The sequence below is a fragment of the Christiangramia crocea genome, from assembly GCF_022410465.1.
GTDB classification, from domain to species: domain Bacteria; phylum Bacteroidota; class Bacteroidia; order Flavobacteriales; family Flavobacteriaceae; genus Christiangramia; species Christiangramia crocea.
In genome coordinates this window covers 115,343-173,013 of record NZ_JAJSON010000030.1, presented here as the reverse complement: position 1 = coordinate 173,013, position 57,671 = coordinate 115,343, and the positions used below count along the sequence as shown (strand labels likewise).

Here is a 57,671-nt window from a genome sequence, read left to right as displayed (position 1 = left end):
TGTGGAATACCGAAAAGAAAGCCAAAAGTGAAGCTTTCAGAACTTCAAAGCTCGTGTTGTGAACCTGACAGCGGCTGCTGCTAAAAAAACCTAACTATGTCCCAATCAAATCTATTTCCTGAGTTACAGGAAAAAATTCAAAAACTCAAAAATATTAAAATCCCTGCTGACCGAAAAGAGGTCCTAAAACCTCTGATAAACTTCATTCAGAAGAAAAAAGATGAAGAGAAACCGGTGCTGCTTAATTTTATTTGTACGCACAACTCAAGACGCAGTCAACTGGGTCAGGTATGGGCAAAAACGATTTCTGTCTATTTTGGAGTAGATGTCGAATGCTTTTCAGGGGGTACCGAAGAAACAGCATTCCATCTGAATGCGATAGCGGCTCTTAGAAGAGCAGGTTTTCAAATAGATGAAGAAGAAGGTGACAACCCCCATTTTAAAGTCAAATATTCTGAAAAGGAAAAACCAGAGGTTTGTTATTCCAAGAAATACGATTCAAAAAAGAATCCATCTGAAGGCTTTGCAGCTGTGATGACCTGTTCCCATGCAGATGAGAACTGCCCCTTTATACCCGGAGCTGACGCCAGAATTGCATTGGACTACAAAGATCCAAAAGAATTTGACGGCACTCCCGAAGTCACGGAAAAGTATGATGAGCGTAGTGACCAGATCGCTTCTGAATTGATCTATGTATTTGAAAATATAAAATAACATGGCGAAAAAATTAAATTTTCTGGATAAGAACCTCACCTTGTGGATCTTTCTGGCCATGGGAATCGGTGTAGGCTTAGGTTATTTCATACCTTCAATTCCCGAGAATATAAATTCTTATAGCAGCGGATCAACCAATCTTCCTATTGCGATAGGACTTATTTTGATGATGTATCCTCCCCTGGCTAAAGTGAAATACCGGTTACTACCAAAGGTTTTTCGGAACGTGAAAATCCTGAGCATCTCACTGATCCTTAATTGGGTCATTGGGCCGTTCCTGATGTTCCTGCTTGCGGTTCTGTTTTTACAGGATCATCCTGAATATATGGTAGGCCTTATTCTCATTGGACTGGCAAGATGTATCGCCATGGTCCTGGTCTGGAACGATCTGGCTGAAGGTAGTAGCGAATATGGCGCCGGACTGGTAGCCCTTAACAGTATCTTTCAGGTCTTTGCCTATAGTTTTTATGCCTGGCTGTTCATTACCAAACTCCCTCCCCTATTTGGTTTTGAGGGAGCCATAGTCGACATCTCCATAGCTACCATTGCCGAAAGTGTTGCGATCTACTTAGGAATACCTTTTGCGCTCGGAATCTTAAGCAGGCTGCTACTTGTAAAACTGAAAGGCGAACAATGGTACGAAAACCAATTTATTCCTGCCGTTTCCCCAATCACCTTAATTGCCCTTTTATTCACGATCGTACTAATGTTCTCCTTAAAAGGAGAACTGATTGTTGAAATTCCAATGGACGTAATCAGGATTGCTATTCCGCTTCTTATCTATTTCAGTTTAATGTTCTTAATAGGATTTTTTGTGAGTAAAGCTATGGGCGCATCTTATGATAAGAATGCATCCATATCCTTTACTGCAGCGGGTAACAATTTTGAACTGGCCATAGCGGTAGCAATAGCAGTCTTCGGCCTTAACAGTGGTCAGGCTTTTGCCGGGGTTATAGGCCCACTTGTAGAAGTTCCGGCCCTGATACTTCTGGTACGGGTATCTTTCTGGTTGAAAAAGAAATATTACCCGGCCATTTCAACAGGCTAAAACATTTACTTTATTAATGTTTATAGGTTAACTCCACTTTTTTCCCAGATTTTCAAGATCTGCTTTCATCAAGTCATCCGGTGTCATGGCAATCCTGAATTCGCAGATCGCTTCAAAATTCAGGAACCAGGGTTCTGCAATAGCCGGAATATCACCAGCTCCGCCAACCTCAACTACCATAATGGCTCCACGGCATCCCTCAACTTCGGTAAAATGAATGCTTTCTGGCTTGGTCTCTTCTATTATCCTGCCAAGGACCTCACCTGCCGAGCCATCTTTGACCATTGAGTTAAAGGGTTCTATGGGGCAGATAATTTTAACTAACATTTTCATGATCTTAATTTTAAGGTTTAAACAATAAAATTAGGCGATTAAAAAATCATTCTGCATTAGTTAAAACCCTACTATATCATATTATAAATCAGAAAATCTCCTATATCAAACCAGGTCAAGTAAAGACTTAAGGTCTAATCTATGTGTATACATTTTTATTCCACCTTCATCATCTTCCGGCCATTCTTCTCTTGGTTTATCCCAGTACAATTCAATTCCATTTCCATCGGGATCATCCAGGTAGATCGCTTCCGAAACGCCATGATCGGCAGCCCCCTCTATAGGATAGCCTTTTTCAAATAAACGCTTCACCACAAAAGCCAGATCCTTACGTGTGGGATATAAAATCGCTGCATGGAAAAGCCCTACTCCCGACTTTGTCGCTTTAGATGCGCCTTCACTATGCCAGGTATTCAAACCAATATGATGATGGTATCCTCCCGCAGATAGGAAAACGGCATTATTCCCGATTCTTTCAGTAACCTCAAATCCCAGAAGATCCCTGTAAAATGTCAAGGCTTTCTCAATATCTGAAACCTTGAGATGCACATGACCAATTCTGGTCCTGGCAGGTATTTTATACTTTTCAGACATGGTATTTTTCTTTAAATTTAAGTAAGATTCATCAATCTTAATTGATATAAAAAATTTAGGTCATGGAAGATAAAAAAAGACCGGACTGGAGTACATTCACTGTAAACCTTCCTTTAGACAAACCCAAAGACGATATTATCGATTCCTGGATGTCTCAGGCCGAACTTGAAAAATGGTTTCTAAAACTAGCCGAATTTAAAACCCCGAAGGGAGAGATCAGAAAAAGAGAGGAAAAGTTTCACCCTGGGGACACCTATAGATGGCAATGGTTTGGCTGGCCGGAAAGTATGGAAGAACATGGAGAGATCTTAACTCCTAAAGAAAGTGAGTTCCTGAGGTTCATTTTTGGGAAGGCGGGAATTGTTTCAGTAAAGGTGGTAGAGGAAAATAAACAAACGGTTCTTAGACTCACCCAGGAAAAAATCCCGACAGATGAAGAATCGAAAATGAATTTTTATGTTGGCTGCAAAACGGGATGGACATTCTATATGCTGAATCTGAAGGCGTTAATGCAAAATGGTACCGATCTTAGGAACAAGAGAAGTGAACTGCAAATGGACTAGCCGGGAGATAAATTAAACGATACATTTTTTGAATATTATAACTTTTTTAAAACAGATATTCTTTCGTAATTTCCTAGATTTAAATTCCGAAAATCATTAAACAGATCTTAAATGAAAAAGATATTTGCCTTGGTTGCAATTCTATTCATTCTCTTTATTTCACTTATTTACTGGTCGGTCTCCAGTACCGATAAGGAATTTGAAACTTGTAGAATAGAGAGCTTTGAAGACTTGGATAAAGTAGATTTCAGAGAACATGATTCTGTTTTGATCGCTGCCAGCAGCCTTTATGAAGGTGATATTTTAAAACAGTTCATGCAGGGAGAAAATTATCGCGAAGCCTGGGCTACTCCTGTTCAGGTCCCTATCGTATTTCTTGACACCCTCAAAGGGGGCATGAAGATCGTCAAAGAAGGAGGAGGAAAACAAACCCATTCCTTAAGATTAAAAAGCGATAATGGGATACTTTACAGTTTAAGGAGTGTCACCAAAGATCCGGAAGAACTTATTCCCGAAATAGCCGAGACGCTCGGCCTTGAAAATATAATTGTAGACGGAATCTCGGCACAACACCCGTATGGAGCTCTTTTAGCTGCTGAACTGGCCGATATTGCCGGAGTTTTTCATACCCATCCCAGGCTTGTTTTCATACCTAAACAGGAGAGATTAGATGATTATAACGAGAAATATGGTAACCGGCTCTATCTTCTTGAATATGAAACCGAAGGTGAAAAAAACTGGACTTCTCTTGAAAATATAAAGGAAATTGTAGAAACCGACGACCTGCAGGAACTAAAGCAGAAAAATCCGGAAAAACTGAATATAGATCGGTCTGCATTGGTGAGGCTTAGGTTGTTTGATATTTTGATAGGTGACTGGGACCGGCATGCTGAGCAATGGGGCTGGGCCCTTCAGGAAAGGAATGATGAAATGAATGCAATCCCGATTGCCGGTGACAGAGATAATGCCTTCTTTAATCTTAGCGGAGTAATTGCTGAGATCCTTACAAATAAGAACATTGAACCCCTTGTGCGTCCCTTTGAAAAGGAGGTGGATTATATGCCCGGGCTTGTCTATCCTTTTGACCGCTATTTCTTATGGAACACCCCGGAAGAAGTATTTATTGAACAGGCTGAGGATTTGCAAAATGTGATGACAGATGAAAAAATAGATGAAGCATTCAAGGTATGGCCTGAAGCTATTTCAAAACTGGACCGGCAGGAAATAACATTAAAAATAAAAAGTCGGCGAAAAGATTTAAAGGATTACGCTAAGAATTTCCATAATATCATTCAGGAAAAAGGAAAGCTCTCCGAGCATCTTAAAGGTTCTGAAGAGCTTAGCTTAAGCAATGAGATGCTTCAATGTTTTGAATGTGCTATGCAGGATCAGTCCTGATCATCTTTGGACCTGAACTTTTCGAACCAGGCCAGGGTATGCGCCACTTTTGTAATCAAATTGCTTGGCCTTGCCGCAATTCCATGTGAAGCTTCGGGAATTTCAACAAGAACTGTTTCTACTTTTCTCAATTTTAAGGCATGATACAGTTGCTTTGCCTCACTTGGCGGGGTCCTTAGATCATCCATTCCCACCATGACCATGGTGGGAGTTTCAACATTTCCAACCAGAGAAAGTGGAGAAAACTTCCAGTAACCTTCAAAATTTTCCCATGGCTGCCCCGGATATCTGGATTCAGCATAACCAAAATAATTGTCGGCCACCAGGGTTTTGCTTATCCAGTTCATGACTGGTTTTGCCACGACCGCTGCCGCAAAACGATCAGTCTTCCCGATAATCCATGCCGTCATGATGCCACCGGCACTACCACCGGTAACAAAAAGCTCATCGGTATTAATGAATCCTTTTTCAATTACCTTATCTACTCCATCCATGACATCGTTATAATCTTCTCCAGGATAATTGTTATAAAGCAGGTTTCCAAACTCTTCACCGTAACTTGTGCTGCCTCGCGGATTAGGGTAAAAAACCACATAACCCTGGGAAGCATATAACTGGATCTCAGCTGAAAAATGAGGTCCGTAATTAAGGATAGGCCCTCCATGGTTTTCAACCAGTAAAGGATAGGTTTTATTCTCATCGAAGTTTGGCGGATAAACTATCCAACCCTGAATATCCCTTTGGTCAACTGATGATTTATACCATATTTCCTCTACTTTACCAAGATTTCTATGTGCTAACAGATCTTCGTTCACTCCAGTAAGAATCTGGGGCTGATTATCTCCTTTTTCGATAATTGCGACATCTGCCGGACGGTTAGGTTTACTAAGAGTATAGGCTATTTTTCCATCTTCTGAAACACTGTAACTTCCGCTCGCATAGGGACGGCCCAAAGTCGTACCTCCAACATCTGAAGTAATATCTGTCAGCTTTCCATTCAGGTCCATATAGCCGATCTTTGTGACTCCAAGGTCATTGTATTTAAAGTAAAGTCCTTTACTGTTAGATGCCCACACAAGTTCACTTATATTCCTGTCCAGTCCTCCGGAAATCAGGTTCTTCTCACTTCCATCCATATTCATGAGATGCAATTGTTCAATCTGATAGGCCTGCACTTTATCTTCAAAGCTCAGATAGGCTATATATTTTCCATTGGGTGAAACTACAGGGGATCCATCCGGACCGCTTCTTTCAGTTAATTGTTCAATCCTTCCGTTATTCACATTTACAGAATATACTTCGCTGTTCCTGAAATCATATTCCCAGTCTTCATTTCGGTTTGCCGAAAAGAATATTTTACTACCATCGGGAGACCATGAAAGACTTCCGGAATGATTATAATCTCCAGAAGTGAGCTGTCTGGGTGTTCCTCCTTCAGCCGGGATAGTAAAAATATGAGTAAAACCGGGCTTGATATAACCGCTTCCATCAGCCTCATGCTTTAATCGATCAGTAATTCTCGGAGCTTTGGCCCATTCTGCTTTTTCAGGTTTTTCCGGCATTTTCGCGATCACGGGAGCTTTCGCGTTTACTTTCATGGTAAATGCAATAGACTCACCATCGGGAGACCATTCCAGTGAGGAGGGACTGTTCTCTATTTGTGTAAGTCGTGCTATTGCACCTGTTTCCGTCCAGTAAAGATAGATTTCACTACCCTCATCGGTACTTCTTACGAAAGCGATACGATCTCCTGAAGGAGACCAGCGAGCATTGCTTTCGTTCACCTCCCTGGTGCTTAGTTTATGATGAACTTTAGGGTTTTTCACACCAGCGATCCAAAGATTACCTTTCGATTTATCTTTCATGATATCGAATCCGGTTCGTCGGTAGACCACATAATCGCCATCAGGGGATATCTGCGGATCTGCGGTATATTCCAACTGAAAGACATCCAGATAATCGAATTCTTTTTGAACCTGTGTAAAACCAAGGCTCACAAATAGAAGGAAAAAGATTGTTGAAGAAGTACGTAACATATTAAGAAGTTATTTATCCAAATTGAGCCTAAATATAGCCATTTGACCTCTGAAATATTTAAAATTTTATGTTATAGGGAATCTCATATTTATAGAATATATACCCACTTCTGGGTATATATTGTTAATATTTGCTTAACATTGTCATTCTAACTAAACACATTTACTAATTATGTTAACAAAATTAACACGTTTAAAAATTCTTTTCCTGTTACTGTTTATCCCCATCTCTACATGGGCACAGACTCCTATATCAGGAAAATTACTTGATGAAAAGGGAGAAGGTATTCCCTTCGCAACTATTCAGGAAAAAGGAACCGCTAATGGTACTACAACTGACGAGACTGGAAATTTTGAATTTGAAGTCACCCAACTTCCAACGACCTTAATCGCCTCCTATGTTGGTTATGAAAAAAAGGAACAAAGTATTACTTCTCCAGATCAGGAAATAATCATTACACTGGTGGAGTCTGGATTCGGACTTGACGAAGTTGTAGTTACCGGTAACCGGACCAAGCCCAGAACCATTCTGGAATCACCAAATGCCATAGATAATATTGGTGTTAAGGAACTAACAGGGAGTGGAAAACCCACAATAGACAGAATGTTAACCTTTAAGGTTCCTTCTTTCAATGCTCAGAACCAGGCAATATCAGATGCAACTGCACATTATGATCCTGCAGATTTGAGGGGATTAGGTCCAAGTAGAACATTGGTACTGGTAAATGGCAAAAGAAAAAACCAGAGCGCTCAGGTATATTTGAACCGTACTCCTGGAAAAGGAGAGGTTGGAGTAGACTTAAAGAGTATTCCTACTGCTGCAATAGCAAATGTGGAAGTATTAAGAGATGGTGCTTCGGCACAGTATGGGTCTGATGCGATCGCAGGCGTTATAAACATGGTTTTAAAAGAAGACGTTCAGTACACTACTTTCAATACAAGAACAGGGATCACTTCTGAAGGAGATGGCTTTAATTTTGCTTCAGACCTGAATACAGCCTTCAATTTTGGAGATAATGGATATATTAACTTAACTCTTGGGTATTACAAACAAAAGCTGACAAACAGACCTGGAACACCGGGAACAGATGACTTACCTCCCGATGCTCGTCCCAATGAAGTACAGTGGGCAATGGATAATCCAGATCTTGGGATGAAGGTTGGACAACCTGATATGGAAAAAAAGGACCTGTTTGTAAATCTTGCGCATCCAGTAGGTGAGAATGGAGAGTTCTATTCCTTCCATGGATACACCACAAGAACAGGCCGTAGTTTTGCGTATTACAGAGCGCCCTATTGGAGAAGAGGTGTTGCCGATGCAGGATTTCTTACAAGACCTGAAGACTTTAAGGGATACCAGCCAACATTTGAAGCTGAAATTGATGACCACATTAATGTTATTGGTCTAGAATACGCACTGGGTGATACCTGGGGGGCAGATCTAAGTGCTACTTATGGTGCAAACTCAGTTTTTTATACCGTGAATAATTCTGTGAATAGAGATTATTTAGCTGATAATGGTACTTCCCCAACCACTTTTCATCCAGGAGGCTATCGTCTTCAAAATGCCATGGGTAACCTTGATATCAATGGAATTCTTGTTGAAAATATTAATGTGGCAATGGGATTGGAATTCAAAAAGGAATATTTCGATGCCTATGAGGGAGATAAACGATCCTATTACAAAGGGGGGTCAGATTCTTTCGCGGGTATCAAACCTGCTGAAGCCGGTAGCTGGGACAGAAATAACTTTGCAGCATATGCCCAGTTAGATTATGATATTTCCGAAGCTTTACTTTTAGGAGTGGCTGGTAGATATGAAGATTTCTCAGATTTTGGGGATAACTTTTCCTGGAAAGTGAATGGAAGATTTAAAATTGGGGAAAATGGAGCTATTCGAGGATCTTACAGTACAGGATTCAGAGCACCAACATTACACCAGAGGCATTTAACCAACAGTCAGTATATCATTGTTGCGGGTTCTAGTGAACCTCTTTTACAGGGGACATTAGCCAATAACAGCCCTGCTGTACAGGCTCTTGGAGTACCAAGCTTATTTGCCGAGACCTCTCAAAACTTTTCAGCTGGTATCACTTACAAGTTCTCCAAGCATTTTTACGGTTCCCTTGATTTCTATCAGATAAATGTGGACGACAGGATTCTTTTCTCATCACAAATTGGTGAGGATGGGGACCCTACAACCACAAACTCTGTAGAACAAATACTGGAAGACAATAATGTTGTGGCAGTTCAATTCTTTATCAACGCCGGAGATACCAAAACAAGAGGTGCGGATATTGTTTTAAACTACGATACCTTTACTGGCTTTAAAGCCAGCCTGGGAGCGAATTTTAACGAAACCGAAATAAACGCAATTTCCACACCCGGACCTTTAGCCCAAAACGGATACAACATTTTTGCCCGTGAAGAAAGAGGTTTGATAACCAATTCAAGACCAAAATCAAAGATCATCCTGGGATTATCACAGGAACTCGACAAGTGGAACCTGGAATTGAACAATACCCGTTTTGGTACCGTAACTATAACGGCACCTGAATCTGGAGGAACAGACCAGGAACTTGATGCAAAAATAGTAACCGATTTTATTGTTGCTTATAATTTTACAAACAGGTTAAGTATTAATGGAGTGATCAATAACATTTTTGATGTATATCCAGATATTACCCTGCCATCAACAAACACTGCTGGTGCAGGAGGAAGATTCTTATATTCTTCTGAAGTCCAGCAAATGGGCCAGTTAGGAACCAATTTCAGCATAGGCTTGAACTATGAATTTTAGTACTGATTAACTCAGGTTATATTAAAAAAGGCATCCGGAATTTCCGGATGCTTTTAATTTAAAATCACTCATATACAACCTAATCACTCTAAACTTTTTATAAAAAATCGTTCAATAAGATAAGACGATCATTAAATTTGAGATAATATTCAAACCCTATCCATGTCGGGATTTCTGAAAAACAGATTCTTTCCGGATTAGGAATACAAAGCCATTGGTCTAAGAAAAATGAAAAAAACAGTCATTATCACAGTCCTTCTTTTTAGTATAAAGATGGGTTTTAGTCAGGTATCAAAAGAATCGGAGATCTATAAAGAGCTCCAAAAAAAGGATAGTCTTCTTTTTATAGAAGGCTTCGATAAATGCAGGATTTCTGAATTTGAGGATTTTATTAGTGAAGACCTCGAATTTTATCACGATCAGGGAGGTTTAACCACTAATAAGAATGATTTTCTGAATAATGTTAAAAATAACATCTGTTCAAATCCGGATAAAAAACCACTTAGAAAACTCATTAAAGGCAGCTTAAAGGTCTTTCCTTTATATCAGAACGGTAAAATGTATGGTGCCATCCAAAAAGGAATACATGATTTCTACATCAAGGAGCCTGGCAAGGAAATTTATAAAACCAGTTCGGCCAAATTCACACATGTCTGGATTCTGGAAAACAAAGAATGGATCCTAAAAAGAGTTTTAAGTTATGACCATCAAAGTCCGGAATAATATGAAAAAGGTAAATGTCGCAGAGAAATTTGAGCAGTTTTCAGATCACTGGAACCCGAGAATAGTTGGAGAATTAAATGGCCAGCAGGTGAAACTGGCGAAGCTTAAAGGAGAATTCATCTGGCACTCTCACAAAGATGAGGACGAGATGTTCTATATCATCAAGGGAAAGTTAAAGATCGAGTTCCGGGATAAGACGATCGAGTTGAACGAGAATGAATTCTTTATCGTTCCTCGTGGGATAGAGCACAAACCTATTGCTGAAGAAGAGGTTCATGTGATGCTTTTTGAACCTGCGACGACCAGGCATACCGGGGAGGAAAAACACCGGCTAACCAACAACAAACAGGAATTCCTGTAAATGCCGGCCTTTTATTTAATTAAAACAAGGCCAGCCTGATTTTCATTTTTTTGTATATTTAAATGGTTCTCAAACCACTAGAGCCAATTTCCAAACTTAAACAACCAGAAAATGAAAAAAGCAAGTTTCCTTATTTTGCTCCTGTGCATTACTGTTTTTGCCCAGGACACCAAGCCCAAAAAGTACAGTATTGAACAATTCTACGAGAATACTCGTATAGGCGGCGGGCGTTTCTCTAACGATGAAACAAAGCTCCTTATAAGCAGTGACGAGTCCGGGATCTTCAATCTTTATGAGATCGATATCGCCGATGGAACTAAAAAAGCCATTACCAATTCACAGGAGGAATCCTTCTTTGCAGTGGATTACGTGCCCGGTAGTGATCAAATCCTTTACTCTGCCGATAAAGGCGGAAACGAAATAGACCATATCTACGTTCTTAAACAAGATGGTTCTTCTACCGATCTCACTCCTGGAGAGCAGGAGAAGGTAAGTTTTGCCGGATGGAGCGGGGATGAGGAATACATGTATTATATTTCCAACAAAAGGGATCCCCAGTTCTTTGACCTCTACAGAATGAAGGTAGGCACCTGGGAGCCCGAATTGTTATATGAAAATAAGGAAGGCTATGGAATCGCTGATATCTCCGATTCCGGTAATTTCCTCGCTTTAACCAAGCCAATCACTACCAGCGAGAACCAACTTTTTCTCCTGAACCGGGAAACCGGAAATATGACCGAGATCTCAAAGCCCGGCTTTAATTACAGCCCTACTGGTTTCAATAAGGACGAAACTGAATTATACTATACCACCAATCACGGGGGAGAATTCAGCAGACTGATGGCCTATGATCTTACCGATAATACTTCTGAAGTGCTCTACGAGACCAACTGGGACGTGATGTACAGCAGTTTAAGCGAAAATGATAAATACAGGGTGATCGCCATTAATGAAGATGGAGCCAATAAACTTATCATGTGGGATAATAAAACCAGGAAACCTATCGATCTGCCCGAAATACCAGATGGAAATATTGTTTCGGCCGGTTTTTCAGATAGCGAAGAACTTTTAAGGTTAACCGTTGGAACCTCAAAAACGCCCAATAACATTTACGTGGTAGACCTTAATACCAACGAATTAAAAAAGCTCACCAATACTTTAAATCCTGAAATAGATCCAAATGATCTCGTTTCTGCCGAAGTGGTAAGGTATAAGTCTTTTGACGGACTCGAAATTCCTGCCATCTACTACAAACCTTTAAATGCTTCTGCAGATGATAAAAAGCCTGCTCTGGTGTGGGTACATGGAGGACCCGGCGGCCAGAGCCGTGTGGGATATTTTGCCCTTATCCAGTACCTTGTGAACCATGGATATGCTATCCTGGCCGTAAATAATCGCGGAAGCAGCGGGTACGGTGCGAGCTTCTACAAGATGGACGACAAGAATCACGGCGAAAAGGATCTTCAGGATGTGATCTGGGGTAAAAAATGGCTGGCTTCACAGGATTATATTAACAAGGATCAGATCGGGATCATAGGCGGAAGCTACGGAGGTTATATGACCATGGCAGCCATGACCTTTGCTCCCGATGAATTTGAAGTTGGGGTGAACATATTTGGTGTCACCAACTGGTTAAGGACCCTTCGCTCTATTCCTCCTTACTGGGAATCTTTTAAGAACGCACTTTACGAAGAGCTCGGCGATCCAAACACTCAGGATTCCATCAGGCTTAAGAAAATTTCGCCTCTATTTCATGCTGAAAATGTGAAGAATCCAATCATGGTTTTACAGGGAGCCAACGACCCCAGGGTTCTCCAGGTAGAATCGGATGAGATCGTGGCAGCGGTAAAAGAGAATAATGTTCCGGTAGAGTACATGGTCTTTCCCGATGAAGGTCATGGTTTCATCAAAAAGGAAAATGAGATCAAGGGCTACCGACAGATAAGACTCTTCCTGGATAAATATCTGAAAGATGAAGATGTAAACCTACCCGATACTTCTTTGAAAGATTAAAATTATTATCATTGCCATATGAAACAGGTAATATCCCATAAGAAACTTTACATTGAAAGTGACTCGTAGGATATTACCTGTTATTGTATTCGCACAATTCTGCTGTACTTCCCTCTGGTTTGCCGGCAACGGGGTAATGAATGATCTAATGCTCAGCTTTGACCTGAATAGCGAAGCATTGGGTCACCTTACATCTGCAGTGCAGTTTGGATTTATAACCGGCACACTATCCTTTGCATTTCTAACCATCTCAGACAGATTCTCTCCATCAAAGGTATTTTTCACCTGTGCAATGTTAGGATCCTTATTCAATCTGGGAATCTTAACGGAAGGCAATGAACTTTTCAGCCTTTTGCTCTTTCGTTTCCTCACCGGTTTTTCGCTGGCAGGAATTTATCCTGTTGGGATGAAAATAGCCGCAGATTATTTTGACAAAGGTCTGGGAAAGTCACTGGGTTTTTTAGTAGGCGCACTGGTAATAGGGACGGCATTTCCTCATTTACTCAAAGAAATTTCAGGAACTAACCGGCTTCCATGGAGATCGGTGATCATTTTCACATCTATACTCGCAGGATTGGGAGGTTTATTTATTTTATTACTGGTCCCGGATGGTCCCTATAGATCTAAAAGACATAAACCTGATCTGAGTTTAGCTTATAAGGTCTTTCGAAATGGCAGTTTTAGATCGGCAGCCTTCGGGTATTTCGGGCATATGTGGGAATTATATGCATTCTGGGCCTTCACCCCGGTACTCCTCTCCTATTACCAGCAAACACATCCCGGATCTCAATTCAGCATACCACTCGTATCTTTTTTTATAATTGGCCTGGGAGGGGTTGCATGCATGGTAGGCGGGTATCTTGCAGAAAGAATTGGCACAAAAAAAACAGCCGGTTCTGCCCTCTTTCTATCAGGCCTTTGCTGTATTATTTCTCCCATAATATTCTTAGCGGATTCTCAGTTTTTACTAATTACATTTCTTATTTTCTGGGGACTTGTGGTAGTGGCAGACTCTCCCCTTTTCTCCACACTCGTAGCTCAAAACACCCCTCCGGAATCACGTGGAACAGCTCTCACCATAGTTAATTGCATAGGTTTTTCCATTACCATTCTAAGCATTCAGTTACTTACTTATTTGTTTAACTATCTGAATGCCCATTTTCTTTTCATCTTTCTATCCCTGGGGCCATTAGTGGGACTGCTTTATCTATTTAAAGTAAGAATATTTAAATGAAGGAGCCTTTTGGAATCTTGGCAGGTATTGTGAACCGTCTTCATATGAATTATATTGACTTGTGCCATTTCGGAATTAATGTAAATAAGGAGCTTCATGAATGGTTTGTGACTAAATAAAAGTAAAACCTGCAAAAAACCGCAATTTGGATAAAAGCTGAATTCGCCTGAAAATTGTCACCGAAACTTTCTATTTTCTTATAGGAAAACTTTGTTCAAAGATCACTCCCCAAGGAATGGATCGCTATCTATGAAAAGAATGCAAAGCAATAAGCCAGATATTGATATTCTAAAAGCCCCTTTAACTCAATTTTTTCTATTTTAGAGCGAATTATTCCATCCAGTTAAATTTTCACTAATGAAAAAAACTTTACTCCCCTTTTTGTTCCTTCTTGTTATTAATGTAAATGCACAGGAACAAATCCCAACCGAAAAGAAAGAACTCATTAATTCTATTGAATCCCGCGAAAATGAATTAATCCAACTAAGCGATAAGATCTGGTCTCTTGCCGAAACAGCATTTGAAGAAAACCAGTCGGCTAAACTCCTTGCCGATTTTGCCGAAAAAGAAGGTTTTGACGTGGAAAGAGGCGTTGCAGGGATACCGACCGCTTTTGTTGCCACTTATGGCAGCGGTTCTCCGGTAATTAGTGTCCTTGGAGAATTTGATGCCTTACCGGGTATTTCTCAGAAGGCCATGCCCACAAAAGAACCACTTAAGGAAGGAGCTGCAGGTCATGGTTGTGGCCATAACCTGTTTGGAGTAGGTAGCCTTGCAGCAGCTATTGCTATTAAAGACATGATCGAGAAAGGTGAGATCAAAGGAACAGTAAAATTCTTTGGCACTCCAAGTGAAGAAAAATATTTTGGAAAGATCTGGATGGTAGATGCAGGTTTGTGGGATGATGTAGATGTAAATATAAGCTGGCATCCCGGAGCCAAGACTGAAGCTGATGTTCAAAGCTCACTGGCACTGGTAGATTTCAAGATTGAATTTTTTGGACAGGCTGCTCATGCTTCGGCCGATCCGTGGAATGGCAGAAGTGCCTCAGACGCCCTGGAACTTTATACCACTGGGGTGAACTACTACCGGGAACATGTGAAACCTACAGTAAGAATGCATTACCATATACAGGATGGTGGACAGGTAGTGAATGTGGTACCCGACTATTCTCTTTTATGGATGCGGGTTAGGGATACAAAAAGGGATGGATTGATGCCGGTTTACGAACATGCAAAAAAAATGGCTGAAGGCGCAGCCATTATGGCTAATGTAGATTATAAGGTATCTCTTATTTCAGGAATCTATGAAACTCTGGTTAATCGAGAAGGTGGAAAGATCATGCAAAATAACCTGGAGCTACTGGGGCCTATTCAGTATACAGATGAAGAAATAGAATTTGGAAAGAAAATCCAGAAAGCTACAAATAAAGAGATGGTGGGAATGGATTCTGAAATTAAAGCCCTGGAAGAAACAAAAGAACATCCGGGAGGCGGCTCCACAGATGTTGGCGATGTAAGCTGGAATGTACCAAATATTAATTTGAGTGTAACAACCGCACCAAAAGATACTCCCTGGCATTCCTGGGCTGTGGTAGCCTGTGGAGGAATGAGCATTGGTCATAAAGGAATGCTTTATGCCGGAAAAGCAATGTCCATGACAATGCTGGATCTTTTTAAGAATCCTGAAATGGTTGAAAAAGTAAAGGCCGAGTATAAGGAGCGAAAAGGCGATGCTGTCTATGAATCTATTATTCCCGATGGCCCACCTCCTATACCTGATTCTGAAAAATAAACTCCTGAATTTTTTAATAAAAATAAAAACCCAATGACCAACAACATGAGAATTAGCCTGTTTAAATTAAGTCTTTTATTCGTTCTCTTTGGTATTCCCCAGCAGTTCTATGCCCAGAAATTATCAAGAACTGAACGTAAGATCATAAAATCTGTAGAGGAGAATAATAGTCAGGCCATTAGTTTCCTGGAAAAAGTAGTGAATGTCAATAGTGGCACCTTAAATCTGGAAGGAGTGAAAGAAACCGGAATGGTTTTTAAGGAGGCCTTTGATAATATCGGGATGGAAACACGCTGGATTCCCATGCCTGCTGAAATGAATCGTGCCGGTCATTTATTCGCTTCAACTGAAGGGGATAAAGGCAAAAAACTGCTTTTGATAGGTCACCTGGATACGGTCTTTGAAGAAGACAGCCCGTTCCAGACCTTTGAAATGATCAACGACAGTGTTGCCCATGCACCGGGAGGTAATGATATGAAAGGCGGAAATGTGATCATATTGTATGCCTTAAAAGCCTTAAAAGACAATGATTTACTTGAGGATTCTCAAATTATCGTTGCTTTTACCGGAGATGAAGAAAGCACCGGAAAGCCTCTTTCAATAAGCCGAAAAGACCTGATAGATGCAGCAAAAAGAAGTGATATAGCATTGGGTTTTGAGACTTCCACAGGTTTCAATTATGCCACCATTGCCAGAAGGGGAGCTTCGGGATGGAAGCTTGAAACTTCAGGGAAAAGAGCGCATTCTTCAGGGATCTTTTCAGAAAATACCGGCGCAGGTGCGATCTTTGAAATGTCGCGAATCTTAAATGAATTTTATACCAAAGTCAGAGGTGAAGAATTTCTAACTTTTAATCCCGGCGTACTACTCGGGGGTACCTTCGTGGAATATGATGAAAAGAAGAGTAAAGGAACTGCCTTCGGAAAGACCAATGTGGTCTCTCAAACTGCGATGGTTGAGGGTGGTTTGCGCTTCATTTCGGAAGAACAAAAAGAAAGAACCCGTGATAAAATGAGAGAAATAGCAGAAAATAATCTGCCGCACACCAATGCCAGTATAAGCTTCACAGACAGCTACCCGGCAATGGGGCCAACTGACGGGAATATGAGATTACTTAAGAAACTTAATCAGGTTAGTCTGGACCTGGGACAGGGCGAAGTAATGGCCTATGACCCGGCAAAACGGGGAGCAGCGGATATTTCCTTTATAGCTGAATATGTAGATGGTCTTGACGGACTTGGAACCATGGGCTCTGGAGCCCATACTCCCGAAGAAACAGTTAACCTTAATACCTTTGAAGCTCTTACCAAGAGAACAGCCATTTTGATTTACAGATTAATAAATGAAAAATAGGTATAAATGAAGATTTTGATTATTGGAGCTAATGGAACCATCGGTAAAAAAGTTTCAGAAGCCCTTGCTCAAAAACACGATATTATTCCAGTGGGAAAATCTACCGGTGACATCCAGGTTGATATCTCAGATTCAGCATCCATTGAAAAGATGTTTGAGAGATCGGGGAAACTCGATGCCGTGGTTTGTATAGCAGGTGAGGCCAAATGGGATAACTTTGAAGACCTTTCTGAAAATGATTTTTATGTTGGAATAAAAAATAAACTGATGGGACAGGTCAATCTGGTGAGAATCGGAATAAATTATCTGAATCCTGGAGGTTCTTTCACCCTTACAAGCGGAATTCTGGCAGATCATCCTGTAGATAAGACCACGAGTGCCGCCCTGGTAAACGGAGGCCTTCACAGTTTTGTAAAGGCAGTTTCACTGGAACTCGAGAATGGCATGAGGATCAATGCGGTTTCGGCCGACCTTGTTGAGGATGCTATAGAGAAATATGAGGACTACTTTCCCGGTCATACACCGGTGCCTATGAATAAGGTTGTTGATGGTTATAAAAAATCGGTTTTAGGTAAACCAAATGGTGAGATTATAAGAATTGTGGCCTAATGTTTATGGAATCCATTAACACGACAGATTTTATTTTGTTAATCTTTTCTTAATAGTTGATTTCATTTTCATAAAGCTTTGGATTTGGGACTCCATAAGTATAGCTTACGCGCTTCAAATTTGAAAAGAAAAAATATGAAATTGACGAAATTATTCAGCAGTTTACTTTTGGTATTTATAATGGGAAGCACCTCTGTGATGGCTCAAACCCCAACAATGCCACAACCACAGGAAAAAATTGAAGTAAGTGATAGCGAGCTTACCCAGTTTGCCCAGGTTTTTCAGCAAATGAGAATGATAAACCAGAAGGCACAACAAGAAATGATCGCGGTGGTACAGGATGAAGAGTTTGAACTTCAAAGGTTCAACGAGATCCACCAGGCGAAAATGGATCCAAACAAAGAAGTTGAAACTTCTGAAGAAGAGGATAAGAAATACGAGCTGGTTGTTGCTGAGCTTGAAACCATCCAGCCTAAATTCCAAAAAGAAATGCAAGAAGTTATTTCTGAAAGTGAACTGAGTATGGAAAGATATCAGCAGGTGGCAATGGCACTTAGAACAGATGCTGAGTTACAGAAGAGATTACAGGAAATTATGCAGAGCTAAAGCTCCAAAAACATATTATCTTAAAGCAGGCTAAAAGGCCTGCTTTTTTTGTTTAAGTCTTATCATATTTTAAGTCTATTTTAAAATATGAAACTTTTCGAGGCATCAATTTTGTTGTAATTTGGAAAACAACACAAAAACATGACAGGCATAATTAGAAAAGCATATTTTATACTTAGTTTCTTTATCCTTGTGCCTGCCTGTTATTCCCAGCAACCATCCATGCAACAGAAAGACAGCCTTAAATTCAATAATAAGATTGTGCCAGATGTCATCTGGCGTGAAGCCTATGTAGCTCTATCACACTATCCTGAATTAAAGGATACTCCTATTGAATTCCGCTTCAAAAAGAACATCAAAAAATCCTTTATGCAGGCCCAGCCGAAAATTGGGGGGCTATTCAAAAAAAGAAAGAACAGGAGTTATCTAATTTTTATCAATAAGGAATTCAGCATAGAAGATGAAAAGTTTGATATTAGTATGGTGCCGTCTGAAGTCCTTATAGGTTGGATAGGTCATGAGCTGGGCCATATCATGGATTACCGGGAGAGATCTTCAGCAGGCCTTTTATGGTTTGGTATTAAATATATTACTTCTAAGAATTATATCCGGGAAGCTGAAAGAGCGGCCGACACCTATGCCGTAAATCACGGTCTGGGAGAACAGATCATTGCCACCAAAGATTTTATTTTAAATCATTCCAGGCTTTCTGATACCTATAAGGCCAGGATTGAAGACCTTTATCTCTCGCAGGAAGAGATCATGGTTCTAATTGATGAAATTCACGGAGAAGGAGATTAGCCACGTTCCTGATTATCTTTAACGAAGGCTTCCCATTCATCAAATTTTTCTTCATTCATCACTTTCTCCATTTTCACCTGCCCGCCTTTTTTCTTATTTACTGCATTCCATTCATGGAACATGTGGGGGTCTACAAGGTTAACCTTCACACCTTTTAAAGCCTTGGATCTGGCAACCTTGTAATTCTTATTAGCTTCCTGAAGGGAACTGTCCAGTGCTTCTGCAAGCTGGACCTCATTCTTTTTATCCTCGGTTCCCAGGTACCAGTAATGGTAATACTCTCCATCTTCTCCTCTTTTCGCAGCCACCACAAATTCCGGGATTCTCATATCAAACTGGTTCTCCAGGTCTTTTACTGCATCGTTCATTTTATTTACTGAAAGCTGTGACCCAACCACATTTAGAAAGAATTTAGTCCTGCCTGTGATCCTTATCTCGTATTTCTCTTTATCAGTAAATTTAATGGTATCTCCAATAATATATCTCCAGGCTCCGCTAACGGTGGAAATCAATAACACATATTCTTCTTCCTCCCTGACCTCGGCTAAAGATATAGCAGGGGCATCATCTGTTATTGACCCGTCCTGATTTATATATTCCGGTTTAAAGGGAACAAATTCAAAATACACCCCGTTATCCAGGATAAGTTTCATCGCATGGGTTTCAGGCCGGTTCTGAATGGCAAGGAATCCTTCTGAAGCCAGGTAAGTATCGATTACCTGAACGGGCCTGCCCCATAATTTTTCAAAGCTTTTTTCATAGGGCTCAAATGCAACTCCTCCTGAAGCATATACCTGAAGGTTAGGCCATATTTCATGAATATTTTCCAGGTTATTGTATTCTATAACCTTCTTCAACATAAGTTCCATCCAGGAGGGAATACCACTCAGGGCACCTATGTCCCAATTCCTGGCATTTTCAGCAATTTTCTGAACCCTTTCATCCCATTCATCGATCTTCGATATCTCCTCACCCGGCTTATAATAACTTCGAAACCAGAAAGGTATATTGCTGGCACTAATCCCACTTATTTCTCCTTCTCTATGACTGCCTTCGTTTTGAAGATCTGTAGAACTACCAAGCATCATAATTTCCTTTTCGAAAAAATCCGGGGGCAGGTCAAAATTGCTCAAAGCACTAATTTGTTTAATCCCCGCTTTTCTAATAGACTCCAGCATATCATCAGTTACGGGAATCCTTTTACTGCCTTTTCCCGTGGTTCCAGAACTTAAGGCAAAATAAGGCGGTTTCCCCGGCCAGGTAACATTCTCCTCGCCTTCTTGATATTTATGCCACCATTCCCTGTCTATTTTATTGTAATCAAAATAAGGAATGGTCTCAGCAAAACTTTTTCTTATATCTTCAGATGTCAGGATCTTTTCGAACTCGTAATGTTTACCGAAGGCTGTGTCTTTGGCTTTCTTTAAAAGTGTTCTTAGAACTTCTTCCTGATCCTTATTAGGTTCGCCACCAGGGGTAAGGCTTTCTTTTAAATCGATAAGACTTTTTATGATAGATCCGAATATTGCCATTTTCCAGTTTCATTTTCCGTGGCATAAAACTAAAAAGACATCTTTAAAGGCCTATTAGGATTACCAAATATTTAACTCCGCTACATAATAATATAATTCCTACATCCTGTTTCGAACTTTGTGCGAAAAAGATTAGTTTTGATAAATGGATATAATGGCATATCCAAATGATTTATTTTAACGCCAGAACTCTTTTTGTTTATATTTCGTGAGTCATTTAGGCCTGAAGACCTGGTTAATTAAAGGCAAATAAAAAATGGAAAAGGTCTATCTGGTGGATGATCAGCCAATAGCAAATTTTATAACCAGAAAACTTTTAGAACTGGAAGGCTATAAGGGCTCCATAAATGAGTTCACCGATCCCCAAAAGGCGCTAGAAGTAATTAAAGGCGATGATGATGCTCTGATATTTCTGGACCTGAATATGCCAGTAATGAATGGCTGGGAATTCCTGGAAGAATTGAAAATTGAGGGGAAAAATTATAAAATTATAATTCTTACTTCCAGTACCAGTAAAATTGACCGGGATAAAGCCCAGGACCACCCCTGTGTTATCAAATATATGGTAAAACCCATGACAAAAGATAAATTCAAAAAGATCTCTAAACTAATCGAAGTCAAAGTTGAAGATAACTCCTGATTCCGAAAAACTCCTTGAACTGGCCTATGCAAAAATGCATTTTGGCAAATATAAAGGTTACTATCTTTCCGAAATACCCGAACCATATTATGTATGGTTCCGGCAGAAAGGCTTTCCTCCCGGAAAACTGGGAGACCAGCTGCAACAGGTCTTTGAGCTGAAAATTAACAGCCTGGAGGGACTACTGAGACAGATAAGAAAAAGATACCCAAGACCATAAATCAATAAACACCTGCCGGGAAGAAGCTCTTAATATTAGGCCTATAAATTAGCAGCTTTTTCTATTCTTCTTTGTAATTTAGCGCCCTGAATAAAACAACACAACAAACAAGAATAAAATGGCCAATACCAAGTATATATTTGTAACCGGAGGTGTGTCTTCTTCCCTGGGAAAGGGGATTATTGCAGCTTCGCTAGCAAAGTTGTTGCAGGCGCGTGGTTTTAAAACCACTATTCAGAAACTTGATCCTTATATAAACGTAGATCCCGGGACCCTTAATCCTTATGAGCATGGGGAATGTTATGTTACCGAAGACGGAGCGGAAACCGATCTTGATCTTGGCCATTATGAGCGTTTCCTCAATGTAAATACTTCACAGGCAAACAATGTAACTACAGGGAGGATCTACCAGAGTGTGATCGAAAAAGAACGCCGTGGAGAATTTCTTGGAAAAACCGTTCAGGTAGTTCCTCATATTACAAATGAGATAAAAGAAAGGATACAGATACTTGGCCAGAATGGCGATTACGATATTGTGATCACCGAGATAGGCGGTACTGTAGGTGATATTGAGTCCCTGCCATATATTGAAGCGGTAAGACAGTTAAAATGGGAACTTGGGGATGATAACGCCCTTGTAATTCACCTCACGCTTGTGCCATATCTTTCAGCCGCAGGTGAGCTGAAAACGAAGCCTACTCAACACAGTGTGAAAACGCTCATGGAAAGCGGAATTAAAGCCGACATCCTGGTATGCCGTACTGAGCACGAGCTTTCAGATGATATTCGTAGAAAACTGGCAATATTCTGTAACGTTCGCCAGGAAGCAGTGATACAGAGCATCGATGCTCCCACTATCTATGATGTTCCAAATATGATGCTCAAGGAAGGTCTGGATACGGTCACTTTAAAGAAACTGGCATTACCAGATGACACCACTCCTAATCTTGAGCGCTGGAACCAGTTTTTACAAAGACATAAAAACCCCAAAGCCGAAGTGCATATTGGTTTGATCGGAAAATATGTTGAACTTCAGGATAGCTACAAATCAATTCTGGAATCGTTCATCCACGCCGGTGCCGAAAATGAAGTATCGGTGAATGTTGAGTACATACATTCCGAATTTATAAACGATAGCACCATTCATAATAAAATAAGCCATCTTGACGGAATCCTGGTTGCTCCCGGATTTGGGGAAAGAGGAATAGAAGGAAAGATAGATGCGGTTCGCTACGCCCGGGAAAATAATCTGCCATTCCTGGGAATTTGCCTTGGGATGCAAATGGCGGTCATTGAATTTGCCCGGAATGTACTTCAGTTAAAAGATGCCAATTCTACCGAAATGGATGCCGATACAAAACATCCGGTTATTGACCTGATGGAAGCTCAAAAGAAAGTGACTCATAAAGGAGGTACCATGCGTCTTGGAGCCTGGGATTGTAAGCTAAGCAAGGACTCCATAATCCACGGTGTTTATAATACCGATATGATAAAGGAGCGCCACCGTCACCGTTATGAATATAACAACAAGTATAAGGAACAGCTTGAGAACGCGGGAATGGCAAGCACCGGAATAAACCCCGAAACTGGCCTTGTTGAGATTATAGAACTAAAGGATCATCCGTGGTTTGTAGGGGTGCAGTATCATCCCGAATATAAAAGTACGGTTGCCAGTCCACATCCTCTGTTTGTTTCTTTTGTAAAGGCTGCACACGAACATTCCGTAGAACACAAGAATGCCAAGATGGCACAGAAATAAAATTGGCCGTTTTTTTGACCAAGGAAGCATAAGCAAAATTAAATAATGGAAGAAAAGAAAATAGACGTTCAATCCATAATTGGATTTTTACTCATCGGAGCTATCCTAATCTGGATGCTCTACAATAATACACCAGAAGAAGGTGCGGTTGAAGAGACTAAAACCGAACAGGTAGAAGATGCCTCCCCCCAGCCTGAAACTTCGGAACAGGAACCTGAAACCCGAACAGTGCAGGATGATTCTACTGCTCTGGCAGATGCTCAGCGTCGCCTGGGAGCCTTTGGTTATTCTGAAACCCTTGCTTCTGCAGAAGGAGGTATTACTACCATTGAAAACGACCTTCTGGAGTTAAAGATCTCCAATAAAGGTGGTTATATTGAGGAAGCCCGACTTAAGAATTATAAGACCTTCGATTCAATTCCTGTTCACCTTATCAAAGACGGGAATGCTTCTCTGAATATGAACTTCACCACTACAGATGGAAGAACACTAAATACTGAAAATCTGTATTTTGAACCTGAATTAACCGAAAATAATGGCAACCAGATCCTTTCAATGAAATTGAAGGTTTCTGAAGATGAATATCTGGAATATCGTTATGCGATGAGACCCGGCGAATACATGCTGGATTTCAGCATACGTTCAGAGGGACTAACAGATGTGCTGAATACTTCTCAAAACCCTGTTCTCAACTGGAAACTCAAAGGCTATCGCCACGCCAAAAGTATTTCTTACGAAAACCGTTATACCGAGCTTATTTATGAATATGATGGCGGTGATGATGATTATCTTGGACAAGGCTCAGTTGAAGAAGATGAAGATACCAATATAAGCTATATTGCATATAAGCAACATTTCTTTACTTCTATCCTTTTAACTGATACGCCTTTTACTACTTCCAAGTTCACTTCCAAGAATCTGGTGGAAGATGAGGAGATAGATACAGTTTATACCAAAGAGTTCGCATCAACAATTCCTCTTGAATTAAAGGCGGGTGAGCTTAATTATAATATGAACTGGTATTATGGTCCTACAGATTACAAGATCCTGAACGATTATGATCGTAACCTTGACGAAATTGTTCCTCTGGGATGGGGAATTTTCGGATGGATCAACAAATACCTCTTTATTCCATTCTTTGCATTTCTAAGTGGTTTCCTTCCAAGCTATGGTATTGCAATTATTGTAATGACAATAGTTGTTAGGATTCTTCTATCTCCCGTCACCTACAAATCTTACCTCTCTCAGGCCAAGATGAAGGTATTGAAACCGGAGATCAACGAGATCAATGAGAAGTATAAGGATAATGCCATGAAGAAGCAGCAGGAAACCATGAAGCTGTATAGTAAGGCTGGAGCCAGCCCTATGAGCGGATGTCTGCCAGCACTGATGCAGATCCCGATTTTCTATGCATTGTTCCAGTTCTTCCCGAGTGCTTTTCAGCTAAGACAGAAAAGTTTCCTTTGGGCAGATGACCTTTCCAGTTATGATACCATAGCGGAATTGCCTTTCCATATACCATTCTACGGAGACCATGTGAGCCTCTTCCCTATTCTGGCCTCGATAGCTATATTCATTTATATGATGATGACCACCGGGCAGAACATGCAGGCAAGCCAGCAACCAGGAATGCCAAATATGAAGTTCCTGATGTATCTTTCTCCCCTCATCATGTTATTCTTCTTTAATAACTATGCGAGTGGACTATCGTTATACTATTTCACTTCTAACCTGATTACCATCGGGATCATGCTTGTGATCAAATACGCGATCATCGATGAAGACAAGATACATGCGAAGATTCAGGAAAATAAAAAGAAACCTAAGAAACAGAACAGGTTTACCAGAAAGTTCCAGGAAATGATGGAACAGGCTGAAGAGCAACAGAAAAAACAAAAAAAATAATAAAGAAACCCCACGCTGTAGCGTGGGGTTTTTATTTCAATTCAGAACAACACCGTATTTTATTATAGTGTTGGTAACAACACGGTATCTATTACATGTATAACTCCATTCACTGCCTGTACATCGGTAGCTATAACAGTTGAAGTTCTTCCATTCACATCGGTTATAATAACGTCTTCTCCAATATTTACCGTAAAGGATTCCTGTTGCAGGGTCTCTACCTCCATTCCATCTGTTAGTTCGTCAGATGTTACATTCGCTCCTCCCACCACATGGTATAAGAGTGCAGCCTGAAGGGTGGCAGCGTCAAGATCAGCCAGACCGCTAAGCTCAAGCTCTGTAAGTAAACTACCAAATGCATCATTAGTAGGCGCAAATACGGTAAATGGTGCAGGATCTTCTGTAGCCTGCAAAGTTTCCACAAAAGTGTATGAATCCTCCCGAGTCAAGGCCGCCACAAGAGTTTCAAAAGTTGGATCGGCCATAGCAAAGGTGGTAATATCAGGTAATCCAATAACCGCGTCTACAGCATGCACAACTCCATTATCAACTTCATTGTCTGCAGAGGTAACGGTACTTACCCCATTAATCATTACCCCGTCATCTGTATTAATATAAAGACTTAAGTTTTCACCATCAGGGCCTGCTTCTGCCATGCTTTCAATATAACCTGTAGACAGATCTGAAGACATTATGCTACCCGCCTGAACATGGTTCATAAGTATCATGCTTAGTACATCTTCAGGAACTTCTTCCAAAGATTCAAAACCATTATCTGAGAGAAAGACATCAAAGGCTTCGTTGGTTGGCGCAAATACCGTAAATTCATCCTCCCCGCTTAAGGTTGCTGTCAAACCTGCTGCTTCTACTGCAGCGGCCAGAGAAGTAAATCCATTAGCACTTGCAAAATCAACTATCGTATTTGTTTCTGAAGCACCATCTTCAATTTGGTCCGGATCTGGAGTGGCGCTAATTTCACCTCCCGGATTGAAATCATCATCTTCATCACAGGACAAAAATCCGAAACAAAGGAATAAAGCAATAAAGCTTAATTTTGTAATTCTTAAAATAAAATCCATAATTAAAAGTTTAGTTTAGTACAGTTCTTGATTTTTCTTAAAAGTAGAACCTAAAGCTATTTAATTTTGTTTAATGTTTGTTAATTATGATTAAACATAGGTTAATATTTTTATTAACATTTTTAATGACAGTTATTTGCCACTCTCAGAACAAAGTAGATGAGGAGGGGCGCCGACATGGTCACTGGAAAGTGAACTTTGAGGGTACATCGAGTCCGAAATTCGAAGGGAATTTTGTGCACGGTAAAGAAACGGGGATCTTCAAATTCTATAAAAAGGGATTCTATGACCACCCTACGGCAATCATGAATTTTGAAGAAGCTAAAGATTCAGTCCATGTAACCTATTATACCCAAAAAGGTAAACCGATTAGTGAAGGGAATATGCTCAATAGAAAGAGGGAAGGAAAATGGGTCTATTATCATCAAAAATCCGATAGCATAATGATGACAGAGGTATATAAGAACGACAAACTCAACGGCCTTCAAAAAACCTATTTCCCTAATGGACAGCTGGCCGAAAAGACCAGTTATCGGGACGGATTGAAACACGGCGAAAGTTACATATATACAGAAAACGGACAGGTGACCAAGCACCTGAATTATAAAAACGGGGAGTTACACGGTGATGCAGTCTATTACACTCCTAAAGGAGAAAAAACCATGGAAGGTGTGTATAAAGAAGGACAAAAAACCGGAACCTGGAAATATTACACCGATGGAAAATTAGACAGGGAACAGGAATATTGAATGTAAATTTGAATATATTTATAAAACTTAAACAACCTAATTATGAAAAAGATCTTAATCCTATTTTTATCACTTAGCTTATTTGCTTCCTGTAGCGATGATGATGGCACCAACACCGATGACGGAAGCAAGATTGTTGGTAAATGGTTTCTCCTGGATGTGAGGAGCAGTGGTCAGCAAAACACCCTTAGTGAATGTAATCAGCAATCATTCATAGAGTTTATGGCTGATGGCTCCGCTACTTCAGAATTCTATGAAGAAACTGATGGAAACTGTGAACTGGATGATTCAGATGATGGAAACTGGACTTATCTTGGTGACAGCAGGTATACATTCTTTATTCCTAATGTTGGTACCCAAACCGGAACCGTAAGCTTTACCAGTAACTCTCAGTTCATTTTTACTACTCCAAGTTTACCTGGGGTTGAGGTGGTTTTTGAAAAATAATGATTCCTGATCTGAAACTCAAAAGGTGGCTTTCGTCACCTTTTTTTATTTCGTAATTTTGCAGCGTTTATTTCGACTCTCTAATCGATTTAATTGAACATTTAAAAAAACAGGATGAAAAAAGTTGTTGTTGGTTTATCGGGAGGTGTGGATTCCAGTGTAACTGCTTATCTTTTAAAGGAACAGGGCTATGAAGTGATAGGTCTGTTCATGAAAAACTGGCACGACGATTCTGTTACGATTTCTGATGAATGCCCCTGGTTGGACGACAGTAACGATGCTATGATGGTGGCCGATAAGCTTGGGATCCCGTTCCAGACGGTAGATCTGAGCGAACAATATAAAGAACGTATCGTGGATTATATGTTCAATGAGTATGAGAGGGGAAGAACACCCAATCCGGATGTTTTGTGTAACCGGGAGATAAAGTTCGATGTCTTCATGAAAATAGCTCTTTCTCTTGGAGCCGATTATGTGGCTACCGGCCATTATTGCCGCAAAGCGGAAAGTGAAAAGGACGGCAAGACTATATACAGGCTTCTTTCCGGAAAAGATAATAATAAAGACCAGTCTTATTTTCTCTGCCAGCTTACCCAGGAACAGCTATCAAAGACGCTTTTCCCTATTGGAGAGCTTCAGAAATCTGAAGTAAGGGAGATCGCTGCGGAGCAAAACCTCGTAACCGCCGAAAAGAAAGATTCACAGGGTCTTTGTTTTATCGGAAAAGTAAGGTTACCGGACTTTCTTCAGCAAAAACTGAAACCTAAGGAGGGTGTTATTGTAGAAGTACCGGCAGGCAAAGATCTATATTCTGAAGAAGAAAGGACTTTCAATTCAAAAATCGAGGAGCTGAAACATCTTTCAAAAAAATACAGGTATCAACAGAATGATGGCAAAGTTGTAGGCAAACATCAGGGGGCACATTACTTCACTAAAGGTCAGCGAAAAGGACTTGCAGTGGGCGGGACTCCGGAACCTTTGTTTGTTATAGATACCGATGTGGATGAAAACATCATTTATACCGGCCAGGGGAAAGACCATCCTGGTATTTACCGTCAGGCACTTTTTATAGATAAGAATGAAGTGCACTGGATACGCAGGGATCTCGCCATTACAAATGATGAAGAAATGAAGGTAAAAGCCCGGATAAGGTATCGACAGCCGCTACAGGATGCCAGACTTTATCAAACTGACAACGGTATGTATGTGGTTTTCGAAGAACCGCAGGCTTCCATTACCGAAGGACAGTTCGTTGCCTGGTATGATAATGAGGAATTACTGGGTTCGGGAGTTATTTCGTAAATTGAGGGCTATAGTCCTCTCCCGTGAAAAGATTTTTATTCTCAATTCTTCCGGTTTCCTGTTTCTCGCATTCACAGCAGAAACATGCCTGGATATACTTTGAACACAAAGCAAATGTAGAGGCTTCTTTGACCAATCCTTACCCTATTCATAACGCTGAGATCAAAGAAAGAAGAACACTTCAAATTAATCTCTCAGATTTCCGGGGACAAAAGATTCTCAAAAGCAAGAAAGCTCAGTATGAAATTGATCTTTCGGCTTTTCCAGAGGAATTTATATCGTTATGTTTGAACAAAATAATTTCAGAAAATCCTTTCTTATCATTAATAAATAATGACTGCTACCAACAAAATCACTCAATTATTAAATATTAAATATCCTTTGATCCAGGCCGGGATGATCTGGGCAAGCGGATGGAAACTCGCGAGTGCCGTATCCAATGCCGGTGGTTTGGGGATTATCGGTTCAGGATCTATGTATCCGGAAGTCCTCAGAGAACATATTCAGAAGTGTAAAAAAGCAACAAATAACCCCTTCGCAGTAAATGTGCCCATGCTCTATCCCGATATAGAGAAGATCATGGAGATCATTATTGAAGAAGGTGTAAAGATCGTTTTTACCTCAGCAGGAAACCCAAAAACATGGACCAAACATCTGCAGGATAATGGAATTAAGGTAGTACATGTAGTGAGCAGTGTGAAATTTGCCATGAAATCGGAGGAAGCGGGAGTAGATGCGGTTGTTGCCGAAGGTTTTGAAGCTGGAGGCCATAACGGACGGGATGAGACCACTACATTTACCCTTATACCAATGGTAAAGGAAAAGATTTCCATCCCGCTGATCGCTGCTGGTGGAATTGCCACCGGAAGAGGGATGCTGGCAGCCATGGTGCTTGGAGCCGATGCCGTACAGGTAGGAAGCCGTTTCGTGGCAACCCCGGAAGCCTCTTCCCATCCTAATTTCAAGAATATGGTTGTGAATGCTAAGGAAGGTGACACGGTGCTGACACTAAAGGAACTGGCGCCGGTGCGCATGCTTAAAAACAAATTCTATGAAGAAATTCAGGAACTGTATAGCAAAGCACCCAGTAAAGAGGAACTAATAAAGTTATTAGGAAGAGCCAGAGCAAAAAGAGGAATGTTCGAGGGGAATCTGGATGAAGGTGAACTTGAAATAGGCCAGATATCAGGTCTTATTCATGAAATTAAACCGGCTGCAGAAATTGTGGAAGAAATGATCTCAGAATTTGAAACTGCCAAAAAGGAAGTAGCTCAATTCTAACTGGAATACTTTTTAAGCTTTTCCAGTTCCTTAGCCACTAATTCCCGCCAGCGCATTTCGGCTTCCCGGTTTTCACTGTGTTGGGTTTGCTTATCGAATTGGTTCTGCATCAAAGACCTTTCTGTTTCGATCTTATTATATATCCTTTTCAGGTCAAGCCGAATGTTACGCCCTATCTCATATTCTGCAAGGGCTTTTCGAAGTTTCCGGGCATGCAGTTCGGAAATATCAAAATGTAATTGTTCATGGGCCAGAAGGTATTCCTTATCCTCCACATCTTTCACCCATGAAAGTTTCGGATAAAAATTGCTGCTCACCTCATGATTAAGAACCGGTCTTCCTGTAGCGGTACTATAATCCCAGTTATAAGTAATTCCGGAATTGGTATTTGCAGAATAGGAGGTCGAATCATCAGGTTCAGCTTTGAAATCTTCCCAGCTTAACGGCCGGTCCTCCTGCCATCTAATTTTCTCTTTCCTTTCCTGGGAAAATGAATTAAGAGAATAGACAATAACAAAAAATAGTATGCAAGTTAAATTCCTCATGAATAACTGAAAGATATATCTTTCTCAATATCCGGATGCAAACTTTGAAGCACAGGGCATGTTCTTGCTGTGTGCTCCAATACTTTAGTTTCCTTAGCGCCATATTTAGAAGGAAAGAAAATATTGACCTCTATTTTGGATATTCTCCTGGGATCTGAAGCCATTGTTTTAGTAACCTCAGCAAAAGTGCCTTTCATATCGACACCAAGGTCTCTTGCTTTAATTCCCATTACTGTAAGCATACAGGTTCCAAGTGCATTTGCTACGCTATCAGTCGGAGAAAACGCCTCTCCTTTACCATGATTATCCAGGGGAGCATCGGTGATCATCTTCGAACCACTTTGCAGGTGTTCAGACTCCGTCCTTAACCCGCCAAGATAAATAACCTTAGAAGTCATTGGCCTCGCTTATTGTTAGATCCTCATTTAGCTTAAGGATATATATGGCATCATTGGTATAACCTCCCCCCGAATTAGGCAGATAATGGAATTTACTTTCGTAATATTCAGTATAACCAGGATACTTTTCAAAAGATTCATACAGGTTCTCTGCAGAACCAAGCCTTAAAATCACATCCAGCGTAAGATCATAACCCCTAAGAGCATACTGGTTAGGCGATGTATTGAATCTTTCCTCATATTGCTCCATAAATTGTTCAGTAGCCATAGAGTCGTATTCCTTATCTATTGAAGGATAGTGGAATTTCAGTTTTCCAAGATGGTTATTGGAAATTATGTCATTCTCGTAAGTATTATTTTTATTGGTTGTTAGCAGAGTAATTTCATGATTCCTCGCAAGACGGTTTAGTGCTGAGGTCACACTACTCACAAGATTGATATTTTCAGATTCCAGGATCACCCAGTTCTCACCTTCGGTCATCATTTCTGCCAGCTTTGCTTCCTCAACGAAATTATCTGTAGGATTCACAAATCTTGCCGTTGGCAGCATATTACTTAGCTCATTCTTAATCTGAAATGACCTGCCATCGGCGACAATAATGATATTCTTTCCTGAAGAATTCCTGGAAATATAATCCAGCATGGCATTTTTCAGGATCTCATCAGAAGGTCTCGACTGAAAAAGGTTTTCATAGCCTCTCATCTCGCGGTTTGAAAGCGGATTTATCACTGGAATATTCCTGTTTTCCAGTCTGGATGCAGCTGCCTCGGTGGTTGTCTGAACAAGCGGACCTATAACCGCGTCCACATTATTGAAATTATTAATATTGATGATATTGGCCACTTCTGAAGCGTTCTGCTTAGTATCATAAACCTTCAAATTAGTAGAAACACCCATTGATTTAGCCTTATCTACCGCCATTAAAACCCCGCTATAGAAATCAAGTGAAATACGTACCACTCTTTCATTCATTATGGAATTCTGATAGGTTTCAATGGAATCCTCATCGATCTTTTGAAGGTGAAAAGGAAGCATGAGGGCAATCTCTTTAGTTTTGAAATTGTTAATGGAACTGCTAAGGTCTATTTTGGTATTGGCGTTCTCCATCCCGGTATAGCTCTCATCATCCATATCTGCTGCCCCTTCTCTTTCCGGCACCTTAAGTACCATCCCGAATTTGAGGCCGGCATTAAGTGCGGGATTCAGTCTTCTAAGAGAATCCTGGCTAACGCCAAAGCGCTGAGACAGACTGAAAAGGGTTTCTTTCGGTTTTACCTCATAGAACCTGAAACGCTCATCAGTAATAATTACCGGTTCGTCTTCCAGAACATCTGTACCTACCCTGATCATCATTCCCGGCTGAAGAACTTCCACTCTTGGGTTCAAGGCTTCAAGTTCTTTTACCGTCATTCCATATTTTCTAGCGATTCCATATTTGGTTTCCTTGGGCAAGACGATATGTTCACGGGTTTTGGTAATTTGTTTAGGCTTTGCAACCCTTGGCTCCGGATTCGGAGTGTTTCTGACCACGATATTCTGCGATGCTGTAGTTTCAGGTACTTTAATAGTCTCCCCTGTACGCAGTTCTTCCGAATATAAATGCTTGTTGTAACGCTTTATATCCTCAATACTAACATTATATTGTTTAGACAGGCTGTATAAAGTTTCCTTCTTTTTAACCTTATGCTCCTTAAACTGAGTATTTCTTGCTGAAGACTTAGAATCTCGCGAGGCATTTACCGGGATCACCAGCTTCTCATTCACCGCGATTCCCTCTTTGGCATCGGGATTAAATTTGTATATATCTTCTTCCTCAATATTATAAGACTGGGAAATGCTGAAAACCGTTTCCCCCTTTTTTACAGTATGGTATTTATAAGCCTGTGCGCCTGCCGCACTCGTATAAATCTGAAAAAGAAAACATATTACAAATAAGTACTTCATTATGATCGATTTAGGTTAAAATGGTTCTGCTTATTCCCATTCAATAGTGGCCGGTGGTTTTGAACTGATGTCGTACACTACTCTATTAACGCCTTTAACCCTGTTAATTATTGTATTGGAGGTTTTTTGTAAGAATTCATAAGGTAAATTCACCCAATCAGCAGTCATACCATCGGTAGATTCAACTGCGCGCAATGCTACCACCTGCTCATAGGTCCTTTCATCTCCCATTACACCAACCGACTGAATTGGTAAAAGGATTGCTCCAGCCTGCCATACTTTGTCATACAGCATCCAGTCTTTTAATCCCTGAATAAAGATATGATCTACTTCCTGAAGGATTCTTACTTTCTCGGCGGTTATATCTCCCAGGATCCTTATCGCAAGTCCGGGCCCCGGGAAAGGATGCCTCCCAAGTAATTCTTTTGCTATACCTAATTCCTTTCCAACTCTTCTAACCTCATCCTTGAACAGCATACGAAGCGGCTCTACCACCTTCAGCTTCATGAAATCCGGCAGACCACCAACATTATGATGCGATTTTATCGTAACCGAGGGTCCATTTACAGAAACCGATTCGATCACATCCGGGTAGATGGTGCCTTGCGCAAGGTACACTACATCCTGAATATGATGGGCTTCATCATCAAAAACCTCTATAAAAGTATTCCCAATTGCCTTTCGCTTAGCTTCCGGATCACTGAGCCCCTTCAGCGCATCCAAAAAACGTGCCGAAGCATCCACTCCCTTTACGTTAAGTCCCATATGCTTATACTGATCCAGAACGCTATCAAACTCATTCTTTCTCAACAAGCCGTTATTAACGAAGATACAGTAAAGGTTATCTCCTATCGCCTTATTAAGCAGTACGGCAGCCACTGTAGAATCTACCCCGCCACTTAGACCAAGCACTACTTTATCATTCCCAATCTTTTCTTTTAATTCAGAAACCGTAAGATCCACAAAAGCTCCCGGAGTCCAGGTTTGCTTGGTGCCTGCTATCCTTACAAGGAAATTCTCGAGAAGTTGTTTTCCATCGGTAGAATGATATACTTCAGGGTGGAACTGGATGCCAAAGGTTTCTTCCCCGTCAATACGATAAGCGGCATTCAATACATCGGAAGTACTCGCCAGTCTAACACCGTTTTCAGGTAATTGGATAATAGAATCACTATGGCTCATCCAAACCTGGGAATTTTCCTTGATATCCTTAAATAAAGGTTCAGCATCTTTGATTACCGAAAGATTTGCACGACCATATTCCCTGGTGTCTGAAGGCTCTACCTTTCCGCCATAGAAATGGGCCAGGTACTGTGCTCCATAACAAACGGCAAGAATAGGTAGTTTTCCGCGGATCTGGGAAAGATCGGGATGCGGAGCATCATCAGCCCTTACCGAGAATGGACTTCCCGAAAGAATGACTGCTTTAAAGCCTGATAAATCGTCTGGTATTTTGTGATAAGGATAAATTTCGCAGTATATATTCAGTTCTCTAACTCTTCTTGCGATAAGCTGGGTGTACTGCGAGCCAAAGTCTAGGATGAGGACATTATTTTGCATGCGCAAAAATAGGAAATTGAGGTTAAAATAAAACCCCGAAATAATTAAATTTAACTTTAATCAGACCTTAATACTTAACGTGTATATATGAGCAAAGCCCCAAAGTAATATCCTTTGAGGCTCTGCTGCTGGTTGGTTAGTAATATTATTGCTGAGAAACTGGAGGAGGCATGGGAGTGGACGAGCTTATAACATCCCGGTAAATCCTCCATTTACCATCTTCTTTTTTCCATAAGGTGGAATAATATCCATGATCCATCTTTTTCCCATCTGGAGTCTTAAGTTCATAACTGCCAATTTCATGGATATAATCACCAAAATCCAGTACCTCTTCGGTATTAATTGAAAGCTCTATTCCTTTCATTTCTTTATGAGCTTCTGTAATCGCCGACCGACCACTTAGCGGATTATGATTGGAAATCTTAAACATAGCATCTTCAGTAAAATAAGACCCAAAGGTTTCAAAATCTCCATCTTTCATGGCCTTTTCCATCATCTTTGAATTCTTTTGAACTATTTCTTTCGCTTTTGTAGTAGATTTTTGCGCGAAACTGGCAAAACCAATAAGAATAGATACAATTAGCAACAAAAATTGTTTTTTCATAATAAAAATTATTTGGTTAGTAATTAAAAGCCAGTAAGTAAAATGATAATACAGGGCTAATATGAACAGTAGGATATCCTGAACAGGTTGTTCATAAATTCACAATGAATATACAAAAAATAACATACTTCAATATCAATGAGATACCTGTAAAGACTATTCCAGGGTCTTAAGAATTTTATCTATATCCTCTTCGGTAGTATCCGGATTGATAAAACAGAACCTTATCACGCTTTCATCTTTCCAAAGTGAAGGGGTAACCAGCGCAAATCCTTCCCGGTGATTCTTGTAGGTCCAGTCCCTGTAATCTTCCGCGCTCCACTCTTTTCTTTTGAAAAGCACCACCGAAAGACTGGCAGGTCTAACAAGTTCCAGCTTATCATTGGCCTTTATTTTTTCTGCGGCTATTTGGGCAAGTTCAATCCCGCGTTCAATGGCTCTTTTGTATTTATTGGTACCATGCATGGCCAGTGAAAACCATAACGGAAGACCTCTAAGTCGGCGGGTAAGTTGTATTTGATAATCTGCCGGGTTAAAGCCCTGGGCACCCTCATCCTTAAAAATTTCCAGATAGGCCCCTTTCTGAGAATGTGCCTTTTTGGCCAGCTCAAGGTTCTTATAGATCACCGCACCACAGTCGTAAGGCGAGAAAAGCCATTTATGAGGATCTATGGTAATGCTATCGGCTTTCTCTATCCCCTCAAAAAGATGCCTCACCGAGTCAGCAGCAAGGGCTCCTCCTCCATAAGCACAATCTACATGAAACCATAATTTTTCGTCCTCGCAGATACTGGCGATAGTCTTAAGGTCGTCAATTATACCGGCGTTAGTAGTTCCACCGGTAGCAACCACCGCAAAAAGCCGGTTTCTGTCCTGAATGCTTAATCCGTCTATGGTTTTTTTAAGATCGGCGCCTGAAAGATATTCATCTTCTGAATCGATAAGGATGACATCTGCATCCATCACTTTCGCCATAGATTTAATGGAACTGTGTGCTCCGTTGGAGGTAAGAAGCAATGCTCTTTCCCTGGCAAATTCCGGTTTTTCGTCGCGCCATGCTTCCCGGGCTGTTACCAGTGCTGAAAGGTTGGCTGCTGTTCCACCACTTGTAAATACTCCAAATGCACCTTTGGGAAGTTTAGTCAGTGAAACCAGCCATTTCATTGCCTGATTTTCACAAAAAATACCACCGGCTCCCTCCATCCAGTAAGCGCCGTGAATACTTGAAGCTGAAGTAACAAGGTCAAACATGATTGCAGCCCTCGTTGGCGCTGCCGGAACAAACGCAAGGTGACGGGGATGATCAATAGGTACGGTGGCTTTTACGAGTACATCACGAAATAACTTAAATGCATTTTCACCACCAATCCCTTCAGGAGTTATGGTTTCTCCAACCATACGTAGAAGATCTTCTTCCTTTTTAGGTGATCCGAGTTCGGGGGTTACATTCGATATGCGGTCTATGGTATACTTCATGACATCTAGGGTCATCTCTACCAGATCCATATCTATGGTGTGCATTCTATTCTTTTCCAAAGGTCAATATTTTAAAATTAGACTCCAGGGGATCTAAATTTTCCATAAGCCGGGTGATCAATTCATCACCGTATTCCACATAAAATTCTGAAAAGTTAGTCTGTCTTTCCTGGAGACTTTTGTTAGGGAACAGCTCATTCTGAAGTTGGGCTATGCGTTCAACCTCATCCTTTAATTTGCGCTTTTGAGCTTTCAGCAATCTTTTTTCTAGATTATCCAGGCCTTTAAGTTGCTTTACTTCCTGGGCTTTAACCGCCCCAATAAAGGATATATCGGTTTTTTCAGCAAGCTCATACATATGCTGAAACTGTTCTACCAGATGTTGTTTCTGGTCGGAAAAGTCAATATCGATATTTGAGATATTTCTAACCTTGCGATTGATCAACTCATGTTGCTTCAGGAATAATTCCTTTAAACTGATATTTAGATTCTTTCTTTTTTTATTCTGTTTTGCAGTCTGAAGCAAAGCCGAATTTCGCAATAACAATATTGGAAAAGTCACATTTTCAGCTTCAAAATAAGACTTGAGTTCCAGCCAGTAGGCCAGCTCACCACCTCCTCCAATGTAACAGAGGTTAGGCAGGAGTACTTCCTGGTATAAGGGCCTGAGCATCACATTGGGACTAAATCGTTCCGGGTGCTCCCTTAACTCTTTAAGAATCTCTTCTTTACTCCATGAAATTGGGGTTCCATTCACATAGAATTTACCTTCTTTTTCTATGATCCTTTCCCTGATCTCATCAGTGAGATAAAACAAATTGATCTCCCTTGGGTTAACCTGAACAGAATAGCCCAATGAAATCATTCTTTCCATGACTACAGAAGCTTTTTTACATGACAGCTGCCCGGTAAGCTCATTTTCGGCATATGGGATAAAATGCTTTTTAAGTTCAGCATCCTGGGCATCTATGATCACCAGGCCATATTTTCCGAAGAGTTTATCACCGATAAAACGGGTGGCATCGGTAAGATTATCATGTTCCAGGTATGCTTCCTTAAAGAGGGACCTCAGAAATTCTGCATTCTCCCCCCCTCCTATTTCAGCTGAAAACAGATTAAATACCTCATCGAGGCCTTCCGTAGAAAGATAACCCACGGCAGTTTTTCCTGCACGCTCATCGGCCTGATTCCATTTGAACTTCTTTCCATGGAGGTTAAAGAAATTAATTTCCTCAAAGTCATGATCTTCGGTCGCCATCCAGTAAACCGGCACAAAATCATTTTCCGGATATTTTTGCTTAAGCTCTTTTGTAAGATTAATGGTGGAAATTATCTTGTAAAGAAAATACAGAGGACCGGTAAACAGATTCAACTGATGTCCCGTAACTACGGTAAATGTATCTTCAGACTCCAGAAGTTCGATATTTTGCTTGGCGCTATCAGAAATATCCAGACTGGAATATTGTTTTTTAAGCACCTTAACAAGATCTTTTCTAATTCCATGGTCATAGGAATTCTTCATTTCCCCGATCTGCTCTCCAAAGTTTTCAAGCTTCGGGAAACGCTTGTAAAAATCCTTAAGATCACTTTTTTCAGACAGGTAATCAAGAATTAAAGAAGAGAAGTAATTGGTTTCGGAATACGAAATACAATCAGTTGGCATAGATTTCAGTTCTGTTTGCAAAGATATCGAAGATAGCGATTTTATTATGTAAATTTTAGTTAATTCAAGCTTAGATACTATCTTTACTCGGCTTATACAAAACTAGTACACTTAATGAAAAATTATATCAGCTTCTTTTCCATTTTTTTTATTGGAATACAATTAACTATTGCACAACAATTTAACAGCCCTTCAGAGTTTCTGGGTTATGAACTTGGAAGTCAGTTTTCCAGACATGCCGATGTGGTAAATTATTTCAATCATGTGGCCGAAAGCTCCCCAATGGTAGAATATCACACCTATGGAAAGACCAATGAACGCAGACCACTGACTTATGCCATTATCTCTTCAGAAGAAAATATGGCCAATCTTGAACAGATTAGGTCTAATCATCTGAAAAATGCCGGGATAGGCAATGGATCTGAAGAATCTGATATTGCCATTGTATGGCTTAGTTACAATGTACATGGAAATGAAGCTTCAAGTACAGAAGCCTCCATGAAAACCCTTTACAATCTTATTACGGAGAAACAGGACTGGCTTAAAAATACAGTAGTGATCATTGATCCCTGTATAAACCCTGATGGTCGTGACCGGTATGCCAACTGGTATAACCAGGTGAAGGCAGAACCATACAACACCTCACAGGAAGCTGCCGAACACCATGAACCATGGCCGGGCGGAAGACCTAATCATTATCTGTTTGACCTGAACCGTGACTGGGCCTGGGCTACCCAAATTGAAACTCGGGAGCGTTTGAAGGTTTACAATAAATGGCTTCCACATGTACATGTAGATTTTCATGAACAGGGAATTAATGAACCATATTATTTCGCACCGGCGGCAGAACCTTTTCATGAGATCATCACTCCATTCCAGAGAGAGTTTCAGACCAGGATAGGGAAGAATCACGCAAGATATTTTGATAGTGAAGGCTGGTTATATTTCACCGGTGAGCGCTTTGACCTATTGTATCCCAGTTACGGGGACACCTATCCTACCTATTTGGGGGCAATTGGAATGACCTATGAACAGGCTGGACATGGAAGGGCTGGACTAGGCATTGAAACTGACGAAGGCTATATACTTACTTTAAAGGATCGTGTGGAACATCACTTTACAACAGGAATTTCTACAGTAGAAGTAGCTTCAAAAAATGCAGAAGAATTAAACAGGGAGTTCCAAAGTTATTTTAGTGATGACAATTTTGAATATAAAAGTTATGCCCTTAAGGGGAATGCTGATAAGATAAGTTCACTAACGAAGCTTTTGGATAAACATGAAATCAAATATTCATTTGCCAAGTCTGATAGGGTTAGCGGATACAACTACAAAAATAATGGTAGCGGCAATCTGAACACCGATGCAAATACACTGATCGTATCCACCAATCAGGCAAAAGGTAAAATGGTAAAGGTGCTTTTTGAGCCAAAGACGAAACTGGCCGATTCACTTACCTATGATATTACCGCCTGGAGCCTCCCATATGCCTACGGACTGGATGCGGTTGCAAGCAACAGGCTTATACAGGCTGAAAACGAAGCTCCTGTAAAGGATATACAAAACTCAGCAAATTCGGAGGGAGCAGGTTATATCACTAAATGGAACAGCATGCAGGATGCAACATTTCTTACCGAACTTATCAAGGCAGGAATAAAAGTACGTTTTAGTGAAGTGCCATTTCAGAGCAACGGGCAGAAATTCGAACCGGGAAGTCTTATAATTACCAAAAGCGATAATCTTGATTACGAGAATTTTGATAAAAAAGTCATTGAGATAGCTAACGAAGAGGAGCGCCAACTATTGGTAGCCGAAACAAGTTTTGCTGGAAGCGGACCAGATTTCGGATCCTCAGATATCAAGATCATAAATGACCAGAAAATAGGTTTGCTACGTGGGAATGAAGTTTCATCACTTAATTTTGGAGAAGTATGGTATTTCTTCGAGCAGGATCTCAATTACCCCGTTACTCCGCTTGGTACCGATTATTTTAACAGAGTTGATCTTGCTGAATTTGATGTTCTTATCATGCCTTCAGGTTGGTATAGTGAATGGCTGGATGAAGAAACCGAGGAAAAAATTACCTCATGGGTAAAAAGTGGAGGAAAGCTTATTGCAATAGGGAATGCTGTTGGAAGCTTTACAGATAAAGATGGGTTCGGCTTAAAAAAGAACGAAGAGACGAAAAAAGATTCAACTGCTACGAGGGCTAACCTTATACCTTATGCCAGGAGAGAACGTGAGAGCATCAAGAATCTGATTACAGGAAGCATCATTAAAACAAATGTGGACAATACCCACCCAATGGCCTTTGGGTATGATGATAATTACTTCAGCCTTAAGCTAAGCAGCGATAGCTACTCTTTACTCAGAGATGGGTATAATATTGCCTACATAAATACTCCTGAAGTGGTTTCAGGCTTCGCCGGAAGCGAGGCTGTAAAAAAACTGGATAATTCGCTGGTCTTTGGAGAAGTACCTATGGGAAGAGGAACAGTCATTTATATGGTTGACAATCCATTGTTCAGGGCGTTCTGGCAAAATGGAAAACTCTTCTTTGTAAATGCAGTCTTCTTTGCCAACAATACTGTAGCCGGCTTATAAATATGTAAATCATGAGTTTAAGAAAGCTTTTTTATTGTTTACTAGCTCTGAGCATTAGCATTCCTGCTTTAGCCCAGGAAAAAACCGGAAATTTCACGGTTGATTTTGAAACCTTCAGTCTTGAAAATGGGTTACAGGTAATACTTCACCAGGATAAATCTGATCCTGTAGTCGCCGTGGCACTTACTGTTCACGTAGGATCGGCGAGGGAAAAAGAAGGGAGGACCGGTTTTGCCCATCTTTTTGAACACCTCCTTTTCCTGGAATCGGAAAACCTTGGAAAAGGCGGATTGGATAAGTTAAGTGCCAGGATCGGCGGATCAGGTGCAAATGGATCGACCAGCAGAGACAGAACCAATTATTTCCAAACGGTGCCAAGCGATGCTCTTGAAAAAATGATCTGGGCCGAAGCCGATAAACTTGGCTTTTTCATCAATACCGTAACAGAGCCTGTCCTGGCCAAAGAAAAACAGGTAGTAAAGAACGAAAAACGTCAAAATTATGATAACCGGCCTTATGGTCATACTTTCTATGTAATAGACCGGAACCTCTATCCGAAGGGCCATCCTTATCACTGGCAGGTCATAGGTAGCCTTGAGGACCTTCAGAATGCCAGTCTTCAGGACGTAAAGGATTTCTATAATAAATGGTATGTCCCAAATAACGTGATCCTTACCATTTCGGGAGATTTTGACAAGGAACAGGCGAAGGAATGGGTACATAAATACTTTGATGAGATTCCGAAGGGTCCGCAGATCGAAAGGCTTGAAAAACAAATGGTCTCCCTCGAAAAAACCAAAAAGCTCTATCACGAAGACAATTTTGCAAAACTGCCCGAACTAACACTTGCATGGCCTTCGGTCTATTCTTACCATGAAGACACTTACGCCCTGGAGATCCTTTCAAATTATATGGCCGATGGAAAGAACGCGCCCTTGTATAAGAAACTTGTTGAAGAAGAAAAGCTGAGCGCCAATGTGTATATGTTTAACTATACTTCTGAACTTGCCGGGCAGCTGATGGTGCAGGTAAGAGCTTACGATTCGAAAGATTTAGATTCCGTACAAAAAGCTATCCAGGAAACATTCACCAATTTTGAAAAGAACGGCATTCCCGAAAAAGACCTGAAGCGAATAAAAGCAGGACTCGAAACCAGTTTTTATAATTCTATTTCCAGCGTTCTGGGAAAAGGTTTTCAGCTTGCCCAGTACCAGATCTTCGCGAACGATCCTAACTATATAAATAAAGAAGTTGAAAAATTACTGGCGGTAACCCCTGAGGATGTAATGCGGGTTTATAATAAATACATACGGGGTAAGAATTATGTAGCAACCAGTTTTGTGCCTAAAGATCAGTTAGAACTCGCTCTGGAAAATTCAGAAAAAGCCGAGGTAGTTGAGGAAAAAATCATTGAAGGTGCTGAGGATGAAGTGAATCCCAATCAACAGGCTACCTACAAAAAAACCCCTTCGAATTTCGACAGAAGCATAGAACCGCCTTATCATGGAAAACCCGAACTGAATATTCCTGACATCTGGGAAATGAATCTGCCATCGGGAATGAAAGTATTGGGCATTACCAACAAAGAAGTTCCACTGGTACAGTTCAGCCTGGAGATCAAAGGTGGCCAGCTGCTGGAGAAACCTGCAAAAGCAGGAATTTCAAATATGCTGGCAGAATTGATGACAAAAGGAACCGCAAAAAGAACACCTGCAGAGCTTGAAGAAGCAATTGAATTACTGGGAGCGTCCATCTATATAAATGCAGAAACGGAAAAAATAACGATCTCCGGAAACACACTTTCCAAGAATTATTCTGAAACCATAGAACTGGTAAAAGAAATATTACTGGAGCCACGCTGGGATCAAAAGGAGTTTGAGCTCATCAAACAACAAACACTTAGTCAGCTTCAACAGGAAAAAGGAGATCCAAACAGTATTGCTCAAAATGAGTTCAAAAAACTGATTTACGGAGAGAAAAACATTTTATCATACAATGAACTTGGAACGCCAGAAACTGTAAACAACATCAGCCTGGAAGATCTTCAAAACTATTATGAAGAGAATCTTTCACCACTGGCCTCAAGTTTTCTGGTGGTGGGTGCCATTGAAAAAGACCGGGCCCTGGCTCCCGTTAGGGCTATTTCTGCAAACTGGCCACCTAAAAATATCGATTTCCCTGAGATTACTGAAATCCGGAGTCCCGAAAAATCCAAGATCTATTTCTACGACGTTCCCGGGGCCAAACAGTCTGTTTTCGCCTTTGGTTCGCCAGCACTTTCAGCTACCCACGAAGATTTCTACCCTGCCGAAGTGATGAACTACAGGCTCGGCGGAGGAGGTTTTGCCTCAAGATTAACCCAGGAACTCCGGGAAGGAAAGGGCTATACTTACGGGATAAGATCGCGTTTTATAGACAGAAGCTATATTGGCCCTTTTATGATAAGTAGTGGGGTGCGGACCAATATTACTTATGAGGCGGCAGAACTTGTAAGGGATATCTTAAAAGAGTATCCTTCAACTTTTAGCCAGGAAGATCTTGATGTGACTAAAAGCTATATGATAAAGAGCAATGCACGGCGTTTTGAAACTCTTGGAGCCAAACTCAATATGTTAAGGGAAATAAACGATTATGGATATGAGTACGATTTTATTAAAAACCGTGAGTCTAAGGTGGAAGAATTGAATGTACTGGATATCCAGGACCTCGCCAGAAAATACGTTAATCCGGAAAAGATGTACTACCTTATTGTAGGAGACGCCGAAACCCAGCTTGAGAAACTTGAGGACCTGGGCTATGGAAAACCCATATTACTGAATCCAGATAATGCCGAAAATTAAAACTTTATCAAAGTTTTAAGGCAGGGCGGGAATTAACATTTCCGCCTTTTTCATATCTTTTTGACCCGGAAACTTAAGCTTTCCAAATAATTAAAAAAAACAGTATTGTCTAAAAAAGCGTCCTATATACTTACCGGGAGCATAATTGCCGGACTATTACTTCTATATTTTGCCTATCCCCCGTTCCAGGATTTCATTAATGAAACCTGGAATATATTATGGAGTAATGATGAGGATAGGATCAGCTCTCATTTTGAAAGTTTTGGTATCTGGGGACCAGTAGCAATCATTATCGTTATGATACTTCAGATCTTCCTGGTGGTCTTCCCTTCCTGGCTTCCAATGATCGTAGCAGTTCTGGCCTATGGGTTCTGGGGCGGGGCTCTCATATCGATATCCGGGGTGTTTTGTGCTTCAACCATCGCCTTCTATATAGGGAAATGGCTGGGAGAGGAGCACCTCCAGAAAGTGATTGGCAGTTCCAAGAATAAGAAAGTTCAGTATTGGGTTTCCAATTACGGTTTCTGGACTATAGCCATCTTCAGGATCTCTCCGTTTTTATCAAATGATGCCATAAGTATCATTGCCGGTATGCTGGGGATGAAATACAGAAAGTTCATTTTCGCCACCTTAACAGGCATCATTCCATTATCATTTGCTATAGCCTATTTTGGAAGGGACACCCAAGAACTTAAGAACGGCCTATACTGGATAGGCGGAGCGGGAATACTGATCTATGCTATCTACGTTTATGTAGATCACAGAAAACGGAAGAAAGAATCAAATTCAACAGCTTAAGATCATAATGGGAATTTGGGGAAAATACTTTCGAAAACTACTCATCATTCTACTTATGCCTCTATTCATATATTCCCTACTGGTAATATTTGGAGGGCTGATCCCCGTCAATAAAACTTCCGGCACCAATGGTGCAATAAAGATTTATATAGTTCAGAATGGCTCCCATACAGATATTGTGGTTCCCATTGCGAATGAAATCATCAACTGGAAGAATCTTATCCTCCCCGAACATTTTCCTTCATCAATAGCAAATGCAAAATACTACTCCTTTGGCTGGGGTGACCGGGAATTCTACAGGACTACCCCCTATTGGGAGGACCTCCGCTTTAAAACTGCTTTTAAAGCCTTATTCCTGAATACACCCTCAGCATTACATATAACACAGCTTAGTCAAATAGATTCTGATAAATTTATTGAACTTAATATTGAAGCGGAAGAATATAAAAGACTTTCAGAATATTTTTTGAAGCATTTTGAATTAAATGATGACCGAAGCCTCACACCTCTGAACTTCCATTATTCAGACAATGATGTGTTCTACGCCTCAAAATCTTCTTTTCATGCTTTCAGGACATGCAATTCATGGGTAAACAGTGCTATTAAATATTCCAATTTAAGAGCCTGCCTTTGGACTCCGTTCACCTGGCCTATCTTTTGGCAGTATTCTTAACTTTTTTTATCAATATTTTATCATCTCCCTAAGCCTGGCTTCCATTTAAAACGCTTAAATTCAGGTATGTAACCAATACCTCATGAGTTATGAGCACCCTACATCCAAAGAAAGTTTCAGATTTTTTTCATCCCCTTCACTCAAAGAACGATCTGGATCCACTGCTTGAAAGAGTTGGAGATGCACAATATGTGTTGTTGGGTGAAGCCAGTCATGGAACACACGAATATTATACCTGGCGTGCCCAAATATCAAAAAGACTCATTGAAGAAAAAGGTTTTTCATTCATAGCCGTGGAAGGCGACTGGCCTGATTGCTTTAAAATTAATAAATGGATAAAGGATGGAGTAGGACAGGATATTCAGGAGGTGTTGCATGAATTCCACAGGTGGCCAACCTGGATGTGGGCTAACTGGGAAACTGCCGCTTTTGCTGACTGGCTTAGAGATTATAATCAGCATCAATCCAAAGAAGATAAAATTGGTTTCTACGGGCTGGATGTATACAGCCTCTGGGAAAGCATGGAGATAATCGTAAAATATCTGGAGAAGGAAGATCCGGAAACTGCGGAATTGGCACGACAGGCTATGATGTGCTTTGAACCTTTTAGGGAAAAAGACTCCTACGGATCAGTATTCAGCCGGTCAAAACCAGGATGTCAGGATGAAGTAATCAGTTTACTAAAGGAAGTAAGACAACGATCCCATAATTACGATAGTGAGCTGGAAGCCGATCTAAATGCAGAGATCAATTCCCTTGTAATGGCAAATGCCGAAAAATATTATAAGGCCATGTCAGAATTCGGCAATAGTTCATGGAATGTACGCGACCGCCATATGATGGAGACCCTTAACAGACTTATGGATTATCACGGGAATCAGGCAAAGGTGATTGTATGGGAGCACAATACGCATATCGGCGATGCTCGTGCTACCGATATGGCCCATTCCGGCCTTGTAAATGTGGGGCAGCTGGTGCGTGAAGAGAAAGGATATAACAATTCGGTACTCGTTGGTTTTGGCTCTTATGAAGGTTCGGTGATTGCGGGAAGTGCATGGGGAGCACCGATGCAGGAAATGTATGTTCCCCCTGCCAGGGAAAACAGCTTTGAAGGTAAAATGCATCAATTTAACGGAACCAATAAACTATTGATTTTTGATGAGCATCCTGAGATCACCAACGCATTTTCTGTAGACCTGGACCATCGGGCTATCGGGGTGGTTTACGACCCTGAAAGAGAAAGCGGGAATTATGTGCCTTCAGATATGGTTGAAAGATATGATGCCTTTCTTTATATAGACCAGACCCAGGCATTACACCCTCTAAAATTAAAACCAAGGGAAAATTTGACGCCTGAGACTTTTCCCTTTGGGATCTAATAACCAACCAAAAATTTCAGATATGGAATATATCGACCAAATAAGAGAAATTCTCGGAAAAAAGGATGCCAAATATTACCTTGAGCATACCTGTAAAAAGATTCCGGCAGACAGGATTAAGGTTTTGGGCCCGGGACCGGTAGAAACCTTTATAAACAGTGACAGGAATATTCAAACACTAAGAAGTCTTGCACAACTTTATAATCATGGAAACCTCGGGGGTACGGGCTATCTGAATATCCTTCCAATAGACCAGGGAATAGAGCATTCTGCGGCTTTCTCATTTTATAAGAACAAGGATTATTTTGATCCTGAGAACATCATAAAACTGGCCATTGAAGCGGGCTGTAACGGAGTTGCTTCCACGTTCGGAGTGCTAGGACTTCATGCCCGAAAGTATGCTCATAAGATCCCGTTTGTGGTCAAGATAAATCACAATGAGCTACTCACCTATCCTAATAAATATGACCAGATTCCATATGGAACCGTAAAGGAAGCCTGGAATATGGGGGCTGTAGCAATAGGCGCTACCATCTATTTCGGCTCCAAGGAAAGCAACAGGCAGATCGTTGAAATTGCAGAAGCCTTTGAAGAAGCCCATCAGCTGGGAATGGGAACCATCTTATGGTGTTATACCCGAAATTCCAGTTTCAAAACGGGCGATAAAGATTATCATTCAGCAGCCGATCTTACCGGACAGGCCAACCACCTTGGCGTTACCATAAAAGCTGATGTTATAAAACAGAAATTACCGGAAACCAACTATGGATTCAGAGATATAAATTTTGGGAAGTATGACGACGAGATGTATGAAAGTTTAACCACAGACCATCCGATAGATCTTTGCAGACTCCAGGTAGCCAACTGTTATATGGGCAAAATAGGTTTAATTAACTCTGGTGGAGGTTCCAAAGGAGAGTCAGATGTTAAGGAAGCTATAAGGACGGCCGTCATTAATAAACGCGCTGGTGGTGCCGGGCTTATCATGGGAAGAAAAGCCTTTCAGCGTCCGTTAAAAGAAGGAGTGGAAATCCTGAACAGCGTGCAGCAGGTCTATCTCGAAGATGAAGTCACTATTGCTTAAATTGACTTGACCTTTAATTCCTTGCCAGTTTTACAGTTTTTACTTTTAATGAAAAACCCCACAGGTTTTAAAAACCTGTGGGGTTTCGTTATAATAAGTTAAACCCAGATTTTTTCAGTATGATTTTATTTCAAAACAGACCTCACTCTCAATTCTTTTCGTTCAGGCTTTTCGGTTTTTACATTCAGAGGTTCACCATAAAGATCAAAATCGGCTGCATCGGTGATTTTAACTTCATAGTAATCGCCTGTTTTAAGATAAACTGAATTCGCATCGATAAGTACTTCATTATCAACATCGGGTGAATCAAATTCGGTACGGCCTACAAAATAATCACCTTCCTTACGGTCTATCACTACTTTGAAAGTCTTACCTATTTTCTCCTGGTTAAGTTCCCATGAGATCTGAGACTGGATCTCCATAATTTCATTAGCCCTTGCCTGCTTTAAATCCTGAGGAACATCGTCTTCCAGGTTATAGGCATGTGTATTCTCTTCATGAGAATAGGTAAAGCAACCAAGGCGTTCAAAACGCATTTCCTTCACCCACTCTTTCAATTCCTGGAAATGCTCCTCGGTCTCGCCCGGGTATCCAACAATAAGCGTGGTCCTTATAGCCATTTCCGGCACTTTCTTTCTGAATTCTTTCAGAAGTCTGGTCGTTTTCTCATGAGTTGTACCACGACGCATCGATTTAAGAAGCTCATCTGAAATATGCTGTAGCGGGATATCAAGATAATTACAAACTTTGGGCTCGCGCTTTATCACTTCCAATACATCCATCGGGAAACCGGTGGGAAAAGCATAATGCAACCTTATCCATTCGATACCTTCAACCTTAACCAGGTTTTCCAGTAATTCGGCCAGATTACGTTTTTTATAAAGATCAAGACCGTAATAAGTAAGATCCTGAGCGATAAGTATCAATTCTTTTACCCCATTTGCGGCAAGCTTTTCTGCTTCCTTAACAAGGTTTTCAATGGGTGTGGATTTATGCCCGCCACGCATCAAAGGAATTGCACAAAATGAACAGGGACGGTCACAGCCTTCAGCTATCTTTAAATAAGCATAATTCTTAGGAGTTGTAGTAAGCCTTTCCCCTATCAGTTCATGTTTGTAATCAGCTTCGAGAGCCTTTAAAAGTCCGGGTAGCTCAGTTGTTCCAAAATACTGATCCACATTCGGGATCTCCTTTTGAAGGTCCGGCTTATATCTTTCGCTCAAACATCCGGTCACAAATACTTTATCTACTTCCCCTTCTTCCTTTTTCTGAACATATTCAAGAATGGTGTTTACCGATTGTTCCTTGGCATTATCAATAAATCCGCAGGTATTTATAACAACAATATTCCCGTCTTGTTCATGGACAACGTCTTTCTTATTGGCCTTCAACTGCCCCATTAGCACCTCGCTGTCGTACACATTCTTGCTACAACCTAAGGTGACTACATTAATCCTGTTTTTCTTTAACGACTTAGTCCTCATAAACTTACTGATCTATATTTGAGCCCGGAATTCTTTGATTAGAGAAATTCTAAGCGGGTGCAAAGATACAATCTAAAATTAGAATTCAAGAAGCTTAGCTCTTAAGACTTAAAGTCTTCTCGAAACTTACAATTGGTTTTGTATCTTCAAATTTCAAAAATCATTTCGAATGAAACATTTCGTTGCACTTCTTTTCTGCATTTTCCTTTTAAATTCCAATGCTTTTTCCCAGCAACGAATACGCGACCTGGGCATCGAACCCGGAGTTCTGCCTCCCGGGCCTAAGAACTCTATCACCGATGTTGACGGTGTAAAAGTGGGACACACCAGCCTTATAAAAGGAGATTCGGTTAGAACCGGAGTTACCGCAATTCTTCCACATGAAGGTAATATTTTTAAGCAGAAAGTTCCTGCAGCGGTCTTTGTTGGTAACGGTTTTGGAAAACTTGCAGGAAGCACACAAATTGAAGAGCTGGGAAATATTGAAACTCCCATCATACTTACAAATACACTGAATGTTGCAACCGGAATGAATGCGCTAATAAAATATACACTGAATCAGAAAGGAAATGAAGATGTGAGATCTGTGAATGCTGTGGTTGGTGAAACCAATGACGGTTACCTGAATGATATTCGCGGACAGCATGTGAAAATAGAAGACGTGATCTCCGCGATCGAAAATGCAGATACAGAAGTGGAGGAAGGAAATGTAGGGGCGGGAACAGGAACTATCTGTTTCGGGTTTAAAGGTGGAATTGGGACGTCTTCCAGAAATTTGCCTGAAAGTCTCGGCGGTTACACGGTAGGAGTTCTTGTACAGACCAATTTTGGAGGTAACCTGCAAATAGATGGAGCCCCGGTTGGGGAAGTTCTGGATCAATTCAGTTTTAGAGACAGGATCATGGACAGTGCCGATGGTTCATGTATGATCGTGGTAGCTACAGATGCTCCCCTGGACACCCGGAATTTAAAGCGAATGGCAAAAAGAGCCATTCTGGGTCTAGCCAAGACAGGAGGTATTGCATCCAACGGAAGCGGTGATTATGTTATCGCATTTTCCACCTCGGAAGAAAACAGGGTACCATATAAAATTGAATCTGATCTGCTGGAAAAGAAAGTCGTACCAAATGACTTAATGTCTCCCATCTTTATGGCCGCCATCGAAGCTACCGAAGAGGCTATTTTTAATTCATTATTCATCGCCGAGACCATGACCGGTTTTAAAGGAAGAAGTATTAAAGCGCTGCCCATGGAAAAGGTTATACCAATACTAAAGAAATATAATGTGATAAAGGAATAATGTCTTTCTAAAGACTACGTGTTTTCTGAATGAATGCCTGCTGGATCTTTTGGGTCACAGGTCCGATTTCAGGTTCATTAAAAATTTTATTTCCGTCAGAGAACATTTCTTTTACAGCCATCACCTGGGTGGTGGTCCCGGTTAGGAAAATCTCATCAACTTTATCCAACGCAGATAAAGGAAAAGCTTCCTCTCTTACCTCAAAATTCAATTCAGCACAAATAGCTATAACAAATTTTCGGGTGATCCCTGAAAGGATCTGAGGTCCTTCGGGATGGGTATAGATAATATTATCCTTAATGAAAAAGATAGTAGAATGTGAACCTTCCGTAAAAAATCCATCGCGTACCAGTAGATTTTCATCCAGTCCCAATCTGTGAGATTCGGAATTAGATTTAATATTTGCGAGAAGCGAGGTAGATTTGATATCGCAACGATGCCACCTGAGATCTTCGGAAACCAGCACGCTCCACTGTTTATTTTCAAAACCCTTTAAAGATGCCGGAAAGGCATAAATAAGTAATGTGGGTTCAATATTTTCAGGAAAATAATGCGTTCTGGGGGCAACCCCTCGTGAAACCTGGATGTAGACTGCGGCATCCTTATCTGACAGTCCGGCTTTCGAGATCGCTTCAAACATCATTGGTTTCAGACTCCCGGCATCAAGATCTATCATGATCTCATCAAGGGAATACTGAAGCCGTTTCAGGTGCTCCTCCAGTCCAAATACCTTACCTTCATAAAAAGGGGTTACTTCATAAATTCCATCCCCAAGCATAAATCCACGATCAAATACTGAGATACTGGCTTGGTCATGTTTCATCCATTCCCCATTTAAATAAACAATTTCCGGATAGGACTTTTTGTTATGAGCGCCAGCCAACTGCACTTAATTGAAGTAGTTATGTAATTGTACCATCCACTCCTGCTCGTAATAACGTATAAGACTAATAATTATCGCTCCCGCAATAACATATGCCCAGTGATAGGAATTCCTTTTTACCATTATCCCACCAACCATGGCAAAAATGACGTATGGAAGACTCAGGATTAGATTAGGAATCAGCCAGGCTCCCTGAAAAATGGCCAGTATCTTCATGACCACATAAAAAATACTGTAAAAGAAAATGATCTTTGATATTAAAACGAGGTATCTGTGGGAAGTATTACTCATTATAGTTTTCCGGAGTTTTTCTTCGGTTCGTGGTTTGTTCAAATGTATATGCCCATTGCAAAAGCTGTTGTTCCGTAAAGGGTTTTCCAATAAATGTTAGTCCTTTAGGGGCATTCTGCGAGTTATAGCCCATAGGCACTGTTATGGCCGGGTACTTTGCCACGGCAGCAAAGCCAGCATGGTAATTATTAATTGAAAGCACAGCATCGAGTTTATATTCCTTCATGGGTTTTTCAAAAAACCGGGTACCGTTTCTCATTAAGGTATCTTTTATGGCTGTAAATTCTTCTGTTGAAGCCGAATCTTTTATTATTCCCAAAAACAAGGCCTGACCGTAAGGGGCACGACCAAGGGAATCTTCCGAATTATAATCCACCACATCCTGAACATTCTGAAACCGGGGCTCTCCGCCATAATTCTTAAAATATTCAGGCAGGTCTTTCTTCATATCCAGGTTAAGCAATCTGATAAAGTTTGGAAGGTTTATTTCCTCGGCTTCATATTCAACTATTTCGGCTCCTGCATTCCTAAGATCATTAACCGCCCTTAAATACAAGGTATCTTCCATCAAAGATTTAATGGCGCCAAACCTTTTGCCTTTAAGATCGGTTTGCTTTAAATCTGAATAAAAATTGTTCTCTTTTTTTCCCGCTGCTTTGGAAGCCGGATCTTTCTGGTCCACTCCAGTCATCGCAGAAAGTAGAATTGCGTTATCTATAACTGACCTTGTCATAGGGCCGGGTGTGTCCAGAGTGCTTGAAATAGGCACAACTCCTCCCCTGCTAAGCAATCCTACAGTAGGTTTTAAACCAACGACCGAATTCTGACTGGAAGGTGAAAGTATAGAGCCAGAAGTTTCAGAACCTACTGCAACAGGTGCAAGATTCGCTGCAACCGCTACTCCGCTTCCGGAACTGGATCCACCGGTATCGTGTATTTTCCTTCCGTACGGATTGAGAGTCTGGCCACCCACCGCCGAATAGCCACTGGGACATTCCCCGCAGAAAAAATAGGCCCACTCGCTTAGGTTCGCTTTACCAAGAATTATGGCTCCATTTTCTTTTAGGCGTTCAACTATAAAAGCATCCTGAGTATCATTATCCTGAAGTGCCGCAGCTCCTGCCGTGGTTGGCATTGCGGCAGTGTTGATATTATCTTTCAAAAGAACGGGAATCCCGAAAATAAGATGATGGTTTGCAACCTTACTCTTTAATTCATCCTTCTGTCTGGCTTCCTTTAATAGATCAGGATTCAAGGCAATTACAGAATTAAGGGAAAGCTCATTATCCCTGTCATATTCCTTTATTCTGGAAAGATAAAAAAGCGCGAGTTCTTCATAGGTCAGTTTCCCTTCATCTATTGATTGCTGAATCTGGGGAATGGACTTTTCAAAGACCAGAGCCTTTACTTCTTCATAAACCTCGCCTGTAAATTCAGAAAGATCAGATTGAAACGGAGCCCATAATTCCTCATTATCGATAAACCTGGAGTCTACCACCTTAAATTCCATTTCTTCTACAGTGTCTGTAGAATTGGTTTGGAGCTGATTTTCCGTTAGATCATTTTCAGATTTATCATTCTTACAGCTTATAGTTATAAAAATGCAAAGGAAAAGTATTAGTCTTATATTCATAGGTTTATTTAAAGAAGGAATCTACAAATTCAAATTTATTGAACACCTGTAGATCTTCCACTCCTTCTCCAACACCTATATATTTTACAGGAATTTTAAACTGATCGCTGATACCGATCACCACTCCGCCTTTTGCGGTCCCATCAAGTTTAGTCACAGCCAGCGAGGTTACCTCGGTTGCCGCAGTAAACTGTTTAGCCTGTTCAAAGGCGTTTTGTCCTGTTGACCCATCCAGTACAAGAAGTACTTCATGAGGGGCATCGGCAACGGTCTTTTGCATCACTCTCTTCACTTTGGAAAGCTCCTTCATTAAATTAACCTTATTATGAAGTCGCCCTGCGGTATCTATCAATACTACATCGGCATCCATTTGAACGGCATGCTTAATAGTTTCAAAAGCCACGGAAGCCGGATCGCTTCCCATTTTCTGTTTGATGATTGGCACATCTGTCCTGTCGGCCCAGATCTGAAGCTGGTCTATAGCAGCAGCACGGAAAGTATCGGCTGCTCCCAACACCACCTTTTTACCCTGTTTTTTAAATTGATGGGCCAGTTTCCCAATGGTTGTTGTCTTTCCAACCCCGTTCACTCCCACCACCATGATTACATAGGGTCTTTTATCGGCAGGAATATCAAGTTCAGAGTATTCACCTGAACTGGTTTCAGAAAGAAGCGCAGCGATCTCCTCACGAAGTATCTTATTCAATTCATCGGTTCCCAGGTATTTATCCCTGGCCACGCGGTCTTCTATTCTGTTGATGATCTTAATAGTGGTAGCTACTCCAACATCACTGCTAACGAGCACGTCTTCAAGGTCATCCAGCACCTCATCATCCACCTTGGATTTTCCGGCCACAGCCTTACTCATTTTATCAAAGAAACTGGTCTTTGATTTCTCCAGACCTTTATCAAGGTTCTCCTTTTTTTCTTTAGAAAATATCTTTTTAAATAAACTCATTTTATTTGGCAGGTTTTAAAAAACAAAAGAAGGCTAAAACCCTCTAAGAATGCGGCAATAAATATACATAAAAAGAAAAAGCCGTCCAGATTAAATCTGAACGGCTTCTTTAAAAAATGAATATCGTTTGTGAAGCTTCTTACTTCTTCAAAAAGTCGTTTACGTCTTCCGGAGCCATAATTTGTTCTACAAAAGTGTAGGCACCGGTTTTCTCAGATTTAACCATTTTTATCGCTTTGGTTAACCTTTTAGATCCTGTTTGAATAGATGCTACTGATTTCTTTGCCATGACTCAAATTATTTAATTTCTTTATGCACCGTCATTTTCTTAAGAATAGGATTGAATTTCTTCAACTCTATTCTATCGGGTGTATTCTTTTTATTTTTTGTTGTAATATATCTTGAAGTACCTGGTTGACCAGATGCTTTGTGTTCTGTACATTCTAAGATTACCTGAACTCTGTTACCTTTCTTTGCCATTGTGAATGTTTTTTATCGGATTATTTCTTAAGAAATCCTTTTGCTCTCGCCTCTTTGATAACGGCAGAGATTCCTTTCTTGTTGATATCTTTTAATGCAGAAGTACTCACTTTAAGAGTGACCCATCTGTCTTCTTCAGGAATAAAAAAACGTTTTTTAACAAGGTTAGCGTTAAATTTACGCTTCGTCTTATTCATGGCGTGGGAAACATTGTTCCCAACCATTGCTCTTTTCCCGGTAAGTTCACAAACTCTTGACATTGCTCTATACTTTTCTCGTTATTTCAAAACAGGCTGCAAATTAACGATTTTTTTACCTAACAGGCAACTAATTCAAAAAAAATATTTAGACTAATCTTTCATCCAATTATTTTGTCTAAAATACGGGCCACTAAAGGCCTGAAACAAAGCTTAAGCAATTAAGCTCCGATCTAAAATCCTATCAAATCGGGCAAAAATAATGCAAATTTTACTTAAGATCTATCCCGGTATTTAATAATTGTTTGCTGAAGTAATTCCATGGCTTTATTTACCGTTTTCCCGATAACCTTTTCCCGATGGTTCCCAAACATGAATTTTTCTGAGAACACTTCCTCCGGGCTGGCAATAGCAATAAAGACCGTTCCAATTTCGGCATCACTATCTCCTTTGGTGGGCCCGGCATTCCCGGTAGTAGCTATAGAAAAATCGGAATGGAATTTCCTAAGCGCGGCCAGGGCCATGGCTTCGGCCACTTCAGCACTTACCACGGATTTTTCTTTTATGAGTTCTTCCGAAACATCCAGAAGTTCCTCCTTTGCCTCGGTAGCATAACTCACTATACTTCCTTTAAAAGTGGCTGAAGATCCAGGAGCCCGGGTGAATTTTACAGCCAGCCTTCCCCCCGAACAGCTTTCAGCCGTCGATAATGTCCAGCTTCTTTCAGCCAGCATTCTAGCAATTACAACCTCAACAGGGTCGTCATCTTCATAACCGTAGATAACATCTCCAATAAATTCATGTAAAGCGGTGACCTGGCTATCAATAAGATTTTTCAAATATTCTTCATCACCACCACGGGCGGTGAGTCGAAGTCTTACCTTTCCAAGATTGGGTAAATAGGCAAGTTTGATTTCTTTGGGCAGATTATTCTCCCAGCTCTCGATCTTTTCTGCAAGGGCACTTTCCCCAAGCCCATAGGTGATAACTGTTTTATGTAAAATTACAGGCCTTGAAAAGTTCTTCATCAACCTTGGAATCACCTCATCTTTCGTAAGTTCCTTCATTTCGTACGGAACTCCGGGCATTGAAATAAAAACCTTACCCTCCCTTTCAAACCACATTCCGGCTGCTGTACCATATTTATTAGGGAGAACAGTAGCTTTGGAAGGTATTAATGCCTGGTCGCGGTTAAGATCTGAAATTGGAGTATCTATATATTTCTCAAAAAGTTCTTCAATGTGCTTTAAGACCTCTTTATTCCTGACCATTTTGTCATCAAAGAATTCACAAAGGCATTTTTTGGTGATATCATCCTTAGTTGGACCCAAGCCCCCGGTTACTATTATCACATCTGCCCTCCCTGAGGCTTCTTTAAGACTCTGAAGTATATGTTCACGTTCATCCTGAATTGAGGTGATTTGATGAACGCTTACACCTATCTTGTTAAGTTCTTTGGAAAGAAATGCCGAATTGGTATCTACAATCTGACCGATGAGGATCTCATCTCCAATTGTAATAATTTCAGCCTTCATCTTTTATAGGTCAAAGTCCTGTTTCAGTTCTGCAGCAGCCACATCCACCTTTTTGGTGATCTTATCGGCTGCTTCTGGCACTTCATCCTTTCTTTTGCCGTGTTTAGACCAGGCCTCTATCACCTGTATCTGTTCCATAAGTTCCAACCCGAAAAGCTGCAGGTTTGGCTTCATCTTATGGGCATATTGATAGGCTAAGCTGGCATTGTCATTCCCAATAGCCTCATTCATGGCCTCTACATCTGGCGGAATCTCTTCAAGGAAAGTTTGTACCACGACAAGCATGAATTCTTCATCACCGCCTGCCATTTCTTTGACTTCGTCTAGATTGTAGTTGCTCATTCAATAACTATTTTACTTTGATAGAAAAGATTTTGTTGCCTTCCAGGTATCCGGTTAACCTATCTTCGGGATAAACTTTTCCCACTCCGGCCGGTGTACCTGTAAAAATTATATCCCCTATTTTCAGGGTGAAATACGTCGAAATATACGCAATTAATTCGTCAATTTTCCACAGCATATGGGAGGTACTGGCCTGCTGCACGATATCATCATTCTTTTCCAGACGAAAATTTAAATCGTCAACATCACCCAGTTCTTTCTTGTCCAGCCATTTATTGCCCACCACTGCTGCACCATCAAAAGCCTTGGCCTTTTCCCAGGGCAGGCCTTTTTCCTTTAATTTTTGCTGAAGATCTCTGGCGGTAAAATCTATTCCAAGCCCAATTTCATCATAATATTTATGAGCAAATTTCTCCTGAATGTGTTTACCTATTCTTTTGATCTTTACCAGGACCTCCACTTCATAGTGGATATCATCAGAAAAATCAGGAATAAAAAATGGTTGTTTCTTTAACAGGATGGCCGTATCAGGCTTTTGAAACAATACAGGATCTTCCGGCTTTTCATTATTTAATTCCTCTATGTGTTCTGTATAATTTCTGCCAACGCAAATGATCTTCATCAGGACAGTTTATTATTAAGTTTACGAAGTTTTATGGCGGTAAGTACCTTTTTTGTGTAAAGCGGGAAATCGGCATTCTGTATCCAGCCAAAGTAACCCGGCTCCTCTTCCAGCACATCTTCTACATGCTTACCCCTGTATTTTCCAAAAGTGAAGACCTCTTTTCCTTTTTTATCAAAAGCTATAAATCCGGCAAAATCAGCCGATCTTTTCCTCGAGCTGAAATTTGACAACCATTTCATATCATTTTCAAGATCCTCATATTTATCGAGTTGTGATTTAAGCACTTCGTAGGTAGCCTCGGTATCTGCCTGGGCACTATGAGCGTCCTCCAGGTTTTTTCCGCAGTAGAATTGATAAGCCGCAGACAGCGTTCTTTGTTCCTTCTTATGAAATATGGTTTGTACGTCTACCGCCACTACATTTTTCATCTCGAAATCTATCCCTGCTCTAAGCAACTCCTCTACCAGAAGTGGAATATCG

Annotated in this window: 54 protein-coding genes (2 of these 54 running past the window's edge); 30 read left to right on the top strand and 24 right to left on the bottom strand. The window is 40.7% G+C overall.

The window, feature by feature from the left end; genetic code table 11:
- The 3 genes in view from LU635_RS16925 to arsB are tightly spaced (at most 12 nt apart) and all read left to right on the top strand, a layout consistent with a single transcriptional unit that may run on beyond the window.
- Nucleotides 1–84: the final stretch of a DUF6428 family protein gene (locus tag LU635_RS16925; protein ID WP_240100778.1), read on the top strand. It extends 381 nt beyond the left edge of the window; the window shows 84 of its 465 coding nt (coding positions 382–465); its start codon lies off the left edge, out of view; the stop codon is at nt 82–84.
- Nucleotides 85–96: 12 nt separating this feature from the next.
- Nucleotides 97–714: a low molecular weight phosphatase family protein gene (locus LU635_RS16920; RefSeq protein WP_240100777.1), complete on the top strand. Its 618-nt coding sequence runs from the start codon at nt 97–99 to the stop codon at nt 712–714.
- Nucleotide 715: 1 nt separating this feature from the next.
- A complete protein-coding gene (gene arsB, locus LU635_RS16915; RefSeq protein WP_240100776.1) occupies nt 716–1,762 on the top strand; it encodes an ACR3 family arsenite efflux transporter in 1,047 nt (348 codons plus the stop codon).
- A 27-nt stretch (nt 1,763–1,789) separates the two neighbouring features.
- On the opposite strand, the gene LU635_RS16910 is transcribed toward arsB, so the two are convergent.
- Together LU635_RS16910 and LU635_RS16905 are read right to left on the bottom strand one after the other, a co-directional pair.
- Nucleotides 1,790–2,095 carry a panthothenate synthetase gene (locus LU635_RS16910; protein ID WP_240100775.1) on the bottom strand — a complete coding sequence of 102 codons (306 nt, stop codon included), beginning with the start codon at nt 2,093–2,095 and terminating at the stop codon, nt 1,790–1,792.
- A 105-nt stretch (nt 2,096–2,200) separates the two neighbouring features.
- On the bottom strand, nt 2,201–2,689 hold the full coding sequence (locus LU635_RS16905) for a VOC family protein (protein WP_240100774.1): 489 nt from the start codon (nt 2,687–2,689) through the stop codon (nt 2,201–2,203).
- Between the two features lie 62 nt (nt 2,690–2,751).
- On the opposite strand from LU635_RS16905, the gene LU635_RS16900 reads away from it, so the two are divergent.
- The gene (locus LU635_RS16900; protein ID WP_240100773.1) at nt 2,752–3,252 is read left to right on the top strand and encodes an SRPBCC family protein; all 501 of its coding nucleotides are present in this window, start codon (nt 2,752–2,754) and stop codon (nt 3,250–3,252) included.
- Between the two features lie 111 nt (nt 3,253–3,363).
- Nucleotides 3,364–4,650: a hypothetical protein gene (locus LU635_RS16895; RefSeq protein WP_240100772.1), complete on the top strand. Its 1,287-nt coding sequence runs from the start codon at nt 3,364–3,366 to the stop codon at nt 4,648–4,650.
- Here LU635_RS16895 and LU635_RS16890 read toward each other — a convergent pair.
- On the bottom strand, nt 4,641–6,686 hold the full coding sequence (locus tag LU635_RS16890) for a S9 family peptidase (RefSeq protein ID WP_240100771.1): 2,046 nt from the start codon (nt 6,684–6,686) through the stop codon (nt 4,641–4,643). The genes LU635_RS16895 and LU635_RS16890 overlap by 10 nt on opposite strands.
- A 172-nt stretch (nt 6,687–6,858) precedes the next feature.
- On the opposite strand from LU635_RS16890, the gene LU635_RS16885 reads away from it, so the two are divergent.
- From LU635_RS16885 to LU635_RS16840, 10 genes are all read left to right on the top strand, one after another.
- Nucleotides 6,859–9,486, top strand: a complete 2,628-nt coding sequence (locus LU635_RS16885) for a TonB-dependent receptor (RefSeq protein ID WP_240100770.1) — start codon at nt 6,859–6,861, stop codon at nt 9,484–9,486.
- A gap of 228 nt (nt 9,487–9,714) precedes the next feature.
- Nucleotides 9,715–10,209, top strand: a complete 495-nt coding sequence (locus tag LU635_RS16880; protein ID WP_240100769.1) for a nuclear transport factor 2 family protein — start codon at nt 9,715–9,717, stop codon at nt 10,207–10,209.
- Between the two features lies 1 nt (nt 10,210).
- The gene (locus LU635_RS16875; RefSeq protein WP_240100768.1) at nt 10,211–10,570 is read left to right on the top strand and encodes a cupin domain-containing protein; all 360 of its coding nucleotides are present in this window, start codon (nt 10,211–10,213) and stop codon (nt 10,568–10,570) included.
- Nucleotides 10,571–10,681: 111 nt separating this feature from the next.
- Nucleotides 10,682–12,583, top strand: coding sequence for a S9 family peptidase (locus tag LU635_RS16870; RefSeq protein WP_240100767.1), 1,902 nt, complete (start codon nt 10,682–10,684; stop codon nt 12,581–12,583).
- Nucleotides 12,584–12,635: 52 nt separating this feature from the next.
- Complete coding sequence (locus LU635_RS16865) at nt 12,636–13,817, top strand: MFS transporter (RefSeq protein WP_240100766.1); 1,182 nt, start codon at nt 12,636–12,638, stop codon at nt 13,815–13,817.
- Between the two features lie 357 nt (nt 13,818–14,174).
- Nucleotides 14,175–15,611: an amidohydrolase gene (locus LU635_RS16860; RefSeq protein ID WP_240100765.1), complete on the top strand. Its 1,437-nt coding sequence runs from the start codon at nt 14,175–14,177 to the stop codon at nt 15,609–15,611.
- Between the two features lie 33 nt (nt 15,612–15,644).
- Nucleotides 15,645–16,964 carry a M20/M25/M40 family metallo-hydrolase gene (locus tag LU635_RS16855; RefSeq protein WP_240100764.1) on the top strand — a complete coding sequence of 440 codons (1,320 nt, stop codon included), beginning with the start codon at nt 15,645–15,647 and terminating at the stop codon, nt 16,962–16,964.
- A gap of 6 nt (nt 16,965–16,970) precedes the next feature.
- Nucleotides 16,971–17,573 carry a short chain dehydrogenase gene (locus tag LU635_RS16850; protein WP_240100763.1) on the top strand — a complete coding sequence of 201 codons (603 nt, stop codon included), beginning with the start codon at nt 16,971–16,973 and terminating at the stop codon, nt 17,571–17,573.
- Between the two features lie 135 nt (nt 17,574–17,708).
- Nucleotides 17,709–18,179, top strand: coding sequence for a DUF4168 domain-containing protein (locus LU635_RS16845; RefSeq protein ID WP_240100762.1), 471 nt, complete (start codon nt 17,709–17,711; stop codon nt 18,177–18,179).
- Between the two features lie 141 nt (nt 18,180–18,320).
- The gene (locus tag LU635_RS16840; RefSeq protein ID WP_240100761.1) at nt 18,321–18,980 is read left to right on the top strand and encodes a hypothetical protein; all 660 of its coding nucleotides are present in this window, start codon (nt 18,321–18,323) and stop codon (nt 18,978–18,980) included.
- On the opposite strand, the gene LU635_RS16835 is transcribed toward LU635_RS16840, so the two are convergent.
- On the bottom strand, nt 18,977–20,512 hold the full coding sequence (locus LU635_RS16835; RefSeq protein WP_240100760.1) for a GH3 family acyl-acid amido synthetase: 1,536 nt from the start codon (nt 20,510–20,512) through the stop codon (nt 18,977–18,979). The genes LU635_RS16840 and LU635_RS16835 overlap by 4 nt on opposite strands.
- 256 nt (nt 20,513–20,768) lie before the next feature.
- Here LU635_RS16835 and LU635_RS16830 point away from each other — a divergent pair, with 256 nt between their 5' ends.
- The 4 genes from LU635_RS16830 to yidC all read left to right on the top strand — a co-directional run bounded on the left by LU635_RS16830 (nt 20,769) and on the right by yidC (nt 25,036).
- Nucleotides 20,769–21,152: a response regulator gene (locus tag LU635_RS16830; RefSeq protein ID WP_240100759.1), complete on the top strand. Its 384-nt coding sequence runs from the start codon at nt 20,769–20,771 to the stop codon at nt 21,150–21,152.
- Nucleotides 21,136–21,372 (top strand): DUF3820 family protein, encoded by a 237-nt coding sequence (locus tag LU635_RS16825; protein ID WP_240100758.1) that lies wholly within the window; start codon nt 21,136–21,138, stop codon nt 21,370–21,372. Before LU635_RS16830 ends, LU635_RS16825 begins: the two co-directional genes overlap by 17 nt.
- A 118-nt stretch (nt 21,373–21,490) precedes the next feature.
- Nucleotides 21,491–23,131 (top strand): CTP synthase, encoded by a 1,641-nt coding sequence (locus tag LU635_RS16820; RefSeq protein ID WP_240100757.1) that lies wholly within the window; start codon nt 21,491–21,493, stop codon nt 23,129–23,131.
- 45 nt (nt 23,132–23,176) lie between these two features.
- Nucleotides 23,177–25,036, top strand: a complete 1,860-nt coding sequence (yidC, locus tag LU635_RS16815; protein WP_240100756.1) for a membrane protein insertase YidC — start codon at nt 23,177–23,179, stop codon at nt 25,034–25,036.
- A 62-nt stretch (nt 25,037–25,098) separates the two neighbouring features.
- On the opposite strand, the gene LU635_RS16810 is transcribed toward yidC, so the two are convergent.
- Nucleotides 25,099–26,115: a fasciclin domain-containing protein gene (locus tag LU635_RS16810; RefSeq protein WP_240100755.1), complete on the bottom strand. Its 1,017-nt coding sequence runs from the start codon at nt 26,113–26,115 to the stop codon at nt 25,099–25,101.
- 125 nt (nt 26,116–26,240) lie between these two features.
- Between LU635_RS16810 and LU635_RS16805 the strand changes: the two genes are divergently transcribed.
- From LU635_RS16805 to LU635_RS16790, 4 genes are all read left to right on the top strand, one after another.
- The gene (locus LU635_RS16805; protein ID WP_240100754.1) at nt 26,241–26,864 is read left to right on the top strand and encodes a toxin-antitoxin system YwqK family antitoxin; all 624 of its coding nucleotides are present in this window, start codon (nt 26,241–26,243) and stop codon (nt 26,862–26,864) included.
- Between the two features lie 42 nt (nt 26,865–26,906).
- Entirely contained in the window at nt 26,907–27,311 is a 405-nt protein-coding gene (locus LU635_RS16800; protein WP_240100753.1) for a lipocalin-like domain-containing protein, read from the top strand.
- A gap of 114 nt (nt 27,312–27,425) precedes the next feature.
- Nucleotides 27,426–28,613 carry a tRNA 2-thiouridine(34) synthase MnmA gene (gene mnmA / locus LU635_RS16795; RefSeq protein WP_240100752.1) on the top strand — a complete coding sequence of 396 codons (1,188 nt, stop codon included), beginning with the start codon at nt 27,426–27,428 and terminating at the stop codon, nt 28,611–28,613.
- A gap of 333 nt (nt 28,614–28,946) precedes the next feature.
- Entirely contained in the window at nt 28,947–29,894 is a 948-nt protein-coding gene (locus LU635_RS16790) for an NAD(P)H-dependent flavin oxidoreductase (protein ID WP_240100751.1), read from the top strand.
- Here the strand turns inward: LU635_RS16790 and LU635_RS16785 are convergent.
- The 7 genes from LU635_RS16785 to bshC all read right to left on the bottom strand — a co-directional run bounded on the left by LU635_RS16785 (nt 29,891) and on the right by bshC (nt 38,085).
- Nucleotides 29,891–30,439 (bottom strand): DUF922 domain-containing Zn-dependent protease, encoded by a 549-nt coding sequence (locus LU635_RS16785; RefSeq protein ID WP_240100750.1) that lies wholly within the window; start codon nt 30,437–30,439, stop codon nt 29,891–29,893. The two genes, LU635_RS16790 and LU635_RS16785, sit on opposite strands and share 4 nt — an antisense overlap.
- Nucleotides 30,436–30,837 carry an OsmC family protein gene (locus LU635_RS16780; RefSeq protein ID WP_240100749.1) on the bottom strand — a complete coding sequence of 134 codons (402 nt, stop codon included), beginning with the start codon at nt 30,835–30,837 and terminating at the stop codon, nt 30,436–30,438. Before LU635_RS16780 ends, LU635_RS16785 begins: the two co-directional genes overlap by 4 nt.
- On the bottom strand, nt 30,827–32,782 hold the full coding sequence (locus LU635_RS16775) for an amino acid ABC transporter substrate-binding protein (RefSeq protein WP_240100748.1): 1,956 nt from the start codon (nt 32,780–32,782) through the stop codon (nt 30,827–30,829). The genes LU635_RS16780 and LU635_RS16775 overlap by 11 nt, the downstream gene beginning before the upstream one ends.
- A 30-nt stretch (nt 32,783–32,812) precedes the next feature.
- On the bottom strand, nt 32,813–34,342 hold the full coding sequence (guaA, locus tag LU635_RS16770) for a glutamine-hydrolyzing GMP synthase (protein ID WP_240100747.1): 1,530 nt from the start codon (nt 34,340–34,342) through the stop codon (nt 32,813–32,815).
- A 145-nt stretch (nt 34,343–34,487) separates the two neighbouring features.
- Nucleotides 34,488–34,946, bottom strand: coding sequence for a YybH family protein (locus LU635_RS16765; RefSeq protein ID WP_240100746.1), 459 nt, complete (start codon nt 34,944–34,946; stop codon nt 34,488–34,490).
- 156 nt (nt 34,947–35,102) lie between these two features.
- On the bottom strand, nt 35,103–36,467 hold the full coding sequence (locus LU635_RS16760; RefSeq protein WP_240100801.1) for a pyridoxal phosphate-dependent decarboxylase family protein: 1,365 nt from the start codon (nt 36,465–36,467) through the stop codon (nt 35,103–35,105).
- A 1-nt stretch (nt 36,468) separates the two neighbouring features.
- Nucleotides 36,469–38,085: a bacillithiol biosynthesis cysteine-adding enzyme BshC gene (gene bshC / locus LU635_RS16755; RefSeq protein WP_240100745.1), complete on the bottom strand. Its 1,617-nt coding sequence runs from the start codon at nt 38,083–38,085 to the stop codon at nt 36,469–36,471.
- A gap of 114 nt (nt 38,086–38,199) precedes the next feature.
- Between bshC and LU635_RS16750 the strand changes: the two genes are divergently transcribed.
- From LU635_RS16750 to LU635_RS16725, 6 genes are all read left to right on the top strand, one after another.
- Nucleotides 38,200–40,689: a M14 family metallopeptidase gene (locus LU635_RS16750; protein WP_240100744.1), complete on the top strand. Its 2,490-nt coding sequence runs from the start codon at nt 38,200–38,202 to the stop codon at nt 40,687–40,689.
- Between the two features lie 11 nt (nt 40,690–40,700).
- Entirely contained in the window at nt 40,701–43,529 is a 2,829-nt protein-coding gene (locus tag LU635_RS16745) for a M16 family metallopeptidase (RefSeq protein WP_240100743.1), read from the top strand.
- A gap of 105 nt (nt 43,530–43,634) precedes the next feature.
- Nucleotides 43,635–44,327: a TVP38/TMEM64 family protein gene (locus LU635_RS16740; RefSeq protein WP_240100742.1), complete on the top strand. Its 693-nt coding sequence runs from the start codon at nt 43,635–43,637 to the stop codon at nt 44,325–44,327.
- 55 nt (nt 44,328–44,382) lie between these two features.
- On the top strand, nt 44,383–45,000 hold the full coding sequence (locus tag LU635_RS16735; RefSeq protein WP_240100741.1) for a TIGR02117 family protein: 618 nt from the start codon (nt 44,383–44,385) through the stop codon (nt 44,998–45,000).
- 89 nt (nt 45,001–45,089) lie between these two features.
- Nucleotides 45,090–46,379: an erythromycin esterase family protein gene (locus LU635_RS16730; protein WP_240100740.1), complete on the top strand. Its 1,290-nt coding sequence runs from the start codon at nt 45,090–45,092 to the stop codon at nt 46,377–46,379.
- 22 nt (nt 46,380–46,401) lie between these two features.
- Nucleotides 46,402–47,463 (top strand): class I fructose-bisphosphate aldolase, encoded by a 1,062-nt coding sequence (locus LU635_RS16725; protein WP_240100739.1) that lies wholly within the window; start codon nt 46,402–46,404, stop codon nt 47,461–47,463.
- 125 nt (nt 47,464–47,588) lie between these two features.
- Here LU635_RS16725 and rimO read toward each other — a convergent pair whose 3' ends face one another.
- Nucleotides 47,589–48,947, bottom strand: a complete 1,359-nt coding sequence (rimO, locus tag LU635_RS16720; RefSeq protein ID WP_240100738.1) for a 30S ribosomal protein S12 methylthiotransferase RimO — start codon at nt 48,945–48,947, stop codon at nt 47,589–47,591.
- Between the two features lie 169 nt (nt 48,948–49,116).
- On the opposite strand from rimO, the gene LU635_RS16715 reads away from it, so the two are divergent.
- Nucleotides 49,117–50,247: a DmpA family aminopeptidase gene (locus LU635_RS16715; RefSeq protein ID WP_240100736.1), complete on the top strand. Its 1,131-nt coding sequence runs from the start codon at nt 49,117–49,119 to the stop codon at nt 50,245–50,247.
- Nucleotides 50,248–50,254: 7 nt separating this feature from the next.
- Here the strand turns inward: LU635_RS16715 and LU635_RS16710 are convergent, their stop codons facing one another.
- The 11 genes from LU635_RS16710 to LU635_RS16660 all read right to left on the bottom strand — a co-directional run.
- Nucleotides 50,255–51,070, bottom strand: a complete 816-nt coding sequence (locus LU635_RS16710; RefSeq protein WP_240100734.1) for an aminotransferase class IV — start codon at nt 51,068–51,070, stop codon at nt 50,255–50,257.
- Nucleotides 51,071–51,136: 66 nt separating this feature from the next.
- Nucleotides 51,137–51,421 (bottom strand): hypothetical protein, encoded by a 285-nt coding sequence (locus LU635_RS16705; RefSeq protein ID WP_240100732.1) that lies wholly within the window; start codon nt 51,419–51,421, stop codon nt 51,137–51,139.
- Entirely contained in the window at nt 51,414–53,054 is a 1,641-nt protein-coding gene (locus LU635_RS16700) for an amidase family protein (RefSeq protein ID WP_240100730.1), read from the bottom strand. The genes LU635_RS16705 and LU635_RS16700 overlap by 8 nt, the downstream gene beginning before the upstream one ends.
- Nucleotides 53,055–53,058: 4 nt before the next feature.
- Complete coding sequence (gene ftsY, locus LU635_RS16695) at nt 53,059–54,012, bottom strand: signal recognition particle-docking protein FtsY (RefSeq protein WP_240100729.1); 954 nt, start codon at nt 54,010–54,012, stop codon at nt 53,059–53,061.
- A 139-nt stretch (nt 54,013–54,151) separates the two neighbouring features.
- On the bottom strand, nt 54,152–54,301 hold the full coding sequence (locus LU635_RS16690; RefSeq protein WP_084509775.1) for a DUF4295 domain-containing protein: 150 nt from the start codon (nt 54,299–54,301) through the stop codon (nt 54,152–54,154).
- Between the two features lie 8 nt (nt 54,302–54,309).
- Complete coding sequence (rpmG, locus tag LU635_RS16685) at nt 54,310–54,492, bottom strand: 50S ribosomal protein L33 (RefSeq protein WP_140595061.1); 183 nt, start codon at nt 54,490–54,492, stop codon at nt 54,310–54,312.
- Nucleotides 54,493–54,512: 20 nt separating this feature from the next.
- The gene (rpmB, locus tag LU635_RS16680) at nt 54,513–54,752 is read right to left on the bottom strand and encodes a 50S ribosomal protein L28 (RefSeq protein WP_131396295.1); all 240 of its coding nucleotides are present in this window, start codon (nt 54,750–54,752) and stop codon (nt 54,513–54,515) included.
- A 212-nt stretch (nt 54,753–54,964) separates the two neighbouring features.
- Nucleotides 54,965–56,224 (bottom strand): competence/damage-inducible protein A, encoded by a 1,260-nt coding sequence (locus LU635_RS16675; RefSeq protein WP_240100727.1) that lies wholly within the window; start codon nt 56,222–56,224, stop codon nt 54,965–54,967.
- 3 nt (nt 56,225–56,227) lie between these two features.
- The gene (locus LU635_RS16670; RefSeq protein ID WP_240100725.1) at nt 56,228–56,566 is read right to left on the bottom strand and encodes an Hpt domain-containing protein; all 339 of its coding nucleotides are present in this window, start codon (nt 56,564–56,566) and stop codon (nt 56,228–56,230) included.
- Nucleotides 56,567–56,573: 7 nt separating this feature from the next.
- Nucleotides 56,574–57,188, bottom strand: a complete 615-nt coding sequence (locus LU635_RS16665) for a fumarylacetoacetate hydrolase family protein (RefSeq protein ID WP_240100723.1) — start codon at nt 57,186–57,188, stop codon at nt 56,574–56,576.
- Nucleotides 57,188–57,671: the 3' portion of a 3'-5' exonuclease gene (locus LU635_RS16660; protein WP_240100722.1), read on the bottom strand. The gene runs 293 nt beyond the window's last position; only the last 484 of its 777 coding nucleotides appear in the window; its start codon lies beyond the right edge, outside the window; it ends in the stop codon at nt 57,188–57,190. Before LU635_RS16660 ends, LU635_RS16665 begins: the two co-directional genes overlap by 1 nt.

What these genes read in the sequence shown, in the direction of transcription:
- LU635_RS16920 (WP_240100777.1), top strand. Translation starts at nt 97, where the DNA reads ATGTCCCAATCAAATCTATTTCCTGAGTTACAGGAAAAAATTCAAAAA.
- arsB (WP_240100776.1), top strand. Translation starts at nt 716, where the DNA reads ATGGCGAAAAAATTAAATTTTCTGGATAAGAACCTCACCTTGTGGATC.
- LU635_RS16910 (WP_240100775.1), bottom strand. Translation starts at nt 2,095, where the DNA reads ATGAAAATGTTAGTTAAAATTATCTGCCCCATAGAACCCTTTAACTCA.
- LU635_RS16905 (WP_240100774.1), bottom strand. Translation starts at nt 2,689, where the DNA reads ATGTCTGAAAAGTATAAAATACCTGCCAGGACCAGAATTGGTCATGTG.
- LU635_RS16900 (WP_240100773.1), top strand. Translation starts at nt 2,752, where the DNA reads ATGGAAGATAAAAAAAGACCGGACTGGAGTACATTCACTGTAAACCTT.
- LU635_RS16895 (WP_240100772.1), top strand. Translation starts at nt 3,364, where the DNA reads ATGAAAAAGATATTTGCCTTGGTTGCAATTCTATTCATTCTCTTTATT.
- LU635_RS16890 (WP_240100771.1), bottom strand. Translation starts at nt 6,686, where the DNA reads ATGTTACGTACTTCTTCAACAATCTTTTTCCTTCTATTTGTGAGCCTT.
- LU635_RS16885 (WP_240100770.1), top strand. Translation starts at nt 6,859, where the DNA reads ATGTTAACAAAATTAACACGTTTAAAAATTCTTTTCCTGTTACTGTTT.
- LU635_RS16880 (WP_240100769.1), top strand. Translation starts at nt 9,715, where the DNA reads ATGAAAAAAACAGTCATTATCACAGTCCTTCTTTTTAGTATAAAGATG.
- LU635_RS16875 (WP_240100768.1), top strand. Translation starts at nt 10,211, where the DNA reads ATGAAAAAGGTAAATGTCGCAGAGAAATTTGAGCAGTTTTCAGATCAC.
- LU635_RS16870 (WP_240100767.1), top strand. Translation starts at nt 10,682, where the DNA reads ATGAAAAAAGCAAGTTTCCTTATTTTGCTCCTGTGCATTACTGTTTTT.
- LU635_RS16860 (WP_240100765.1), top strand. Translation starts at nt 14,175, where the DNA reads ATGAAAAAAACTTTACTCCCCTTTTTGTTCCTTCTTGTTATTAATGTA.
- LU635_RS16855 (WP_240100764.1), top strand. Translation starts at nt 15,645, where the DNA reads ATGACCAACAACATGAGAATTAGCCTGTTTAAATTAAGTCTTTTATTC.
- LU635_RS16850 (WP_240100763.1), top strand. Translation starts at nt 16,971, where the DNA reads ATGAAGATTTTGATTATTGGAGCTAATGGAACCATCGGTAAAAAAGTT.
- LU635_RS16845 (WP_240100762.1), top strand. Translation starts at nt 17,709, where the DNA reads ATGAAATTGACGAAATTATTCAGCAGTTTACTTTTGGTATTTATAATG.
- LU635_RS16840 (WP_240100761.1), top strand. Translation starts at nt 18,321, where the DNA reads ATGACAGGCATAATTAGAAAAGCATATTTTATACTTAGTTTCTTTATC.
- LU635_RS16835 (WP_240100760.1), bottom strand. Translation starts at nt 20,512, where the DNA reads ATGGCAATATTCGGATCTATCATAAAAAGTCTTATCGATTTAAAAGAA.
- LU635_RS16830 (WP_240100759.1), top strand. Translation starts at nt 20,769, where the DNA reads ATGGAAAAGGTCTATCTGGTGGATGATCAGCCAATAGCAAATTTTATA.
- LU635_RS16820 (WP_240100757.1), top strand. Translation starts at nt 21,491, where the DNA reads ATGGCCAATACCAAGTATATATTTGTAACCGGAGGTGTGTCTTCTTCC.
- yidC (WP_240100756.1), top strand. Translation starts at nt 23,177, where the DNA reads ATGGAAGAAAAGAAAATAGACGTTCAATCCATAATTGGATTTTTACTC.
- LU635_RS16810 (WP_240100755.1), bottom strand. Translation starts at nt 26,115, where the DNA reads ATGGATTTTATTTTAAGAATTACAAAATTAAGCTTTATTGCTTTATTC.
- LU635_RS16805 (WP_240100754.1), top strand. Translation starts at nt 26,241, where the DNA reads ATGACAGTTATTTGCCACTCTCAGAACAAAGTAGATGAGGAGGGGCGC.
- LU635_RS16800 (WP_240100753.1), top strand. Translation starts at nt 26,907, where the DNA reads ATGAAAAAGATCTTAATCCTATTTTTATCACTTAGCTTATTTGCTTCC.
- mnmA (WP_240100752.1), top strand. Translation starts at nt 27,426, where the DNA reads ATGAAAAAAGTTGTTGTTGGTTTATCGGGAGGTGTGGATTCCAGTGTA.
- LU635_RS16790 (WP_240100751.1), top strand. Translation starts at nt 28,947, where the DNA reads ATGACTGCTACCAACAAAATCACTCAATTATTAAATATTAAATATCCT.
- LU635_RS16785 (WP_240100750.1), bottom strand. Translation starts at nt 30,439, where the DNA reads ATGAGGAATTTAACTTGCATACTATTTTTTGTTATTGTCTATTCTCTT.
- LU635_RS16780 (WP_240100749.1), bottom strand. Translation starts at nt 30,837, where the DNA reads ATGACTTCTAAGGTTATTTATCTTGGCGGGTTAAGGACGGAGTCTGAA.
- LU635_RS16775 (WP_240100748.1), bottom strand. Translation starts at nt 32,782, where the DNA reads ATGAAGTACTTATTTGTAATATGTTTTCTTTTTCAGATTTATACGAGT.
- guaA (WP_240100747.1), bottom strand. Translation starts at nt 34,342, where the DNA reads ATGCAAAATAATGTCCTCATCCTAGACTTTGGCTCGCAGTACACCCAG.
- LU635_RS16765 (WP_240100746.1), bottom strand. Translation starts at nt 34,946, where the DNA reads ATGAAAAAACAATTTTTGTTGCTAATTGTATCTATTCTTATTGGTTTT.
- LU635_RS16760 (WP_240100801.1), bottom strand. Translation starts at nt 36,467, where the DNA reads ATGCACACCATAGATATGGATCTGGTAGAGATGACCCTAGATGTCATG.
- bshC (WP_240100745.1), bottom strand. Translation starts at nt 38,085, where the DNA reads ATGCCAACTGATTGTATTTCGTATTCCGAAACCAATTACTTCTCTTCT.
- LU635_RS16750 (WP_240100744.1), top strand. Translation starts at nt 38,200, where the DNA reads ATGAAAAATTATATCAGCTTCTTTTCCATTTTTTTTATTGGAATACAA.
- LU635_RS16745 (WP_240100743.1), top strand. Translation starts at nt 40,701, where the DNA reads ATGAGTTTAAGAAAGCTTTTTTATTGTTTACTAGCTCTGAGCATTAGC.
- LU635_RS16735 (WP_240100741.1), top strand. Translation starts at nt 44,383, where the DNA reads ATGCCTCTATTCATATATTCCCTACTGGTAATATTTGGAGGGCTGATC.
- LU635_RS16730 (WP_240100740.1), top strand. Translation starts at nt 45,090, where the DNA reads ATGAGCACCCTACATCCAAAGAAAGTTTCAGATTTTTTTCATCCCCTT.
- LU635_RS16725 (WP_240100739.1), top strand. Translation starts at nt 46,402, where the DNA reads ATGGAATATATCGACCAAATAAGAGAAATTCTCGGAAAAAAGGATGCC.
- rimO (WP_240100738.1), bottom strand. Translation starts at nt 48,947, where the DNA reads ATGAGGACTAAGTCGTTAAAGAAAAACAGGATTAATGTAGTCACCTTA.
- LU635_RS16715 (WP_240100736.1), top strand. Translation starts at nt 49,117, where the DNA reads ATGAAACATTTCGTTGCACTTCTTTTCTGCATTTTCCTTTTAAATTCC.
- LU635_RS16710 (WP_240100734.1), bottom strand. Translation starts at nt 51,070, where the DNA reads ATGAAACATGACCAAGCCAGTATCTCAGTATTTGATCGTGGATTTATG.
- LU635_RS16705 (WP_240100732.1), bottom strand. Translation starts at nt 51,421, where the DNA reads ATGAGTAATACTTCCCACAGATACCTCGTTTTAATATCAAAGATCATT.
- LU635_RS16700 (WP_240100730.1), bottom strand. Translation starts at nt 53,054, where the DNA reads ATGAATATAAGACTAATACTTTTCCTTTGCATTTTTATAACTATAAGC.
- ftsY (WP_240100729.1), bottom strand. Translation starts at nt 54,012, where the DNA reads ATGAGTTTATTTAAAAAGATATTTTCTAAAGAAAAAAAGGAGAACCTT.
- LU635_RS16690 (WP_084509775.1), bottom strand. Translation starts at nt 54,301, where the DNA reads ATGGCAAAGAAATCAGTAGCATCTATTCAAACAGGATCTAAAAGGTTA.
- rpmG (WP_140595061.1), bottom strand. Translation starts at nt 54,492, where the DNA reads ATGGCAAAGAAAGGTAACAGAGTTCAGGTAATCTTAGAATGTACAGAA.
- rpmB (WP_131396295.1), bottom strand. Translation starts at nt 54,752, where the DNA reads ATGTCAAGAGTTTGTGAACTTACCGGGAAAAGAGCAATGGTTGGGAAC.
- LU635_RS16675 (WP_240100727.1), bottom strand. Translation starts at nt 56,224, where the DNA reads ATGAAGGCTGAAATTATTACAATTGGAGATGAGATCCTCATCGGTCAG.
- LU635_RS16670 (WP_240100725.1), bottom strand. Translation starts at nt 56,566, where the DNA reads ATGAGCAACTACAATCTAGACGAAGTCAAAGAAATGGCAGGCGGTGAT.
- LU635_RS16665 (WP_240100723.1), bottom strand. Translation starts at nt 57,188, where the DNA reads ATGAAGATCATTTGCGTTGGCAGAAATTATACAGAACACATAGAGGAA.